A 57,671-nucleotide genomic window follows, 5' to 3' on the forward strand; every position below is an offset into this window, starting at 1 on the left:
ATTTTGGGACGTGTTCTTTCTAGAAAGAACACGTCCCAAAATCAACCCGCCCTGTCCCTTTTTACACGATTCTGTGGTACAATTATGTTATATGGTATCGGATTCCAGCAGTATTCCGATATGAATTTTTTGACGGGGGAACAATTTATGAGAAAAAGAATAATTGCCTTATTGTTGGCTACGGCAATGGCGGTTTCCGGACCTGAGACGGCCTATGCTTTGCAGGAGAATATGACATCTGGCATGGACAGCCAGGAATTGAGCGAAACACAGGAAGAGGAGGGGCTTGAGAAAGAGGCAGATACGCAGGCGTTTGCCTTTGACAATGGAACAATTACCGGGTATTTGGGGGAGGATTCTGATGTGGTGATCCCGGAGGAGATTGACGGAGTTTTGGTGACTGCTATCGGGAAGGAAGCGTTCAGGGATAATCAGAATATTACTTCTGTTTCTTTTCCTTCCAGTCTGGTAACAATCGGCCAAATGGCATTTTCCGACTGCCGGAATCTGTCCGGGGTGCTGGAGATTCCGGACAGTGTGGAAACCATTGGAGGCAGTGCTTTCTATAACTGTGTCGGCTTTGGAGCGCTGCAGTTGGGAAACGGGCTGAAAACAATAGAATCTTATGCATTTTACGGCTGTACCGGTTTTACAGGGGATCTGATATTACCCGACAGCGTTGTTTCTGTGGGCAGCAATGCTTTCTATGGTAATTCGGGTTTTGACGGTTCATTGAAGCTGTCCGGCTCAATGGCGGCAGTCAGTGCCTACTGTTTTGCAGAGTGTAAGAATCTGACAGGGAAACTGGAGATTCCCGACAGTGTAAAAACTGTAGGATATTATGCATTCCGGAATGCGGGGAAGCTGACCTCTGTGGAGCTGGGAGAAAATGTGACGGAATTAAATGAGGGTTCAGGCTATTATTCGTACTCTAGCTTCGAGGGATGCGATGGCGTGGCGGACATTACGTTCAGGGGAAGTAATCCCCCCGGCATTCGCAGCGTTACAGGAATGTTTCAGAATCTGAAAGGACTGGAATCTCTGACGGTACCCGCAGGAGCCTACCGGGATTATGCGCTGGCATACGGTGACTATCTCCAAAACGGCGTGAGATTACTGACGGAGAGCGAGGAAGAACAGCTGATTGAGGAAAATATTCTGATTTGCTATACGGGCAGTGCATCCCAGGTGGAGATACCTGAGGGAGTGACAGAAATCGGACCCGGTGCATTTCAGAACAACACCTCTCTGCAGAATGTTGCAATTCCCCAAAGCGTAGAGAAAATAGACAGGAATGCGTTCCGCGGGTGTGCGCAGCTGGAGAAGGTGGAATTTCCCATGACGAATCTGGAATTGGGGGAGTTTGCCTTTTACGGTTGCAGCAGTCTGTCTGGAATTCTGGAGCTTCCTGAAAATCTGACTTCCATCGGGGAAGGTGCATTTCAGGGATGTTCCGCACTGGAAGGAATTATCCTGCCGGAACAGTTGGCGGAAATTGGAGATAATGCTTTTTATTACTGTACCGGATTATCGGGGGAGCTAAGTGTGCCGCCCAGTGTCAGGAGTATCGGCAGCCAGGCCTTTTACAATTGCTCAAATCTCAGCAGGCTTATCCTGCAGGAAGGTTTGGAGTCAATAGGAGACTATGCATTCAGTCAGTGCAGCGGAATGAAGGGAGATTTGACGCTTCCGGATACCCTGACAGCTTTGGGAAGCAGTGCCTTTTCTTCCTGCTCGCAGCTTGAACGCTTAATATTGTCAGAAAACCTGACCCAGATTAAAGTAAATACTTTTTCTGACTGCAAGGGAATCAGCGGCGAGGTTGTCATTCCTGACAGCGTCGTGTCCGTTGGATATAATGCTTTCAGAGGATTGACTGGTGTGGAATGCTTTGTACTCGGCACTGGCTTACAGAAATTGAACGCGGACAGCGGATACTACTCGTACTCCAGTTTCAGCGGCTGCACAGGGGTGAAAACTTTGAAGTTCAGGGGAAGTACGCCCCCTTCTCTGGAAAAATATAAGGGTGCATTCAGAGAATTGTCTGCGCTTACTTCCGTGATTGTTCCTGTGGGAACCTACCAAGCCTACAGCAGTGCATACGGAGCGGACCTTCCGGACAATGCCCGGATCACGGAAGAAGGTTCTGAGGGGATGCTGATTCAGGACGGGATTGTAGTGGGATATACGGGACATGACACGCAGGTAGAGATACCTGAGGGAGTGACAGAGATTGGCACCGGAGCGTTCCAGAACAATACCGGTCTTCAAAAGGTGATACTCCCGTTGAGTATCCGAAAAATAGGAAATAATGCGTTCCGGGGCTGTATAAGTCTGTCTGAAATTAATTTTGATATGGACTCGGTGACAATAGGTGATTACGCATTTTACAACTGCGGAAAACTGACCGGGGAGCTGATTCTGCCTGACGGAACAGACTCCATCGGAAGCTATGCCTTTTATAAGTGTACCGGATTCACGGCGCTGAGGCTTCCGGCCGCACTGACGTCTATTGGCCCCCATGCTTTTAACAGCTGTACCGGTCTTCTGGGGCTTCTTACAATTCCGGGCAGTGTGGAAACGGTGGGGGACGGCGCCTTTGCCTATTGCAGCGGACTTTCCGGCCTGCGTCTGGAAGAGGGGATCCGAACAATAGGCAGGGAGGCCTTTTATAACTGCGCCGGCATGCAGGGGGCTCTGGAGCTGCCCGACAGTGTAACAAGCCTGGGAGGGAGTGCATTCTCATCCTGCAAAGGCTTTGAGAGTATCCGTCTGTCCCGGAATCTGGAGACTTTGCCTGCGCATACATTTTCTGAGTGCAGAGGGGTAAAAGGAGAGGTGGTAATCCCGGATAAGGTAACAGCCATAGGCTATTACGCATTTTATAATATGGAAGGTCTGACCCGTGCAGTGATAGGAGCTGGGGTAACAGCGCTGAACACAGACAGCGGCTATTACGGCTATGGGTCTTTTGAGGGCTGCAGCGCGCTGGAAAAAATTGTATTCAGAGGTTCTGTGCCTCCCGATTTAAAAAATTATAAGGGCAGTACATTCAGCAGTCTTCCTTCTCTGAAAGAGCTGGAAATTCCCCAGGGAACCTACGGGGCGTACGCCAAAGCTTACAGCCAGTACCTTCAGACCGGACAGAGAATGTATGAGGCCGGGCAGGATGGTTTTCTTACAGAGGGAAGTACTTTGATTGCTTACGCCGGAAATGAAACAGAGGTGAGGATTCCGGACGGAATTACGGAGATCGGCAGAGGAGCATTTCAGAACCATCCCGGAATAGAAAAGATCATCTTCCCTGACTCCGTGGAAAAAATAGGGCCTTATTCCTTCAGGGGCTGCACTGCCCTCCGGGAAGTTTTATGGGGACAGGGGATAAAGGAAATTGGGGACTATGCCTTTGGCAACTGCAGCAGCCTGGAACAGGAGCTGACTCTGCCGGATGGAGCAGCCAGTATTGGAGAGGGCGCTTTTTATTCCTGTGAGAAGCTCCAGGGGGCAGAACTGCCCAAGAGCCTGACCGTGATTGGAAAGCAGGCTTTCTACAACTGTACAGGCATGAAGGGAGAACTTCGTATTCCCGGAACCGTGTCTGAGGTAAAAGACAATGCATTTGCCTACTGCAAAGGCTTTACATCCCTCATCCTGGAGGACGGGATTCAGACCATCGGAGAGAGCTGCTTTTACTCCTGCAGCGGGATGAGGGGGACACTGACAATGCCTGACAGTATAAATTCTGTGGGAAACAGTGCTTTTTCAGGCTGCATTGGATTTGCCGGACTTCGGCTGTCTGAAGAATTAGAAAAGATTGCCCCTAATACATTCAGGGGATGTACGGGGCTTCAGGGAGAGGTTGTCATTCCGGACAAGGCATCATCTGTGGGATATTACGCCTTTTATGGCTGTAAAAACATTACGGATCTCACGGTAGGGGCGAATGTACAAAAGATGAATGAAATTACCGGCTATTACTACTACAGCAGTTTTGAGGGATGTTCCGCTCTGAAAGCCATTAGATTTAAAGGTTTGACACCTCCGGATCTCTGTAGATATACGAGTGTTTTTACAACTCTGCCCGCACTGGAAACGATTTATGTTCCGGCAGGCGCCTGGAAGGCGTACAGCGACAGCTATGGAGATTATCTGGGCGAACATACCAGAATCATGGAGGATGGTGCGGACGGTTTGGTGAAGAACGGTTCTGTAGTGATCGGATACACAGGAAACGAGGAAGAGGTTGAAGTTCCGGAGGGGATTACCGGAATCGCAAAAAATGCATTCCGAAACAACCGTACACTCAAACATATAACGCTTCCCCAGTCATTGACTTACATAGAAGAGAGCGCATTTCGCGGCTGCAGCGGGCTTACCGGGGAGATTAGATTCCCTGAGGGGCTGAACACCATAGGAAATTCTGCATTTTACGGCTGCCAGGGCCTGAACGGTCCTCTGATACTTCCGGACAGTACAGAAACCATAGGAAATTACGCATTTTACAATTGTTTGGGCTTTACTTCTCTGACGCTGGGAAGCCATGTGACTTTTGTGGGAGATCATGCCTTCTCCGGCTGTAAAGGACTTAAGGGCGGCCTTTGGATCCCGGACAGTGTGACTTATCTGGGGCAATACGCCTTTCATGAATGTACGGGCCTGGACGGGAGTCTGCATCTTTCGGAAAATATAAGTGAAATAAAGGAATATACAATTACTTCTACCAGCCTGCAGGGGGAGCTTATTATCCCTGACTCTGTCCGGGTAATCGGATATAACAGCTTTTACAATAACAGCAAATTTACAAGTATTACGGTTGGGAAAAATGTGGAATCAATGAATCAGAACTATTATTCTCCAAGCTTTAACTCCTGCTCCGGGGTCACAGCAGTTACGTTTTTGGGAACGGTTCCCCCGGATCTCAAAGGCTGCAGCGACACCTTCCGGACCATGAAAGCACTGAAGACGATCTACACCCCCAAAGAGGCTTTTGATGCCTATAAATCAGCCTACGGCTCCTATGTACCGGCCGGTGTGGAATTTTCATGGGATACCTTAAACCTGCCCCCGGGGAGTCTGAAGGCGGCCAATGTCTTCAGCAATACGGTGCACCTTACCTGGAACCGCTCCAACAGTGAACAGGTGGCAGGGTATTATATCTACCGGAATAACCAGGCGGAACCTGTAGGCGTGACAGAGGAGACCTGGTTTACTGACACAGGGTTTCTGGAAGATGCTTCTGTTACCTACTACGTGTGCGGATATACCACGGAGGGACAGACGACAAAGAGGGCGTCTGTCTCGGTGAGACCCAAACGGCCTTTGGTGGAACGCATTTATACCGCTCACATTCTAAATAAAGTAAGCCAGAATAAAAATATAATATATGCCAGAGTAAAGGACACAGGGAATCTTGGGAGTCTCGGCGGTAAAGCCACGGAAGGACAGTTTTACTACCTGAATGAGAAAGATGAGAAGGTCCCTGTGGGTGAGGTCCTGACAGCGCCTTATACTTCTGACGGGGAGACGGCTGTCTACCGTACCGAGTGGGATCTGGAATATCTGCCGGAAGGAATGTATACGGTTGGATTCGATCTCACGGATGTGGACGGCAGAACCGGAGCAATGACGCAGAGCATCTATTACGACGCTTCCGTGCCTGAAAAGATTACCAGCCTGACTGCAGTGGGTGATACGAACCGTATTGTTTTAAACTGGAGCATGGCCCATGAAGCGGATACCACCCGCTATCATATTTACCGGAGAACTCAGGACGAGTCTGCGTATACGCTGTACAAGAGAATTTACGATCGGGAGATCTTAACCTACACCGATGCCGCTGCCAGGGAGAATGTGAAGTACTATTACTATATTGTGGGCGTAAATGATATGGGGCAGGAGGGAGCGCCTTCTGAGCCTGCGTCTGCGGTTCCCCAGACAGACAAGGAACCGCCCCGCGTAGTAAAAATGCTCCCGTCCAACGGTAAAACCATTGGCGGCAGTGCGGAGCTTTATGTCCAGGCAGAAGATAATATTGCCGTGGTATTCACACAGATATATCTTTCACGGGACAAAGGGGCAACCTGGGAGCTTCTGAGTGAGAACAGAGGGCAGGACTGCAGATTCCAGATGGATACGTCAAAGTACGGGGATGGTCTGGTGCAGGTCAAAGGCATGGCGGAGGACGCCGCAGGCAATCGAAGCAGCGGGCTGATTTACACCTATAAGATTGACAATCAGGGGCCAAATCAGGTTACCGGTCTCTCCTGGGAGAGTACATCTTCCACAATTACTTTGCGGTGGAAGGATGTGGCAGATACCGATCTCAGCTTTTTCCGTGTGGAGCAGAAGCAGGAAAACGGTGAGTACACAGCTGTCAGAGACGAATCCAGAACTTTGGGAGTAAATCTTACAGGGCTACGCCCGGACCGTGTATATACGTATCGGATCGTGGCTTATGATCAGCTGGGAAACAGAGGGATACCGTCTCAGGATATTGCCGCCAAGACGAAGAAGGACACGGGGGCACCGGTGATTACGGATATCAGTCCTAAACCAGGCTATTACAGGGATAAGATACCGGTATCTGTGACAGCAGAGGATAATTCCGATGTGGCATCCATAGAAATCCAGATTTCTTCCGACCGGAGAAATTGGGAAAAGGTAAGCGAGACGGACTTTACAGGAAGCAATCCTGTGGAAACTGCAGCGTATGAACTGGATATTTCCAAGAGAGCGGAGGGGCCTCTGTATATCCGGGCTGTGGCGTCGGATCGCGCCGGAAATCAGGGGGATACTTCTTCTCAGGCTCCTTATGTGGAATACATCGCGGACCGGACAGCGCCTGGGGCTCCCCAGGGATTGACTGCTGTTTCAGGTACTGGCTATATAGAAGTAACCTGGGAAATGGGGGAGGAGCAGGATCTGGACGATTACCTGATTTATCGGGCTGTGGGAGACAGTGAGAAATATGAGCTTTTGGCAGAGTCCGTTTATACAGTAAATTATGTGGACAGAACGGCCGAAGACGGAGTTTCTTATTCTTACCGGATTCGGGCCCGGGATTATGCGGGAAATGTAAGTTTGCCTACAGAACCTGTGGGAGCCGGGGCGGGAGAGGACACTGTACCTCCCGAGATCCTGAGTATTTTCCCGGAGGACAATGGAGTGACAGGCCCTTCTGCATCCGAAGTGAGGGTGCTGGCCAGCGACAACCGGGCGTTGGATACGGTTACGGTCTTTTATCGGCTGAATGAGGAAACTGCATGGCGGACTCTGAAAAAAGAGACGGGTATTGACAGCTATTATAAACTTTTGAGTCAGAATCTTCCGGTGAAAAACCTGAACCATGGGGACAGGGTATACCTGAAGGCGGAGGCCAGAGATGTCCGGGGAAATACTGCGGAATCTGAGATTTATACCTATACCGTGGATAAGGAAGCTCCGGCAATGCCTGAAATCTCTGTATCAGCCGATCAGGAGGCAATAGCCTTATCCTGGACCGGGAATCAGGAGGCGGATCTGTCCGGCTACCGCATTTACCGGAGATGTCCGGGAGAGTCCTACCGGCTGACTGCACAGAGAAGCAAAAATGAGTCCGGGGACTACCAGTATCGGGATGAGGATGCTGAGAAAAACCGTACGTATCTTTATAAAGTGGAAGCTGTGGACCAATATGGAAATACATCCAGCAGAGAGACGGATAGTGTGTGGATTACAGCAGATCCTCAGGTACAGGCTGTGCTCACCTGTGAGCTGAACCAGGAAGCCGGTGTGGAGTATACGTATGATGCCAGCGGTTCCTGGGGGGATCTGGATATTAAGTCAATTGCGATTGATTTCGGTGACGGTACCGCAGAGACGGGGAATCATTTTGTCCATAAGTATACAGATACGGGTACGTATACAGTAACCCTTACAGTGACGGACACAGAAGGCAATACAGACAGCCTCGCCCGGACGATTGAGGTGACACAGCCTCAGCTTTTAGGCACTCTGAAGGTGAAAGCGGTGGATGCAGAGGGCAGCCCAATATCCGGCGCGCCGGTATACTTTAACCTGGACAGCAGCCAGAATACTGTGAAATATACCGGAACGGACGGCTGCGCTGTATTTTCAGCAGGAGCTGCCCGGTATGCGGTGGGTTCCTATATGGAAAATTATCTTCCGGTAAAGAAGAATGTAGTAGTCCGGGCCAATACCACTACGGAACTGACCCTGACAATGGTGAGAGAACCGATTGTCTCAGGCGGTTTTGAGGTCGACCGGATGACTCTCGATGAGATTGCGGCAGCAGGAATTGATGTGACAAAACCGGAGAATCAGCATGTGATGCAGATTACCATTCATCTTACATACGGAAAACAGCCGGCAGAGATGAAGGTTATCACCAACGGCAGCGATATCTATAAAGGCGGGACTGCCATTATCGATACGGATACCGGAACCCGGAAGGTTACTGCCACAGTAATTCCTGTAACCCAGGGAGGAGAAACAGGCCCGGGCAGTCAGTCTCAGGAGCATGTGATGGTAGCGCTGATGGATATTCCGGTGGAGGCATCCTGTCTCAAGGAATTCTTTGATGTCAAGCTCCATCTTTTGAACCATGCATCCGGGGAATTTAATCTTTCTTCTAATCAGGTGCATTTGCATGTGCCAGACGGTCTTACTGTGGTGGATGCCATGGAACACAGTCCGTCGGCGGACGTAGCATTTTCAGATTTTCCGGGGCAGACGGAGCGGACCATAAGCTGGGTGCTTCGGGGAGATAAGACAGGAGAGTACTCGGTTTCAGCAGATTACAGCGGTGTTCTGGACCTTTTCCAGGCGCCTGTTCAGGCCAGATTTGAGGCGGAGGATCCCATTCAGGTATATGGGATCTCAGGGCTGTCTATGACTGCCGAAATTAACCGGGATACAGAAGCGGGAGCTCTTTATTTTACTCTTGGACTGACCAATGAGGGGGAGGCGGATGTGAATCTTCCGTCTATAGATGTTATGGGTGAGGCTATAAAGAGTTATGAATATGGGGAGGAGGAATGGCAGGAAAGAGAGATCGGTGTAAAGGCATTGCACGCGTATGTAACCAACACACTGGGAGCCCGGCAGAATCTGGATGCAGATTACCAGGTACCTGTCCTTCGTGCAGGAGAGACTTACACAAAAAAATACGCAGCATACGGGGCAATCACCGGGGATGAGATCTTGTATCTGCAGAAGGCAGTGACGGAGACCATGAACGGCTTATCGATTCCTGTTAAGGTGATCGTAAGCGATATGAATCAGTATGATATCAGTGATTCCGATCAGAAGATTCAGGAACAGATGACGACGAAAAAGGATGCGCTGAACTATGTACTGGATATGGAAAATACCAATTATTACTACTATATTCAGGCGCTTGAGGATGACAAGGATTTCTGGAAAAAGCTTGGGGAGGCGTTTTACAGCTCCACCCAAGCTGTGCTAAAGCTGGATTTTTCCTACCTTACAACAGAGGAGCAGAGAAAGCTGGTGGACGCTTATATTCTTCAGCTGCTGGAGGATGAATCCTTCCAGGACGCGGTTGACTTAAGTGTTGACAAGAAGCTGATCGATCTTACAAAGAGTATGCTTGGACTTTTGAAGACAAATCTCCAAAGTCCGGGAGACATCACAGAAAAACTGGAATTGACGGATGGGGAGATGGAAGAGTCCCTGTCAAAGCTGGAACTGCTTATGGACGATGAAAAGAGTCTGCGGGTGCTGGCAAAGACACTGGGGATTGAAGGTGCGGACAGCTTTGCAGGTCGTCTGTCTGTTCTTATTGGAACATCGGCTACATCAAATATCATCCGATCTTATTTTGAAAAGAACGGTCTGGTGCCTCTCGCAGAGAGAGAAGCGCTTCTCGGACATCTCGGGGACACGGCCCAGGTAGTGGGACTGGTCAGCAGTGCGGCGGATGGGTGGAACTATTCCTGTGAATTTACAAACCTGCTGCTTCAGATTCATGCAAACAGGGAAGAAGCTGACTTTGTTCTGGATACCATTATTGAGACTCCGTATCTGAACGAGATTGTGGTGGACGAGGCAAAAATTTTGAAAGAAAAGTTGGGAAAGGAATTTGACGAGCGTGCAGAGCGGATGGAAGCTTTCTGCAAATCCTTTGTACCTGACGCGGCAATTACGGTGACGGAATATAAGCTGGTGAAATATATTAAAGATATTTACTCCTCCGGGACAACCGCTATGATGATTGTAGATATTATCAGGGCAGTTTACTCTGCTGCGGACTATCTGTTTGACTGGAGCTCGAAGGTGGAGAATCTTCAGAAGCTTCGGTTTACTGCCAGCCTGACGTACGCATTCCGGATGAAATATCTGGATGCCAGGAGGCAGGACAGCAATGGGGCGCTTAAGGCACTGAAATATCTGATTAAAATGCGGCTGATTGGAGAAAAGGCTTATGTAGAATCCATTCCCGGGGAACAGAGGGCATCCCTGCTGGAGGTCATCAGCCGGGAACAGCAGACTGCCTATGAGTCTCTGGAAGAGTACTACAGGCAAAAATCCACAGAAATTATAAGCAGCCGGGATCAGCTGTTTAATGCCTCCTACAAGGAACTGCACCTGGCGGAAGGCCCTGAGGTAACTTTGAATTATGCAGACTGCTGTACCGTCGAGAGTTTCGGTGAGGAATATGAGTATTCCTGGAATGGTGTAAACTGGAAGGATGGGGAAGGAGCTGTTATCCACTTTACTCCCCGGGAAGCAGGACAGGTGCTGTGGGTGAGAAGAAAAGCTTCCGGGGCAGAACTGGCAGGTAATATTACCAAGACTGCCATACCTGGAATTCCTTATCTTACCGGGGATATTGCCTGCTGCCGAAAGGATGGATACTATCTGTTTGAAAACCTCCCTGAGGGGGCGTATGAGTATCTGCTTCTGGATGCGGCTGCAGAGCCTGACTGGTCAGCAGCCGGGGAATTCACATATCAGGCGGGAGAACGTCTGAAGACGGAGGAGACGGGGAAATATATCGTACTGAGGAGACTGGGAAGCAATGACGGATCGTATCTGACTTCTTATGGAAAGCAGATCGCGATCACGTATCCGGTAACCATTCAGGTACAGGCAGCAGCGGGCGGCACTGTATCCGGGGGCGGGGCGTATCTGCCCGGTGAGGCGGCTGTACTCAGGGCACAACCAGACTACGGATATGAATTTGCCGGGTGGTATAAAGATAATACTTTAGTTGCCGAAACGCCGGAATATCACTTGTATGTACAGGAGGAAGGGACTTATGAGGCCAGATTTTTGGAGAAAGAGAAGGGAAGGGTTGTAGTTTCAGGCAGTCCCTCCAATGGAGGACAGCTTACCGGAGGCGGTATGTATCCGGCAGGAGAAGAGGTTACTATACAGGCAAGACCGGCAGAGGGATGGCGGTTCCTGGGCTGGTACCAGGGGGACACCTGTGTCACCAGCGCCGGATCCTATATTACTGTGTGCAGGGAAGGAGAGGAACATTATACGGCCAGATTTGAGCGAATCCCCGGGAAGAATGTTAGGATCTACAGCAAGTACCCATTTACCATTAATGGGAATGTACTGTCGGAAGAGGAATATAAGGACGGCGTATATTCAAAAACGTGGGAGGCCGGTCAGAAGCTCCGGCTCTGCGCTGCGGACGAAAATGGGAGTTTTGCTTACTGGGCTTACGGCAGCGGGCAGATTCTGAGCCGGAAAGCTGAGTGTACGATTACAATGGCTGAATCTGTTGACTTGTATGCAGTATATGCGGATCAAAACAATGATAAATCTACAGTAGTATTCCTGAATTTCTATGGGCAGGTGGTTGCAAACCATGAGTATACGGTCAGAAGCAATATCCTGTTTCCATCAGGTCCATCCCGCCTTGGGTATGTATTTGCGGGATGGGATAAGACAGAAGAGGTGATCCGGCAGGAGATTGCAGGTGGAAAGGGATTGATAGAAGTAAAACCTCTGTATGAAGAAAAAGAGGCGGTATGGAATATGTTGCTGGAGAATGGTGAGATTGTGTACGCTTCACAGAAGCCTGCGGCAGAAGGAAAATATCCGGAGGGGACACATTTGACTGTGAAAGCAAATCCCCCGGAAGCAGGAATGAAATTTGCCTGTTGGACTGACAGAAGCGGGAATGTTATCAGTTACCGGGAAACCTATACCTTTATCTTGACTGGAGATACTGCGTTAAATCCTGTCTACGCCGAAACGGGGACAGAGACAGAAGCAGGTCTGGTGCTGGCAGTAACAGATACGAATACCTTCCTGGAGGACAATGTCAGAAAGATGTCTTTTACCATTGCCAGGGAATTGCCGGAGGATAAAAAGATTCTGTCCCACGGAGTTCTTTACACCACCGATCCGGCTCTTGCCTCCGACAAAGAAATGATCAGAGGCAGCAGTGCCATGGAGAGGGAAATACCCGTGGAAGGAAATTCCGGGATTTACCGGCTTGTCATTAATAATATAGAACCGGAGAAAGTGTATTACTGCAGAAGCTATCTGGTATATCAGAAGGAAGACGGAACAGAAAAAGTGGTTTACAGCAGGATCGCTTCCAATATTTATATAGAAGAAAAGCCTGTTCTGCGGATTACAGAAATCGGAAGTTATGAGGAAGACGGAGTGCGAAAGCTGTCCTTTACCTCCTCCCGCAGTGTGCCTGAGGACTGCCGGCTGCTGGAGTTTGGCTTCTTATATACTATTCAGGGCGAAGAAGCCTTCGAAAAAAAGATGACCCTGGAGAATAAGAAACTCAAAAAATATCAGGCTGCTTTCACCAGCCCGGACGGTATCTTTATCTTCTCACTGAGAAATGCCAGGGAAGGGGTGAGGTGCTATGCCAGAGCCTATCTGGTCTACCGGGATCGGGACGGAAACCAGCATACGCAATACAGCAATATTGCCCAGAACGTTTACCTGAAGTAAAATGGGACAGGGCAGATTGAATTTGGGACAGGCTGATCTGATTTGGGGACGTGTACTTTCTAGAAAGTACACGTCCCCAAATTGCGTCCAAAATTGCCAAATTACGGGAAATATATGTTATAATAAAACATAGTATGATTGTTTGAGGTGGCGGCTATGACCATAGAAGAACTGAAGAGATTTGAGTCCAACAAAAGCAGATTTGAAGAGATGTATCAGTGTGACAGGAATGATATTGTCCCGTTTATAGGTGCCGGTGTGTCTAAGGGATGCGGGTTTTACACCTGGAATGAGCTTATCAGAAGGGTAGCAGACAATTATCTCTCGGAGGATGAATTCGAAGCATTATCTGCCAGATTTGATAATATGGAATTGGTCGACGAGCTCATCGCTCTTGTGAATGGAAATGTCACCGCAGTAAAGAAGAGAATTGCGGATTTAATTATAAATTGTGAGTTCCATCAGACAAATGTTGTCAAAAGTTTGGTGTCAGGGTTTTCTAAATGTTTGATTACTACAAACTATGACAGGGTTCTGGAGGAAGCGCTTGCCCTTCAGGGGGAAAGGGCTCCGGTGATTCTGCCGGTTATGGCAGATCAGACTGCGGGAGCCCTCCAGGATAAGAGGGGTTGTATACTGAAGGTGCATGGAACTGTAGAGGAACTATCGAGTATGATCCTGGCCAGAGAGGATTATGTGAAGGCGTATGGTACGGAGGGGACGCTGGATGTATCCAGGCCGGTACCGCTGGCACTCCAGCTTTTATTTTCCGGAAAGAGGATTTTATTTGCAGGCTGCAGCCTGGAGAAGGATCGAACCTTAGAGGTTTTAAGCAGGGTGATACATCAGAATCACCATATCAATCACTATGCGGTTCTTCCCTGCCCAAATGATGCAAGGGAGAAGAATGCATTAAATATCAGGCTGGATGCTTTAGGGATTCTTCCGGTTTTCTACCCGGAGGGGCGGCATGAGTGTCTCGAGATAATACTGGAAGATCTTATAAGAAACAGCAAAACCAGCAGGACGCTGGTCAAGAAGACCGGTGGAAAAAGATGGAGCAGAAGTCTGGTGCAGGCTCAGAAGGAGATGGAGGCTAATCAGGTGATTCTTCCCTGGATGCGCAGCAGCGCCGGATTCCGTGCGGTGTTTCCGGAATTATTTATTCCACCCAGGATACAGGGGATAAAGTCAAGAACACGGCTTTTTGCAGAACATCTTGTGAAGGAGTTTGGAGAACGCAATCTGGTGATTACCGGAAATGCCGGGGGCGGAAAAACCACACTTTTGAAGTATGTATTCTTATTTGAGAATCCGGAGGATGAGATTCTTTATCTTCACGCATCGGCTCTGGGAAAAAATGAGTGCTCCGAATATGAGGAGGGAGTAATCGGGTACCTATTGGGAAGAAGGAGGACGAAAACTCATAAGCTGATTCTCCTGGATGGTATTGATGAGGAATTTCTGGATAAACCGGAAGAACTATACAGACTCCTAGAACAGATTGGAAAGAACAGACAGATCCACGTCTGGCTTGGCTGGAGAAAAGATCACTACAGCAGCTGTGAAAATGAAACTATCAATCGCTTTTTCTATGAGACAGCAGAGATCCTGGATTGGACCCAGGATATGGCCAGAGATTATATACATAATTACTGCAGGAAGCTTGGACTGAAGGGAGTGGCAGAGAGGGCAGAAGAACTGATGACATCAGGAGATGAAGTCAGGGAATTAATGCGTTCCCCCTTTCATGTGGCGCTAATGCTTTATCTGATAGAGGCTGAGAAGGAACAGCCGCCTGGAACGCAGTGCTCTGGTATCAAAAGCTTGTATGAATTATATGAAACCTTCTTTGTCTGCTGGTGGAAAAAGGAAAAAAGCAGAGGAACCACCAGAGGCAGTCTGGACGAAATCAGGACATATTTATGGAAGGCGGCAGAGGCTACCTATTATGGAGGCACATGCCTGCTGGAAAATGAGGATTCGGCGGCGGAAGGACTGCTGTACATAGATAATGTGGGGAGTTCGTCAGAAAAAAAGATAGTGCGGGGATTTTATCACAGAAGCTTTTGCTCCTTCTTTCGGGCAAACATGATTCTGGATGCCATGGAGAAAGAAAAAGGATTTTTGGCGGAGGCATTGTCAAAGCCCCTGCGCAACGATATCACGGATTTCGTACGAAGCGGAATCGGTGATATCCACGACAGGAAAAAGCTGGAGAGGATTCAGCATACACTTATGAATCTGTATATAGAACTTGTGGAACCGGGAGAGACAGACCTTACAGAAGATTTGAAAGAGGAGATACGCAAATTGGATGAGGACGATGCCTTTTATCTTAAAAACGAACTAGTATATTTAATTACACGATATCCCAGAACCTCTGTAAAGGTAAACGAGTTTGTACAGATGGTGGCACAGATAGAAGAGGATCCCTATATGAGGCTGGACATTGCTTACGGGGCAGTGCTTACAGGCCCTTATGAGCTGGCGCTGGAATATGCCAAAAGGCTGAAGCCCGGAACAGAGGAGGATTTCGTAAATCGTTCCTGGACAGTGGCTTACTTTGGGGATGTACAGGCTGTACCCTACCACTACAGGGACACGGAACAGGCGCCGTGGACAAAGGCCAGGGAAGCAAGGATAAAACGTCTGCAGTCCCGGAAAGAAAAAGCCATGCGGTTCCGGATACTGGATCTGCCGCTGCTGTACTGCTTTTATGCAAGCAGGGACTGGAAGGATGCAACGCTGCAGGATTATGAGACCATCAGACAGACTGAGATAGAGGGCAATTATTTTACAGAAGAAGAAAAACAGTTTTTGAAAGAACAGAAGGAGAAGCTGCTGGCAGCTTTTGAAGAGAAAATAGAAATAAGATAAAAAGGGACAGGGCAGTTTGAAAATGGGACACCCCTACCCCTAAAGGGGGACGTGTTCCTTCTAAAAAGAACACGTCCCCTTTTTACCAAAATCAGGAGGAGAAACAGATGAAAAAACGATTTATTGCGTTATTGCTGGCTTTGACAATGCTGGTGGATTCTCCGGGCATGATCTATGCATCCCAGTTGGAATCTTCCACAGAGTACAGTAGCGGGGAAGCGGAAACTAATCCCGGGGAGACGGCAGAACCTCAGGAATTCCAGGATTTTGTTTTTGACAATGGTACGATTACCGGTTATACCGGAACTTCCAGCGAGATTGTTATTCCGGAGGAGATTGACGGCATTCCGGTGACGGAGATTGGTCTCTATGCGTTTTCGGAGATGGAGAGCATTGTCCATGTCTCTTTTCCTGCTACGCTGAAGAAAATTGGAAACGGCGCTTTCAGAAAATGCCGGAACCTGGAGGGAGAGCTTATAGTTCCGGACAGTGTGGAATATATTGGCGTGGACGCGTTTAATGAATGTACAAGTCTGACCAGTCTGTCACTGGGAAATGGGGTAAAGACAATCGAGGGCTATGCGTTTTATGGGTGTACTGGCCTTACCGGAGAACTTGTGCTGCCTGAGAACTTGGAAAAGATTGGGGAGGCTGCCTTCCGGGACTGCACCGGACTTTCCGGGACTTTGAAGCTTCCGGATACTTTGAAAACACTGGAGTCCGGTGTGTTCTACGGCTGCAGCGGATTCTCCGGGGAGCTTGACATCCCGGATCAGGTAAAGCAGCTGGAGAGTAAGACATTCTATGGGATGTCCGGAATTTCCGGGTTTTATGTCGGTGCTTCGGTTGAGCAGATTAATGTGGCGGGACCCAGCTTCCAGGCCGGAACCTTCGATGGGTGTACCGGAGCGGAATTTATAAAGTTTAGATCTTCGGTCCCTCCTGATCTGGGAGGATTGATAGAAACGTTTTCTGATATGACGTCTCTGAATCGAATCTGGGTCCCCGCAGAGAGTTATAAGGCTTATAATCTGGCCTACCAGAATTACGTGCCGGATTCGGCCAGGATCTTTACAGAGTCAAGTTCACCTTTTCTCTCTGACAATGAGGGCGTGCTCATCGGGTATGTGGGAGAGGAAGAGGTGGTCCGGGTTCCTGACGGGATTACCGCCATCGGTGCCGGCGCGTTCAGGAATAATACATCAGTGAAAAAAATAGTACTTCCTGCGCAGCTCAGTTCTATAGGTAAAAATGCGTTTGCAGGCTGCACCCAGCTGGCCGAGCTTCAGTTTCTGGGAGAGGCTCCGCCGGATGTTTCAGAAAATTCGGATATTTTTCAGAATCTGGAAAGCCTTACTGCTCTGAAAGTACCCCTGGGCTTTTATGATACGTATCGAAATGCCTACGGATCCTACCTGCCTGAGAAGACTGTGCTCTCAGAAACCGGAGCAGAGGATTTTCAGATAGACGGAACTGTGCTCACCAGGTATACAGGAACAGAGAGCCAGGTGCAGATTCCGGAAGGAATTACAGAAATTGCTCCTTATGTATTTCAGAATAATGCCGCAGTTAAGAAGGTAATCTTCCCGGATTCTCTTCAGAGAATTGGAGATTACGCATTCGACGGCTGCAGCGGGCTGACTTCTCTGGAGTTGAATCAGGGCCTGCAGTCCATAGGGATCTGTGCGTTTCAGAACTGCGGCAATATAGAAGGCAGTTTCACGGTTCCGTCTTCGGTGGCAACCATTGGGGCAGGGGCTTTTTCCTGGTGCTCCGGCATAGAAGCTCTGGTTTTGGAAGAGGGAATCGCATCCATTGGAACCGAGGCTTTCCTCGGCTGCAGCGGCATCACGGGCACTCTGCGCCTTCCGGATACTCTGACTGCCATAGAAGCGAAAAGCTTTATGGACTGCAGCGGCATTGAGAATATTTTCTTACCGGGGATGCTTGAGAGAATCGGCAGACAGGCTTTTGAGAACTGTTCAGGATTCCAGGGAGAACTGATCATTCCCGACACGGTAACTACGGTTGAATATGCTGCTTTTAAAGGCATGAGCAAACTTACCGGCGTTGTGATAGGGGAAAATGCTGCGTATCTGAACAGCGGCGGATACAGCGACATTTCTCTGTTTTACGGCTGCATTTCCCTTGAAACTATAACATTTTTGGGTGCCACGGCCCCGTACTTCGGTGCTGTGGGGGATGCCTTTTCGGGACTGACCAGTCTGAAACACCTTATTATTCCCCAGGGATCCTATGAAAGCTATATAGCTGTCTTCGGGGATGGCCTTCCAGAAGGCATTTACCCCACAGAAACCGGGGCAGAGGACTTTGTAATAGATGAAAACAGACTGATAGCCTACTTTGGGGAGGAGTCTGCAGTGCAGGTGCCGGAAGAGGTTACCTCTATCGGAACCAGTGCATTCTACAACCGTACAAAGGTTGAACAGGTGATATTGCCGGACAGCGTACAGGTGATTGGAGAAAACGCCTTTAAAGAGTGCGGGCAGCTGAAAAGTATCCGGCTGGGCAACGGCATACAGGAAATCAAGAATAGTGCATTCCGAAACTGCAGCAGCCTGGCTCAAAAGCTGGAACTGCCTCAGGGAGTTACAAAAATCGGGGACTATGCATTCTCCGGATGCGTGAAACTCAGCGGACTGGAACTGCCGGAAGGCCTCTCAGAGATAGGAATATCCGCATTTGAAAATTGTACAGGTCTGACAGGCGGCCTCAGTCTTCCCAACGGACTGGAGACGATTGGGAGCAGCGCGTTTTACAACTGCTCCGGACTGAGCGGAAGCCTGACGATACCTGGGACGGTTAAGACAATACAAGACAATGCATTTGCCGGGTGCCATGGCCTGACAGGAAGGCTGATAATTCCGGACAGCGTCACAGAAATCGGGCAAAGCGCATTCTACAATTGCTCGGGTTTTACCGGCCTCACACTTTCAGAAAACTTAACAACGGTGAGATATAATACTTTTTACGGGTGTTCCGGAGTAGAGGGGCAGTTAATTATCCCTGACCGTGTTGTCACAGTGGAATACTATGCCTTCTGGGGAATGCAGCATCTGACCTCTGTCGTAATCGGCGCCAGCGTGGAAAAAATCAATGCAGGCAGCTATTATGGAGATACAAGCTTCGAGGGCTGCTCCTCGCTGGAAGAAATAAAGTTTCTCGGTACCGAACCTCCTAACCTTTCAAATGGCACCTCCACGTTCCGGAATCTGCAGAGCCTGAAGAAAATCCGGGTTCCGGCAGGAACATATCAGACATATATGCAGGCCTACAATTCCTTTCTGACGGATCAGATAACACTTTTAGAAGAGGGGGCAGACGAGTTCCTGATCCGGGATCAGGTGCTGGTGAGTTACAGCGGAACAGGAACAGAAGTACAGATTCCCGGCGGCGTTACAGAGATAGGAACAGGGGCATTTTTGAACAATGGGTCTGTTCAGAAAGTACATATGCCTGACTCTGTAGTAACTATCAGCAATAATGCGTTTAAAAACTGCGCAGAACTCAGAGAAATTAATTTCTCTGCAAATTTGAAAACTATCCGGGCAAATGCGTTCAGCAATTGCGCCAGCCTTCAAAAAATCGAGCTAAACTCTGGCCTTCGGGACATAGGGGGCTATGCCTTCTACAATTGCAGCGGTCTGAATCAGGAACTGGTGCTCCCTGATACGGTCGAAGAAATCGGAGACTATGCATTTTTCCAATGTACCAGTCTCACAGGTCTTACGCTTTCTGCAGGACTTACAAAAGTAGGTACGGGCAGCTTCTGGTACTGCAGAAACATTGCCGGAGAGCTTAGAATACCGGAATCTTTAACCTGGATCTCCAACTACAGTTTTGCCGATTGTCAGGGCCTGACAGGCCTGTCGCTGCCGGACGGCATGAAGAGTATTCAAAATGGGGCATTTTCAGGCTGTACCGGGCTGTCTGGTACGCTGCGCTTTCCTGACAGCATTACCTACCTTGGGGACGAGGCTTTTTCAGGCTGCAGCGGATTAACAGGGCTGAAGCTGTCTGAAAACCTGGAATCTGTTACTAATAGTGCATTCCGGGGTTGCACAGGTATAGAAGGAGAGCTTGTCATACCGGATAAAGTCACATACCTGGGATACACGGCATTTGCAGGACTCGAAAAGGTTACAAGCGTGGTCATAGGCGCTAAGGTGACACTGCTTGGCGGATACGTAAATATATACGATAACAACAGCTTCCTGAACTGCACGTCCCTGGAACGGATGATTTTTAAAGGCACCACCCCTCCTGAGCTGAGATACAATACAGAAATGTTCCGGCAGCTGCCGGCGCTTAAGATACTGCAGGTACCCGGCGGATCTTACGGCGTATACGCGGCAGCCTACGGGGATTACCTTCCGGAGGGAGTGGTAATTCGTGAGGAAGGTGCAGAGGACTTTATCACAGACGGCACCGTGCTGGTTCATTATGCCGGCGGTGCAGAGGAAGTACAGGTGCCTGAAGGGATCACAGAGATAGGAACGGGAGCCTTTCTGAATAATACTTCTGTGACAAAGATAAGCCTGCCTGACACCGTGGAAAAAATCGGCGTAAACGCCTTCCGCAGCTGCGGCAGTCTGAAAGAAGTCACATTCGGCAGCGGCCTTGCGGAGATCGGGGACTACGCTTTTTACCAGTGCAGAAATTTGACTCAGAGGCTGGTGCTTCCGGAAGGTCTTAAAACTATCTGCACCTACGCTTTTGCAGAGTGCGGGAACATAACGGGTGTGACGCTTCCTCCGGAAATAGAACAGATCGGAAGTTATGCTTTCTACCAGTGTACGGGTATGACCGGAAATCTTACCATTCCCGGGACTTTAAAGAGAGTGGAATACAGTACTTTCGATGGCTGCAGCAGCCTTACAGGCCTTACCCTGGAAGACGGGGTGGAGGCTGTTGCCGCCTGTGCCTTCCGTGGCTGCCGGAGCATGGCGGGGGAACTCTATCTCCCGGACAGCATTACACTTCTGGACAGCGAGGCATTTTCCAGCTGCCAGAGCTTTACAAGCCTTCGTCTTTCGGAGAAATTAACCATGATTCCTTATCTCTGTTTTGCATATTGTGCGGGCCTGGAAGGGGAGATTACCATTCCCGACAGCGTAACCACCATAGGAAACCATGCATTCTATGGCCTGTCCAATATTACAGCAGTTACCATAGGCAGAGGCGTTGCTACGATCTACAATAGAGTTGATGACAGTTGTTTCAGCGGCTGCAATAAGTTGGAACAGATACGTTTCCTGGGCGATACCCCGCCTGATCTGTACAATACATACGGTGCCTTCCGGGGACTTCCTTCGCTGGCACGTATCCTCATACCCAGGGGAACCTACAGGGCGTATACAGATGCTACTTATGCAACCGCACTTCCTGACAGTGTCCGTATGACAGAAGAGGGAAGCGGCGATTTCGTGATAAAGGATACGGAGCTGATCGCCTACTGCGGCACGGACGAGGAAGTAAACATTCCGGAAGGAATCACCGCAATAGGGAGAGAAGCCTTCCGGAATAATCAGGAAATCAAGAGGGTAAACTTCCCCCGATCTCTCCAAAAAATAGAGAAGAATGCTTTCAAAAACTGTACACAGCTTGCCGGCCCGTTAAAGCTGCCGGACAAGCTTACCGGAATCGGCGAGTCGGCGTTCCAGAACTGTTCGGCGCTTAGCGGTGTCCTGGCAATCCCGGACAGTGTCGCTGCAATTGATTTATATGCCTTCCAGTCCTGCAGTTCCCTTTCCGGACTGCGCCTGGGCAGCGGGATAGAAAAAATCGGCCGGAATGCTTTTGAGAACTGTACAGGTCTGAAAGGAGATCTGTACCTTCCGGACAGTCTGACAACGCTGGAGGACGCTGCTTTCAGCGGGTGCTCAGGACTGGACGGCACTCTGCGGCTATCCGGGAATCTGACAGTCATTCGTCAGAGTGTTTTTGCCAACTGCAGCAGTCTTTCAGGGGAATTGATTATTCCGGATAAAGTGAAGGAAATATACAGCTATGCCTTTTTGGGAGACGAGAAATTCACCAGTCTGACGGTTGGAAAAAACGTTCAAATCATGAATTATTCCGGCGGAAACAGCTTCTACGGATGTACGGGTATCCGCACAGTAACCTTTTTGAGCAGTCTGCCTCCGGATCTGAATGGACAGACAGACATTTTTACCGGCCAAATGACCTCGCTCACCAATATTTACGTGCTTGGAGAGTCTCTGGAGGCGTATCGCACCGCATACGGTCCCTACCTTCCTGAAAATGTGGAGCTGTCCTCCGATACCCTGAACCTGCCACCGGGCAATTTCCGGGCGGCGAATGTATACAGCAATACCGTACATCTCACCTGGAATCCCTGTGCCGGCGATCTGATTGAGGGATATTATATCTACCGGGATCAGATGGATGCGCCGGTGGCGGATCTTACTTCCTACAGCTTTACAGATACAGGTCTTACCCCAGGAAAACCGGTTACCTATTATATCTGCGGCTATACGGCAGATAAAAGAACTACAAAGATGGCGGCTCTTATGGTTACTCCGAAAGCCCCTGCGCCGGTAAAAATTACCACCGATCATATATTAAACAAAGTAAGCAGGGCAAAGAATACGCTGTATGCCAGAGCGGAGGACACGGGAAACCTGGGAGCGTTGGATGGAAAAGAAACGACGGGAGAGTTTTATTATCTGGATGAACAAGGACGGGAGATATCCATCGCCGGGGCACTGACAGCCCCTGACACCTTGGAGGGAAGTACCGCAGTCTACAAAGTAAACTGGGATCTGGGCGGCATAGACGACGGTATGTATACCGTAGGCTTCCGCCTGACCGATATTGACGGAAAAGAGGGAACGGTAACCCAGAGTATACTCTGCGACAACAAGGCGCCGGATAAAATCTCCAGCCTGGCCGCAGTGGGGGATACGAACAGGATCATTCTCTCCTGGAGCATTGCCCATGAGATTGATACGAAGCAATATTATATTTACAGAAGAAGCCAGGAAGACGGGACCTACACCTTATATAAAAAGATATACGGCAGGGACACCCTTACCTGGACAGATACAACTGCAGAGCAGAACATAAAGTATTACTATTATATTGTGGGCGTCAATGATATGGGGCTGGAAAGCCCTCCGTCCGACACGGCGGCAGCTGTGGCACAATCCGACAAAGAGCTGCCGAGAGTGGTTAAGCTGCTGCCTGCCAACGGCAAAATCATCGGCGGCACGGCTGAACTTTATGTCCAGGCGGAAGATAATGTGGCAGTGACAGAAACCCAGATTTTATTGTCAGAAGATGAGGGGGCAAACTGGACGCTTCTGGAAAAAAATCAGGCGGAGTTCTGCAGGTATCGGCTGGATACCGCCCAGTATGAAGACGGGGCAGTGCAGGTAAAAGGTCTGGCAAAGGATGCGGCGGGAAATATAAGCGACGGCCTTATCTACACATACAAGATTGACAACCGGGGACCGGAACAGGTGACAGGTCTGGAGTATGAGAGTACCGCAACCACCGTCACTCTGAAATGGAAAGATGTGGCGGACCAGGATTTCAGTTTTTTCCGTGTGGAAAGAAAGCTGGAGGACGGAAGCTATGAGACGGTGTGCGATGAGTACCGTACACTGGGCGTAAATATTACCGGACTGAAGCCGGAGAGTTCTTACACCTATCGTGTGACCGCCTATGACCTCCAGGGAAACCGGGGTATTTCATCAGAAGAAATCACTGCGGCAACACAGAGTGACAGCATAGCTCCTGTCATTACCTCCATAGACCCGAAGCCCGGATACTACCGGGATGAGATACCGCTGCGTCTCACAGTATGGGACGATTCCGGTGTGGCCTCTGTAGAAATACAGACCTCCACGGATATTTATAATTGGAAAACTGTGACTGAATTAGACTTCAGCGGAGATAAGCAGGAAGAAACAGCTGCCTTTCAGCTAAATGTCCGGGAGGCAGAAGAAGGCAGTCTGTATGTGAGGGGGGTGGCGGCGGACAAAGCCGGAAATACCGGCGATGCCACCATGGAAGCACCGTATGTACAGTATATCGTAGATCATACACCGCCGAAAGCACCGGAAGGCCTTGCGGCTCACTCTGACGCAGGTTATATAGAACTTCGCTGGAATATGGGAGAAGAGCAGGATCTGGACGATTATCTTCTCTACCGGGCAGAGGGGAGAGATGGTGAATATCAGCTCCTGGCAGAGAAGCTGTATGCTCTGAATTATATAGACCGCACGGCAAAGACAGGGGTGGAATACCGGTACAGGCTTCAGGCAAGGGACTATGCAGGCAATAAAAGTGCATACGGAGAGGAACTGACTGCCTCAATGGCCGAGGACACGGATCCGCCTGAGATTCAGAGTGTGTATCCGGCAGACGGGGCTGTCTTAGGTCCCTCGGCCTGCACCGTAAGTGTTTTGGCAAGTGATAATTACAAATTAAAGGCTCTGGAAATCCTGTATCAGGTAAATGAGGAGACTTCCTGGAGAACTCTGAAGACAGCCGGGGATATCGACGGTTATTATAAGCAGCTGACCGCGGATCTGCCAATCAGCAGTTTGCAGGAGGAAGATTCCATCCGGCTAAAGGCTGTGGCACAGGACGCCGGGGATAATCAGACAGAGTCAGAGATTTACTCCTATACGGTGGATAAGACTCCGCCCACAATGGAAAAAATTAATGTATCCGCAGACAGTGAAAAAATCACCCTTGCCTGGACCGGAGGCCAGGAAGAAGATTTGGCGGGATACCGGATTTACCGGAAGGACGGCAAAGGGGAGTATCAGCTCATCAGCCAGAGAAGCAGGAGGGAGGCAGAGGAATACAGCTACAGCGACTACGGGGCCGAGAAAAATAATACCTACTATTATAAAGTAGAGGCCACAGATCGGTATGGAAATGCCGCGTCCAGAGAGACGGACAGCGTATGGCTGAAAGCAGACCCCCAGGTGCGGGGAGATCTGATCTGCGACCTGCAGCAGGAGGTAGGGGTAGAGTACATTTACGATGCCAGCGGTTCCGCTGCTGATCTGGAGATTGCAGACATCAGCATTGATTACGGCGATGGTACGGCAGGCACCGGTGCAAAAACAGTACACAGGTATTCTGCGGAGGGAACGTATACCGTAACACTGAAGGTGACAGACAGCAAAGGAAACACAGATACACTGGCCAAATCTGTTCGGGTAACCCAGCCAAAGCTTCTGGGGACTGTAAGGGCAAAGGTTCAGGATAACGCGGGAAATGCCCTTTCTGGTGTACCGGTATATTTTGATCTGGACCGCACGGCAGAAAATGTAAAATATACGGATACGGAGGGTTATGTTACGTTTGCAGCATCCGCCGCCTCTTATGCGGTGGGAACCTATAAAGACGGGTATCTTCCGGTAAAAAAGACAGTTGTGGTCCGGGCCAATACCACTGCGGAAGTGACGCTGACCATGGTGCATGAGCCTATTGTCACAGGAAACTTTGAAATTAACCGGATGACTCTGGATGAGATACGTGCTGCCGGAATTGATGTAAGCAAACCGGAAAACCAGCATGTAGTAAAAGTAAATATTCACCTTACCTACGGCAGCAAGCCCCTGGATATGGAACTGATAACCAACGGCAGCGAGATATTCGGAGGGGGAACCACTATCGTAGATACGGAAGAGGGAGACCGGCAGATTACGGCAAATGTCGTTCCTGCCCGGCCTGACGCAGGGGGCGGCAGCGGAACCGGCGGAGGCTTTATAGGAGGATTCGGAGGCGATGACAATGTAATCATTGCTCTGATGGATGTTCCTGTGGAGGCGTCCTGCCTGAAAGAATTTTTTGATGTTAAGCTTCATATCCTCAATCATGCATCCAAAGAATTTAACCTTTCCTCCAATCAGGTACAGCTGAATGTACCCGAAGGGCTTACCGTTGTTGACGCCATGGACAGAAGCTCTTCCTCACTGGTGAACTTCCCGGAACTTCCCGGACAGGGGGAGAAGACCCTGAGCTGGGTGCTGCGGGGAGATCAGGAAGGAAAATATGAAATATCTGCAGATTACAGCTCTGTACTTGACATGTTCCAGGCGCCCGTACAGGCCAGATTCGTGTCAGAGGAACCAATTACGGTATACGGCCTGTCCGGTTTATCCATGAAAGCTGTGATCAACAAAGACATCAGCAACGGAGCCATGTACTTTGATCTGGGCCTGTCAAACAACGGCCAGATAGATTACTACCTGCCCACCATTGATGTTATGGGGGAGATCATTAAAAGCTATAAATACGAAGAAGGCAAGGAGGAGGATGAACTGGAGGGCAGAGATGTCTCTGTTATGGCATTGAATGCCACGCTAAGCAATAGCAGCACAGAGTATTCCCAGATACTCGATCCTGACAAGGAGCTGGAAACACTCCATGCCGGAGAAACCTATATGAAACGGTATGTTGCCTACGGGGCAATTCAGGAGGAGGATCCCGCTTATATCCAGTCGGCTATTGCAGAGACTCTGACCGAGCTGTCCATACCGGTAGAGATTTCTTTCATTCAGATGAATTTGTTTGATATGAGCAGTCCGGATCAAAAAGTCAATGAACGCTGGAACAGCAATGCAGGGGAAAAGGAATTCATTATGGATATCTATAATACGAATTTCTATTACTTCATGCAGTCTATCTACGATGAGAAAGATTTCTGGAAAAATGCAGGAGAATTTCTCTACAGATCCTCAAATGTATTGTTTAAAATGGACTTCCGGGTATTTACAGATGAGGACAAGAAAAAGGTGATAGACTCTTACATCGTTCAGCTGCTGGCAGATGAGTCCTTTGACGAAGCTGTGGATCTCAGCGCACAGAAAAAATACCTGGATATGGCAAAGGGTATCATAGGAGTGCTCAAAGGATATTTGAAAGACCCGGCGGATTTGGGAGAAAAGCTGGAGATACCAGAGAGCGAGGCGCTTAAGATTATTTCAAATCTGGATATCCTGTCCGGGGATGAGGGCAGTATCCGGAAAATAGCCAAAAGTCTGGAACTGGGGGGAACCGATACATTTACCAGCCGCCTGGTGACTATGATAGCAACAGCAGGGTCAGCGGCAGCTCTGAACTCCCTTTTTCAGTCTACACGCGTAATCGAAAAAGCACAGCGGGAAGCCATGTCTAAAGAATTAAAATATATAGGAACCGCCATTGATTTGCTGGGTGACGCCGCGGACGGATGGATCTACTCCTGCGAGTTCACTAATACCCTTGTAAAGATTAACCAGAACAAGGAAGAAGCCATGTTTATTCTGGATACGGTGATCAATGCCCAGGGAATGGATGAACTGGTAGTCAAAGAGGCAAAGACGTTAAAGAAGAAAATATCAGATGAATTTGACGCCAAGGCAGAACAGACTGCAGCATTTATCAAAAGCACAGCCGTTAATATGAGCGGTACGGCACTGGAACTGGCGGTGAGCGCCTTTATCAATGCAAAATTTTTAGTTACAGGTCCTGTGGTTCTAGCCATCAAGGCAATTGTCACAGCAATATACGGCGGGCTGGAGTATCTGTTTGCCTGGGAAGCCAATGTTGAAAATCTTCAGAAACTCAGATATGCAGGGGCGCTGACGAAGGCATTCAGGGATAAGTGTCAGGAATCTTTGAACAGCTTTGACAATTTATCCGCACTCAGGTCTATGAAGTACCTGATTAAGATGAGACTGCTGGGAGAAAAGGCTTATATTACTTCAATTTCGGAAAATAAGACAGAGGAGGTGCTAAGTAATATCAACAGCGAAGCGGGGGCATCCTACAAGTCCCTGAATGAATATTATTGGGCAAAAGAATCCAGGGTTTTATATTGCCGGGATATACTGTTTAACACAACCTACCAGTCTATGGAGGTGCCTGAGGCACCTGCGGTATCTATTAATTATGAGGGCTGCTGCACGGCAGAAGCTTTCGGGAAGGATTATGAATATTCCTGGGATGGGGTTCAGTGGACAGAGGCAAACGGTCAGGCAATTCCATTTATACCAAAGGAGACCGGACAGATGCTCTGGGTGAGAAAAAAGGCATCCAGCGAAGCACCGGCGGGCAATATTACAAAAAGGGCTATTCCTTCAGCGCCATATATCACAGGCGAGATTACCTGCTCTTACAAAAACGGAGCTTACACCTTCCAGGGTCTCACAGGGGGAGCCTACCAGTATCTCCTGACCGATCAGACCGAGGGATACGACTGGACGAACTGCGGAACCTTCACCTATACGGCGGGCCTCAGACTGGAGGCGCCGAAGGAGGGTACCTATCTGGTCCTGAGAAGAATGGGAAGCAATGAAGGAAGATACCTTACCTCTGTTCCCAAAAGCCTGAAGGTAAACTATCCGGTACAGATCACAGCAGCCGCCTCAGCGGGAGGCACAGCGGAGGGAACCGGAGAATACCTGGCCGGAGAGACGGCAGTACTGAAGGCCGTACCGGACAATGGCTATGAATTCCTGGGCTGGTATTACAAGAACAGCCTGGTAGCACAGACCGCAGAGTATCAGGTACAGGTGCAGGAATCCGGCACGTATGAAGCAAGATTCAAGGAAAAGGAAAAAGGAAGAGTGGTGGTGACCTGTGAACCTGCAAACAGCGGGCAGCTTACCGGCGGCGGGTATTATCAGGCGGGCGAAGAAGTGACCATATCGGCAGCTCCTCTAGCCGGCTGGGAGTTCCTGGGATGGTACCGGGACGGACAGCCCGTCACAGAGGCAGGAACCTATGCGTTCACCTGTGCGGCCGGTGAGATTAGATATACGGCCCGGTTCCGTCAGGCGGAGAAAAGGAACGTAGTGATACACAGTGAGTATCCCTTTACTGTCAACGGGAGAAAGCTCACAGAAGAAGAGTATAAAGACGGTGTCTATACCGGCGAGGGAAATACCGGGGAAACGCTTGTGTTAGAGGCAGAGAATACCAGAGGTAATTTCGCCTACTGGGCATACGGAAATGGACAGATTGTAAGCCGCAGCCCCAAGTGCACCGTGAATTTGGGCCAGGGCATGGCTCTGTATGCAGTCTATACCACGCTGGATACAGCCAGGGCAACGGTACTGTTTTTGGGATACTACGGCCAGGTCATTGAGAGCCTGGAGTGTACAGAAAAGAGCAGTATCCTGCTGCCGCCGGGACCTTCCCGTCTGGGATATACCTTTAAGGGCTGGAGTATGACAGCCGACGAGATCCGCCGGGCCATTGCGGGGGGAAGCAATTTGATAGAAGTCAAACCTGAATATGAAGTGAATAAAGCCGCTTATCTGGTGACCCTTGTGCAGGCAAACATAACCGATGCTTCCAGCGGGCCGGATGCACACGGGGCATACCCGGAAGGAACCCGCATCACCGCAGAAGCGGCAGAGCCGGAAGAAGGAAAGAAATTCTCCCACTGGGAGGATGAAAGAGGCTTCATTCACAGTTACCGCCGGGAATACACCTTTATCCTGACCGGGGATATCAGTCTGCACCCTGTTTACGCGGACAGCCAGGTAAGCACGGAGGAATCCCCGGTACTTGCCGTTACCGGCACCAGCACCTTCCTGGAGAATAAAGTCAGAAAGATGGACTTTACTGTCATCCGGGATCTTCCGGATGGATATACCTTCCTCTCTCAGGGAATGCTTTACACCACAGACGCCGCGCTTGCAAAAGAAGAGACAATGATGAAGGGGTGCGGTGCCGCTGAGGAGTTAACCGGCGCACAGGGCAGCCAGGGAATGTATCGCCTGGTTGTGAACAATGTAATCCCCGGTATCACCTATTACTGCAGAAGCTATATAGTTTGCAGGGATGAAAACGGTCTGGAGAAGGTGATTTACAGCAATATTGCCTCTAATATCTATATCGAGGAGCGGCCAGTGCTTCTCCTGTCGGACACAAAGGCCTATGAGGAGGATGGAACCAGAAAACTATCCTTTACCTCAGTCAGAACTGTGCCGGAAGACTGCAGACTTCTGGAACTTGGATTTGTATATACCACAGACGGCACGCAGGCCGGAGAGGACGAACTGGTTCTGGAAAATGAAAAGCTAAGCAGATATCAGGCGGGCTTTACGTCCCCTGACGGCATCTTTACACTGGCCCTTCGAAATGCGAAGCCAGGAGTGAGATGCTACTGCAGGGCCTACTTGATTTACACGGACAGAGATGGGAATCAGCACACCGTATACAGTAATACAGCACAAAACGTGTACTTGGAAAACTAGACAGAAGAGAGGGCCGGCCAGACACTCTGGGTGCGTCTGGCCGGCCCGGGAAATTGAGGACGAAATATGAAATCAATCAGACAAAACAAAATATGGGCAGCACTGCTGCTGGTAGTTCTTCTTGGGGGACTGCCTGCAGTGCATGTGTATGCACAGACAGACTACAGCGAAGGATATTTTATTTATCAGGATCGGGGGACTTATGCTTCTGTAAAAGAATACTTTGGGGAAGAGAGCCGGGTTGTCATACCGTCGGCTCTGGGAGGAAAGCCAGTGGCAGAGATTGAGGCAGAAGCCTTTACCGGGGCAGGGACGGTAAAAGAACTGGTCATCCCAGATACGGTTGTAACCATAGGAGAAGGAGCGCTGGATGGGATTCCCAGAGTAGAGTATCAGACCTCAGAGGAGCCTGAAACTCAGCCAGAAGGGGAGGAACCGTCAAAGCCGGATAAGCAGACCGAGCTGCCCCAGGAGGACGGAGAACTCCCGGAAGAGGAATCTGAGACAGATGCGGCAGAACCTCCCCAGGATCAGAGCGGGGCCCAAAATGAGGAGACACCTTCCGGCGGAAGCACAAACGGTGAGAAGAGCGGGAACACGCCGGCCAGCGAAGAATATTCATTGGACTGGAAGGAGGATAATGTCCAGGTCACAGAAGATGGATACGGCATTATGCTTCTGGAGGGAAACGGCACAGATGCCGCTGCAGCTGAGCGGGGGGAGGCGGAAGCTGACGCTCCTCTTGACAGGGGCACTGCAGCCGCCTGTGTATGGATTCTCTCCGTTTCTGCAGTTATACTGATGGGAATAGGGATTTTCGTAAAGAAAAATAAGCTGGTATGAGTGATGGAAGTACCGGACAAAGAAGCTTGCCGGGCTCTAAAGCTTCCTTCTTTTTTTCATCCCGGCAAGAATCAGAGTCCTGGCCTTCTCTGCCTCTTCCTTTGTGGCCTCTCTGGTATCCCCGAGGGGGTAAGGGATTTGTAAAGCCTCATATTTCACCTTCCCCATAGAGTGATAGGGAAGCACATCCAGAGCCTGTACACAGGAATATTCCCCAATGGCATAGCCCAGGGCGCAGAGCTGGGAGGGGGAATCGGTGATCCCGGGCACCAGCACATGACGGATCCATACAGGTATCTTTTTTTCATCCAGATGCCTGAGAAAGTGCAGCACAGGCTGGTTGGAACGGCCGGTCAGGGCCTGGTGGGATGCGTCATCTATCTGTTTGAGGTCAAGAAGGACCAGATCCGTAGCCGCAAGCAATTGGTCAATTTTTTTGGAGGCAGAGGAACTGCCCTCCCTGGGATAAGTGATTCCGGAGGTATCCAGACAAGTGTGGATGCCTCTTTTTTTGGCCGCCCCAAAGAGTTCTGTGAGAAAATCCAGCTGCAGCATGGGTTCTCCCCCGGTGGCAGTGATGCCTCCCTTTTTATAGAAAGATATATTCTTCTCATAAATATCCAGAATTTCCTCCACACTCATACGGGTTCCTTCTTTTACCGCCCAGGTGTCGGGATTGTGGCAGTACAGGCACCGCAGAGGACAGCCCTGAAAAAAGATTACCAGCCGGATGCCCGGGCCGTCCATGGAGCCGAAGGTTTCCACTGAGTGAATATATCCGGTCATATGCCCTCGTGAAAGGTACGGGAGATGACGTCGTCCTGCTGTTCTTTAGTCAGCTTAATAAAATTAACCGCATATCCCGATACCCGTACAGTGAGCTGGGGATAGAGTTCCGGGTGTTTTTGGGCATCCAGAAGCATCTCTCTGTCCAGTACATTGACGTTCAGATGATGGCCGCCTTTTTCAGCGTAACCGTCTAACAGAGTGACAAGATTGTCGATTTGCTGTGTACTTGCTTTCATAATTATAATCCTCCAGTAAGTTTTCTTCTTATAAATTTACGTTCGTGTTTTTCAAATCCTCATCCAGCTGTTTCAGGTCAATATCCAGTCCCTCCTCCAGATTGGGAATCCGGCATGCACTGTCCAGACAGTCCAGCTGCAGGTCCAGATCTCCTGCGAACACTTTGTCATCTTTTCCCAGAGCTCCCGGGATTACAGTAAAGGTATTGGATATGCCGTCCTGGGCTTCCATAAAGGGCAGCTTGGATACGGATGACAGAGAGGACACTGCCCCCCGGGCGTCTCTGCCATGCATAGGGTTTGCTCCGGGAGCAAAGGGCTCGCCGGCTTTCCTTCCGTCAGGAGTGGAGCCTGTGGCTTTTCCGTATACCACATTAGAAGTAATGGTCAGGATAGAAGTGGTTGGAATCCCGCCCCGGTAGGTATGGTTACCCTTGATATACTTCATAAATTTGCGCACCAGTTGGCCTGCGATGCTGTCTACCCGGTCATCGTCATTTCCGTATTTTGGAAAATCCCCTTCTACCTGGTAATCCACGGCTAATCCCTGTTCGTTACGGACTGCTTTTACTCTGGCATACTTTATGGCAGACAGAGAATCTGCCACCACAGACAGACCGGCAATACCCGTTGCGAACCAGCGGGTCACATCTTTGTCGTGAAGCGCCATCTGCAGCCTTTCATAGCTGTACTTGTCGTGCATATAATGGATAATGTTGAGGGTATTCACATAGACTCCCGCCAGCCATTTCATCATATCATCATAGCGTTCCATCACTTCCTCATAGTTGAGATACTCGGAAGTGATGGGACGGTATCTGGGGCCCACCTGCTTCCCCGTGATTTCATCCACACCTCCGTTGATTGCATACAGAAGGCATTTGGCCAGATTCGCTCTGGCGCCGAAAAACTGCATTTCCTTCCCAATGCGCATAGAAGAGACACAGCAGGCAATGGCATAGTCATCCCCGTGGGTCACACGCATCAGATCATCATTTTCGTATTGAATGGAGGATGATTCAATGGAGGTTTTAGCGCAGAATCTTTTGAAATTTTCCGGCAGACGTACAGACCAAAGCACAGTAAGATTGGGCTCCGGCGAGGTCCCAAGGTTAGAGAGGGTGTGGAGAAAGCGGAAAGACATCTTTGTTACCAGAGGTCTGCCGTCAATACCCACTCCCCCGATGGACTCTGTCACCCAGGTGGGGTCCCCGGAGAACAGAGCATTGTACTCCGGCGTGCGCGCAAATTTTATCAGACGCAGTTTCATAATAAAATGATCTACAAATTCCTGAATCCGGGCCTCTGTAAAGGTACCTCTCTGCAAATCCCGTTCCGCGTAGATGTCCAGGAAGGTTGATGTGCGTCCCAGAGACATGGCGGCTCCGTTTTGTTCTTTTACAGCAGCCAGGTAGCCGAAGTACAGCCACTGGATGGCCTCCTGCAGGTTCTCTGCCGGCCGGGAGAGATCAAAGCCGTAGATGCGCCCCAGCTCTTCTAGTTCTTCCAGAGCCCGCACCTGCTCCATCAGTTCCTCCCGCTCCCGGATTACCTGGGAATACATGACGGTCCGGGCGCTGTTCCACTGATCCTTTTTATCTTCAATAAGCCTTTGGGTTCCGTACAGGGCAACTCTCCGGTAGTCTCCGATGATCCGCCCTCTGCCGTAGGCATCCGGCAGTCCTGTGATGATATGGGAAGAGCGGCAGGCGCGCATCTCAGGCGTATAAGCGTCAAATACCCCTGCATTGTGTGTCTTTCTGTGCCTGGTGAAAAATTCTGTGATCTCCGGATCTACCTGATATCCATTGTCCTGGCAGGCTTTCTGTGCCATCCGGATACCTCCGTAAGGCTGAAGTGCCCGTTTAAAGGGCTTGTCTGTCTGAAACCCCACAATGGTTTCCTTCTCCTTGTCCAGATATCCCGGACCGTGGGAGGTAATGGTGGAAATGATTTTTGTATCCATGTCCAGTACGCCTCCGGCCTTCCGTTCCTTCTCCGACAAATCCATGACCTGTCTCCAGAGCTGTTCTGTGGCTGGGGAAGGTCCCTCAAGGAAGGAATCATCCCCCTCATAGGGGGTGTAGTTGCGCTGAATAAAGTCCCGGACATCAATTTCCTGTGTCCAGTTTCCGGGGGTAAAGCCGTTCCATGAAGTATGCATAGTAAGTCAGCCTCCTTTTGCGATATATGGTCTGTTTCAGAATTTCCAATTCTTGTTAAAAATATAACATAATTCTCTCAAGTACAGAATACCAGAAGAAATGCCTCTGCGGATGTTTTAAATTGCGTACATAAGGAAAATAATAGAGAAAAATTATCAAGATTAGAAAAAAACTGGAAATACGCGGTTTTTATTCTATAGTATACCCAGTTCGTGAAAGAAGTTCTGAGGAAAACACAGGTATATTTACCAGAATTTAACAGGCACAATTATGTATCTAATCTAAAGTACGGCATTCACCGCACAGCCGCACACAGAACTTTGGCGCTCTTTCTTTCGGTATTGGAGGGGCGTACATCCCATTGCCTCTGCAAACACATGAGAAAAGTGGCTGCTGGAAGAGAAGCCGATGCTAAGTGCAATGTCCAGCACGCTTTTCTCCGTATGGACCAGCAGGTATTCCCCCATGCGGATCCTATAGGCATTCAGGTATTCCCCCGGGGACTGCCGGATGACCTTCTGAAAGTCCCGGCAGCATTCACTGCGGCTGACACAGGCGGCTTTGGCAACATCCTCCAGATATATTTTATGGGGATATTCTCTGTGAATAAACTCCATGGCAGACTTTACCCTCTGATAACATAAGTCTGAAACTGGAGATTCCCGCTCCGGCACAGAAGAGAGATTCCTGAGAAGGGCAAGCCCGGTCCGCTGGAGAAGAATCTGCAGCTCCCACTGATATCCCGCAGGGCGCTCGCAGTCACAGGCATACATCCTGCGGATACAGGAAAGGGGTTCACGGTGCCAGTCTGCCGATCCGTCCAGAAGGAAAAAATCTTTCCTGGCATTCCACAGGGCGGAGGCATATTTACCTTCTACCACACCTCCGGAGAGTCCGTGAAAGAGATAGGGATCTGCCAGGACAGCACAGTATTCGCTTCCTCTCATCATCTGGTAGGGATAGACCTGGTGAAGCAGGCTGGCAGGTACCATCCCGCCCTGTCCGGGTCCGATGAGATAGGAACCGGACCCTGCGTGCAGTTCAATCTGCCCTTCCAGCACATAGATAAGCTCGGCCTCTTTATGCCAGTGCCAGGAAATGGAACGGTTCGGGTACAGATCCAGAACATCCAGATACACTTCCATAGGAAATCCAGGTGTTCCGTGGCAGGTTACCTCCTCCAGATTCCCGTTGATTTCGATATAATTCAGCTGCATAGTGAGTCCTCCCCTCTTCTATGGCACGATTCTGTTATTTTTAGCGATTATCCTGGTAGATCCTCTTTATAGAAATGATTATAATGAAAAAACAATCATTTTACAACAGGGGGAAATATCTATGACAAAAAGAATTGCGCTGACTCTGGCAGGGATTCTGCTGGTGTACGGATCTGTGGCATTTGCCATCAAAGCCGGGATTGGAGTTCTGCCTGTGGATGCAGCCATCACCACCCTGGCAGGCCTTCTGCATATGAAGGTGGGGACTTTTTCCATGATTTTTCATGGAAGCTTTTTTATTGGGCAGATTTTGATAGAAAAGAAAAATTTTAAGAAAGTTCAGTTTTTGCAGATCGGTTATATTGTATTTGGCGGCTCCATTTTGAATTTTATGCTGTATACAGTGCTGGGAGGCGTTTCCTTTTCCTGGTATCCGGTGCGCCTTATAGTCTGTGTGCTGGCCTTTTTTGTCAGTGCCTTTGGGTGCACGCTGGTGCTGGAGATGAAAGTGATCCGCACTCCCATGGAAGGCTTTATCCAGATGGTGGCAGAGCAGACAGGCACCACAATGGGACGGCTGCGCCAGAAGATAGACATGGGTCTGGTGGTACTTACAGTGGTTCTCACCCTTATCTTTCACACGCCCTGGACACTCCGGGAGGGCACTGTGATCGCCGCGCTGATTTTCGGGCCCTTTATGGATTTTCACAGCAGCTGGATCCGCAATGTGCTGTACGGGGCGAAAAAGATTCTACCAGAAAACTAAAAATTATGGTTGTCAAGAAAAAACACTTGACAAGTGTAAAGGTATCAGTTATGATGTCTAAGGTGATTACACATGGAAAAAATTGTAGAACAGGCTTTGCTTTATGACTTTTACGGGGAACTCCTCACAGAACACCAGAGAAGAATCTATGAGGATGTGGTGCTGAATGACTATTCTCTCAGCGAGGTGGCTGAGGTTCTGGGAATCAGCCGTCAGGGAGTTCACGATAACGTAAAGCGCTGTCATAAGATATTGAAAGATTACGAAGGAAAGCTGCATCTGGTGGCTAAGTTCGAATCTGTAAAACATAAGGTGAATGAGATTCATCAGTTGACAAAAGACTGCGAAGCATTGGACAAGAAAGAATTAGCAGACCGTGTGGAAGCCATTTCCCACGAGATATTAGAGGAGTTATAGTGCATGGCATTTGAAAGTTTAACCGATAAACTACAGAATGTGTTCAAGAACTTAAGAAGCAAAGGACGTCTCACGGAAGCAGATGTAAAGACGGCTCTCAGAGAAGTTAAGATGGCCCTTCTGGAGGCGGATGTCAGTTATAAGGTAGTCAAACAGTTCATGAAAGCCGTACAGGAACGTGCGGTGGGACAGGATGTTATGACCGGACTGAATCCCGGACAGATGGTAATTAAGATTGTGAATGAAGAGCTGGTCAGACTTATGGGAAGCGAGACCACAGAGATTGCATTCAAACCGGGAAATGAGATAACGGTGCTGATGATGGTGGGACTTCAGGGGGCCGGCAAGACAACTACGACGGCAAAGCTGGCAGGAAAGCTGAAAGCGAAGGGAAAGAAACCTCTGCTGGTGGCCTGTGACGTATACCGTCCGGCGGCTATCACACAGCTTCAGGTGAACGGTGAAAAGCAGGGTGTTGATGTATTTGCCATGGGCGACAAGCAAAAACCTGTGAATATCGCCAAAGCTGCTCTGGAATACGCTAAGGTTAACAGTTATAATACCGTGCTCATTGATACCGCCGGACGTCTTCATATTGACGAGGACATGATGGCAGAGCTGGAAGAGATTAAGTCAAGCCTGACTGTGGATCAGACCCTGCTCGTGGTGGATGCCATGACAGGCCAGGATGCGGTGAATGTGGCCGAAACCTTCAGTGAAAAGGTAGGTATAGACGGAGTCGTACTCACCAAACTGGACGGTGATACCAGAGGCGGTGCCGCACTTTCCATTAAAGCAATCAGCGGAAAGCCCATTTTATATGTGGGTATGGGAGAAAAACTTTCCGATCTGGAACAGTTTTACCCGGAGCGGATGGCTTCCAGGATTCTGGGGATGGGGGATGTCATGAGCCTCATCGAAAAAGCCCAGGCCAACATTGATGAAGAAAAAGCAAAGCAGATGGAGCAGAAGATTAAGAAAGCTTCCTTTGGTTTTGATGATTATCTGGAAAGTATGAACCAGATGAAGAATATGGGAGGTATCTCCAGTGTTCTCAGTATGCTTCCGGGCATGAGCGCACAGATGGGAGATATCGAGAGTATGGTTGACGAGAAAGAGCTGGCCAGAAAAGAAGCCATGATACTTTCCATGACTCCTCAGGAGCGGGCCAACCCCGATATCCTGAATGTATCCAGAAAGAACCGGATCGCCAGAGGCGCCGGGGTGGATATCAGTGAAGTTAACCGTATGGTAAAGCAGTTTGAACAGGCAAAAAAGATGATGAAGCAGATGCCCGGCCTCATGGGAGGCAAAGGCGGCAAAAAATTCGGTAAAAGAGGCGGCTTTAAGCTACCCTTTTAGATATATGGAAAAAAACAAAGGAGGTGAAAGATAAATGGCAGTTAAAATCAGATTAAGAAGAATGGGACAGAAAAAGGCTCCTTTCTATAGAATCGTTGTTGCGGATTCCAGATCCCCGAGAGACGGTAAGTTCATCGAAGAGATCGGAACCTACGACCCAACTTGTGACCCAAGCGTATACAAGGTAGACGAAGAGGCAGCTAAGAGATGGTTAGCAGACGGTGCACAGCCTACTGAAACCGTAGGTAAGATCTTCAAAATGGCTGGTATTGAAAAATAAGGGTCTCGGAGGTGTGTGATGAAAGAACTGGTAGAAGTAATTGCAAAGTCTCTGGTAGAACATCCTGAAGAAGTTGTTGTAACAGAAACAGAAGAGGATGATTCTGTTTTAGTAGAACTGCGCGTGGCACCCTCTGATATGGGCAAGGTAATTGGCCGTCAGGGGCGGATTGCCAAAGCACTTCGTACTGTAGTAAAAGCCGCATCTTCCAAGAGTGATAAAAAGGTTGTTGTAGATATTCTGCAGTAGCCAGGTGTCAATTGGAGACGGAGAATGAAACAGGGGACAGGGATGATAAGATCCCCGTCCTTCTTTTTTCTTTCTATACAGGACAGGGAAAACAAAGGAACAGGTATATAATATGGAAGAATTATTACAGGTAGGGGTGATCTCTTCCACCCACGGAATCCGCGGAGAGGTAAAGGTATACCCCACAACTGATGATGTGAATAGATTTAAAGAGTTAAAAAATGTAATTCTGGATACTGGAAGGGAACAGATTTCCCTTGAGATCCAGGGGGTCAAGTTTTTCAAACAGTTTGCAATCCTGAAGTTCAAAGGAATAGACACAATCAATGAGATAGAAAAATATAAAGGGAAAAGCCTCTGGGTTACCAGAACAGATGCACTGCCGCTGGGGGAGGATGAGTATTATATTGCAGATCTCCTGGATATGAAGGTGTATCTGGAGGACAGCAGCTTTTTCGGAATCTTAAAAGATGTCATGGAGACCGGCGCCAATGATGTCTATGTCATAGAGACAGAGGATGGGAAGGAAGTGCTGGTACCTGCGATTCATGACTGTATACTGAAAGTAGATGTAGAGAACAGGAGGATGGAGATCCATCTCCTGGAGGGTCTGCTTTAGAGGCTTAGGAGGGTAAGATGAAGTTTCATGTATTAACCTTGTTCCCTGAGATGATACTTCAGGGGCTTAATACCAGTATCACAGGACGGGCCATAGACAGCGGATATATCTCTCTGGAAGCTGTGAATATCAGGGATTTTGCTGAAAATAAGCATAACCGGGTGGACGATTATCCCTATGGAGGGGGAGCGGGCATGGTAATGCAGGCGGGTCCTGTCTGCAAAGCTTTCGAGTCTGTAGCCGGGAGTATGGAGAAAAAACCAAGGGTGATCTATCTGACACCCCAGGGGAGCGTATTTACCCAGGCAATGGCAAAAGAGCTGGCCGGGGAGGAAGAACTTGTATTTTTGTGCGGCCACTATGAGGGAATTGACGAGAGAGTGCTGGAGGAGATAGTGACAGATCCGGTTTCCATAGGAGATTATGTTCTGACCGGAGGAGAGCTTCCGGCTATGGTTATGATAGATGCCATATCCCGTCTGGTACCCGGTGTGCTGAGCAATGAGGAGTCTGCACAATTTGAATCCTTTCAGGACAACCTGCTGGAGTATCCCCAGTACACTCGTCCCGCCGTGTGGAGGGAAAAAGAAGTGCCTCCGATCCTTTTGTCCGGCCACCACCAGAATGTGGAAAAATGGCGGAGGGAACAGTCAGTGATCCGCACGGCCAAAAGAAGGCCGGATCTGCTGAAAACGGCGGAGCTGACCTTGTCCGAGCAAGAGTTGGCTGAAAAAATACTTGCAAAAAAAGAAGATTTATAGTATAATTACTAGCGTTGTGAATAAAAGAGATGGTCCTCTGTTACGAAAGGTATTAAGAACATCCAAATGAGTTAAGGAGAGAAAACAAATGAACGAAATCATTAAGAACATCGAAGCTGCTCAGATGAAAGCAGAAGTGCCTGAGTTCAACGTAGGCGACACAGTAAGAGTACACGGCAAGATCAAAGAGGGTAACCGCGAGAGAGTCCAGGTATTCGAAGGAATCGTAATTAAAAAGCAGGGCGGAAGCGTAAGAGCAACCTTTACTGTAAGAAAGAATTCCAACGGCGTAGGCGTGGAAAAGACATGGCCGCTGCATTCTCCCAACGTAGTAAAAGTAGATGTAGTGCGCAGAGGTAAGGTAAGACGTGCGAAACTGTACTACTTGAGAGATCGCGTAGGAAAGAGAGCTAAGGTAAAAGAATTAGTAAAATAAGAAGTAAGATAACAGGGACAAATACATCAGGTATGTGTCCCTGTTTCTGAATTATGAGGAAAATGCTTTGAAGAAAAAACTATTTGCCGGTTCAAAAGGTACAACAGAGAATAAAAAAATGAAGAGCATCCTTCTGTGGGTGTTTGAGATCGCCGTGGTTCTGGTTCTGGCTGCTGTTGTTTCTATTTTCTTCTGCCAGAGCATTGTCATGCAGGAGGGATCTATGGAGCCCACCCTGGCCACCCAGGATAAGATTCTGATCAATAAAGTGATTTATAAGATAAAAGAGCCCCAGAGAGGGGACATTATTGCCTTTAAAAACAGCCCGGAGGATCACGCCAGCATTCATATTAAAAGAGTGATCGGTCTCCCCGGGGAAAAGATCCAGATTAAGGACGGACAGATCCTGATTAACGGAAAAACGTATATGGAAAAAAAGGATTTTCCCCAGATATCAAACGGAGGTCTGGCCGAACAAACCATCACCCTGGGAAAAGATGAATATTTTGTGTTGGGTGATAATCGGAATAACAGTGAGGACAGCCGGTACGGCGATGTGGGAAACGTAAAGAAAAAATATATTGTAGGAAAGCTGTGGTTTGTAATTTCCCCTCGGAGCAAATTCGGCTTTTTGGAGAGCTGAGAGGAGAAACACTGTATGAATTTTCAATGGTATCCCGGTCATATGACAAAAGCAAAGCGTATGATGCAGGAAAACATAAAACTGATAGACCTTATTATTGAGCTGGTAGACGCCAGAGTGCCTTTATCCAGCAGAAACCCTGAGATTGATGAGCTGGGAAAGAATAAGGCACGTCTTATCCTGCTGAACAAAGCAGATCTGGCGGACGAGCGCGCCAACGATGCCTGGATGAAATATTTTCAGGAAAAAGGATATTACGTGGCAAAGATAAATTCCAAAGCCGGGACGGGAATGAAAAGCCTGAACGGTATAATACAGGAAACCTGTAAAGAAAAGCTGGAGAGGGACAGACGAAGAGGCATTAAGAACCGCCCCATCCGGGCCATGGTGGTGGGAATCCCCAACGTAGGTAAGTCTACGTTTATCAATGCCCTTGCAGGAAAAGCATGCACGAAGACAGGAAATAAGCCTGGTGTGACAAAAGGAAAGCAGTGGATCCGCCTGAACAAAGGAGTGGAGCTTCTGGATACACCGGGAATTCTCTGGCCCAAGTTTGAAGATCAGACGGTAGGGCTTAAGCTGGCTATAATTGGCTCCATCAAAGACGAGCTCCTGAATATTGAGGAACTGTCGCTGGAACTGCTGGGGTTTCTTGGAGATAAGTATTCCGGAGCTTTAAACAGCCGGTATGAGATTGAAGAGTCCCCGGACAGACTGCATATGCTCAATGAGATTGCGGAGAACAGAAAATGCCTGAAGAAGGGCGGAGAGCTGGATTACCCAAAGGCTGCCGGTCTGATCCTGGATGACTTCCGAAGCGGCAAAATCGGGCGGATTACTCTGGAATTCCCTGTGGAACAGACAGGAGAGGCACAGGAACAGTGAGGTTTAGCAGATGAGAACAGTAGGAGAAATTAAGGCGGAATTCGCCGCTGCAGGGGAGGAGCGGAAAAGAGAGCTCTGCGGAATCTATGGGGCGGACCCCAGGGCCGGAGTGAAGGCTCTGATTCAGAAGGTTAAAAAAGACGGGGAGAAGCTGGAAGCAGAGAGGGCGAGGACACGCCTTATGAGTGTATACGAAGATAAATACGGGGATCTGGGACTGGTCTGCGGTATTGATGAAGTGGGAAGAGGACCTCTGGCCGGCCCTGTGGTGGCCGGGGCTGTGATTCTGCCCAGAGACAAGGAAATTCTCTGGCTGAACGACTCTAAAAAGCTTTCTGCTGCCAGGCGGGAGGAGCTGTACCATGTGATTATGGAGGAAGCGGTGGCGGTTGGCCTGGGAATGGCCGGTCCTGCCAGGATTGATGAGATCAATATCCTCCAGGCAACCTATGAGGCTATGCGTGAGGCGGTATCGAACCTGAAGGCGGTGCCCCAGATCCTTTTAAATGACGCGGTTACGATTCCGGAGATTATCATTCCTCAGGTACCGATCATAAAAGGAGATGCGAAAAGTATCTCCATTGCAGCCGCCAGTATAGTGGCAAAGGTAACCCGGGACCGGATGATGGAAGAATATGACCGGGTAATGCCGGAATATGATTTTGCCTCTAACAAAGGCTATGGATCCGCCCGCCACATAGAGGCTCTGAAACAGTATGGACCAAGTCCTATCCACAGACGGACTTTCATACATAATTTTGTATCATAGGATCAGGATTTGGAAATCACAGGAAGCGTATAGAACTATATGAGAGAAAACACCCGTAAAACCGGAACGCAGTATGAGGAGATTGCAGCCCGTTATCTCACAGACCAGGGATATCGAATCCTGGCAAAAAATTACCGCTGCGCTCTAGGAGAGATTGATATCATTGCCAGGGACGGCAGGTATCTGTGTTTTGTAGAGGTAAAATACAGAACCTCGGTGAGGCAGGGAGGGCCTCTTTTGGCAGTGAACAGCAGTAAACAGAGAAGAATCTGCAGGACGGCATGGTATTATCTGACAGGCAGGGGGATGGGAGAGTCCGTTCCCTGCCGTTTTGATGTGGTGGGAATCACGCCGGAGGAGATACTTCTGATTAAAGATGCATTTTCCTTCCATATATAAGAGCATGCAGGAGGATAACAGATGGTAGATTGGATTTGGAAAGACAGTCATATGCCCAGGATGCAGGTGCACGAGAAGAAAGGTGTCATATATCTTGGCTTTCAGGCACTGGAGGAGACTGGCCTGGTAACCCATGGGTTTACAACACGCTGGGGAGGAGTGAGCCGCGGTATTTTTTCCTCCATGAATCTGAGCTTTACGAGAGGCGATGATCCGGAGTCTGTGAGGGAGAATTATCACAGGATTGCAGATGCCGTGGGCTTTTCTTGTGATAGTATTGTCTGCACGGATCAGACACATACAACCAATATCCGTGTGGCGTCAGAGGAAGACAGAGGAAAAGGGCTTACGAAGGAGAAGGATTACAGAGACATAGACGGACTGATTACCAATGTTCCTGGGCTGGTTCTGACAACCTTCTATGCAGACTGCGTGCCCCTGTACTTTCTGGATCCCAGAAAAAAGGCCATTGGCCTGAGCCATTCGGGATGGCGGGGAACGGTGAACAAGATGGGAAAGGCAACGGTAGAGGCCATGACCAGGGAATATGGAACGGATCCTAAAGATATTATCGCTGCCATCGGACCTTCTATCTGCCAGGACTGTTATGAGGTAAGCGGGGATGTGGCGGATGCTTTTAAACGTGCATTTCCCCGTGAGACCCATTCAGGTATGATACAGGATAAGAAGAATGGAAAGTATCAGCTGAACCTTTGGAAAGCCAATGAGCTGGTGATGAGAGAGGCTGGGATCCCGGAAAAAAACATTTCTCTTCCCAATCTTTGCACCTGCTGCAATCCCCGGCATCTGTTTTCCCACAGGGCAAGCAAGGGAAAAAGAGGCAATCTGGCTGCCTTTCTGCAACTTCGTGATAATTCACAGTTCTAAAAAAATATAAATTTTATGTCAATCAGATATTAGGTCATAAGTAACAAAAATTCCATATTTATCCAGCGGGATATAGACTAACTGCATAAAAATTTCTAAAATGTAACAAAATGTTACGCACATGTTACAAAAATGAAGAAAAACGCTACCTTTTATTAAAAAAGTGTGATATAATGATTCCACGTTAGAAAAGTATGGGAGATTTATTTATGAAGAATAAAAAAATAATGAGCGTATTTTTGGCTTCCTTGATGCTGACAGGCTCTGTACTACCCTGCTACGCCTCTACTCAGGATAAAATCTCTGATACCAAGGCGCAAAAGCAGGAGACACAATCCACGCTGAACCAGACAAAAGATAAGATCAGCAATCTGGAAACCAAAAAAGGTGAATTAGAGAATTATTTGACAGACTTGAATCAACAGCTTTCTGATTTGAGCGACAGTCTTTCGGAGCTTCAGGACAAATACGAGGACAAGCAGAAAGAGCTGCAGGAAGTGGAAAAAGAGCTGGAGGCTGCAAAGGAATTAGAAAAAGAGCAGTACGAGGCCATGAAAGTCCGCATCCAGTACATGTATGAGAAGAATAACTCAAGTTATATAGAAGTACTTTTTGCCGCTGAGAGTTTTACAGATTTTCTGAACCGGGCAGATAATATTGCGCAGATGTCACGCTATGACAGGGACAAGCTGGCCGAGTATGCGGAAACAAAGGAACAGATTGCCCAGCAGGAAGAGAAAGTAAAGACAGAACAGCAGGCAATTGAGACCCTTCAGCAGGAGAGTACGGCAAAGCAGGAAGAAGTGGAAGAACTGGTGGCTTCTACTTATGATCAGATTAATACATATGCCGGTCAGATTACAGAATCTGAATCTGAGGCAAAAGCGCTGCTGGCTAAAGTAAACAGCCAGGAGGAAACTTTGAACGGCCTGTTAAAACAGGCAAAGGATGAGGAGGCCGCCGCCGCTCTGGCAGCCAAGAAACAGGAACAGGCTTCCAAGGAAGCCGTACAGACCGCATCCGTCAAGGAGAGCAGCGCGTCCAATAAGCAGCCATCCAAAGAGGAAAGCAAAAAAGAAGACACCGAAAAAGAGAATACTTCCAAAGAGGAGAGCAAAAAAGAAGAGACAGCAAAAGAGGATTCTTCGGAGGAAAGCAGTTCTTCTTCCAATTCCTCACAAGGGGAGTATTTAGGTAAATTTAAATTAACTGCCTACTGTAACTGTGAACAGTGCTGCGGGCAGTGGGCCAACGGACTGACAGCGTCAGGAACCACACCTTCTGAGGGCAGAACCGTAGCAATGGGCGGAGTTCCCTTTGGGACAAAGCTATTGATTAACGGCAATGTATATACCGTAGAAGACAGAGGTACCGCATACGGGCATGTGGATGTCTATATGAATAACCATTCCGATACCTATGGATTTGGTGTGAAATACGCTGATGTTTACCGCCTGAATTAATCATTGCAACGTGTGAGACGTAAAAAAAGAACCGCTTCAAAGGCGGTTCTTTTTTGCTTATTTTTCCCGTTTTAGCAGCTGATTGATTTTCTTAGTGGTGGAGCGAACCTTTTCCACGGAAACATCGTGGTTCAGAGTATCCATAATGCTTGCCAGGTATTTGCTCATATCAGCTTCAAGATAGTAAGGGCGTTTTAGCACCTCAGGGTTTCTGTAATTCAGATTCGTTGTGATTACTTTGGAGATATACCCCTTTTCATAGTATTCGTCGAACTTTTCCATGCCGTTGGTAAAGAGGCCGAAGGTAGTGCATACAAATACCCGCCCGGCTTTTCTTTCTTTCAGCTGTTTGGCTACATCCAGCATACTTTCCCCGGAGGATATCATGTCGTCAATGATGATTACATCTTTTCCCTCCACGGAATCTCCCAGGAACTCATGAGCGACGATTGGATTTCTGCCGTCTACCACTGTGGAATAGTCTCTGCGCTTATAGAACATGCCCATGTCTACCCCAAGAATGTTGGAGAAGTATACGGCTCTTGGCATGGCCCCCTCGTCGGGGCTGATAACCATCAGATGATCGTTGTCCATGTGGAAGTCTTCCACACTGGAGGTGAGGGTTTTCAGGAACTGATAGGTGGGCATAAAATTGTCAAAGCCTGACAGAGGAATGGAATTCTGTACCCTGGGATCGTGAGCATCAAAGGTTATGATGTTGCTCACTCCCATATTCACTAATTCTTCTAATGCCAGCGCGCAGTCAAGGGATTCCCTTTTGGAACGGCGGTGCTGTCTGCTTTCGTACAAAAAGGGCATAATAACATTAATACGGTGTGCTTTCCCTGTTGCGGCAGAAATCATGCGTTTCAGATCCTGATAATGATCGTCCGGTGACATATGATTTTCATAGCCGCACACCTTGTAGGTAATGCTGTAATTGCATACGTCTACCATAATGTATAAATCTACCCCTCGGATAGATTCCTTGTACTGGCCCTTTCCTTCCCCGGTACCAAATCTGGGGCATTCGCAGTCCGCAAGAAAAGAGTCCTCGGAGTAACCGTGCAGTGTCACCCCTGATGTATTGTGAGCAATAAGCTCTTTCCGAAATTGAACCAGATAAGAATCCACCTGTGATGCCAGTTCCCTGCAGCCGGCCAAAGCTGCAATCTTTAAAGGTGCAACCGGAATGGATTTCTCCAGTAAGCTGATATCAACCATAATAACCTCCGACAGTTTGTGTGTTATTTTGACAGAATTACACTATTTTGTCATACTATAGTAGTTATATCATCAGTGACTTGCCCCCGTCAAGGAAATTATTGCTTTTTTACTACAAAGTTGGTATGATATAAAAGATGAAAGGTCGAGTAAATTATGAAAAAAACAAAGCATATAATCCGGCAGATTGCCGGAGACAGTATAGCAGAAGAGATGAATCTGGAACCTATGGATGAGGTGCTGGCCATCAATGGACAGGAGATAGAAGATGTATTTGATTACCACTACCTGGTAAATGATGAGTATATAGAACTGTTGGTGCGAAAGGCTGACGGGGAGGAGTGGCTGCTGGAAATAGAAAAGGATGCCCAGGAGGATCTGGGGATTGAGTTTCAGAACAGTCTGATGGATGATTACCGTTCCTGCAGGAACCGGTGCATTTTCTGCTTTATTGACCAGATGCCGCCTGGAATGCGGGAGACTCTTTATTTTAAAGACGATGATTCCAGGCTTTCCTTTTTGCAGGGCAACTATGTAACCCTCACGAACATGAGTGACCACGATATTGACAGAATTATTCACTACCATCTTTCTCCTATAAATATATCATTTCAGACAACAAATCCCGAACTTCGCTGTAAGATGCTGAATAACCGTTTTGCCGGGGACATTTTTTCCAAGGTAGACAGGCTGTATGAGGCCGGTATAGAGATGAATGGGCAGATTGTGCTCTGCAAAGGGTATAATGACGGCAAGGAGCTGGAAAAAAGCATCGGGGATCTGGCTGAGTACCTGCCCCATCTGCGCAGTGTTTCGGTGGTTCCTGTGGGACTCAGCCGCTATCGGGAGGGGCTTACCCGGCTGGAACCGTTTCAGCAGGAAGATGCTGTCCGGGTACTGGAAACTGTTCACCGGTGGCAGAAGAAGCTGTATGATGCATACGGACTGCACTTTATCCATGCAAGCGATGAATGGTATCTTTTGGCAGGAGAGGAGCTCCCCCCGGAAGAACGGTACGATGGATACCTCCAGCTGGAAAATGGAGTGGGAATGCTCCGGCTGTTGGAAGAAGAGGTAACAGAAGCCCTTGAGAGCCGGGAAGGCGACGGCAGAGAGAGGCATATCTCCATTGCCACCGGAAAACTGGCCTATCCTCACATCTGCAGACATGTGAGGAGCCTTAAGAAAAAATACCCCAATGTAATCTGCAGCGTATATCCGGTGACTAATTTTTTCTTCGGAGAGAGCATTACGGTGTCGGGTCTTCTCACTGGTCAGGATCTGAAAAAACAGCTTACGGGCCGGAATCTGGGAGAAGAACTGCTGTTGCCCTGTAATATGCTGCGAAGCGGAGAGAATGTTTTTTTGGACGACGTGACTGTAGAAGAACTGGAAGGGACCCTTCAGGTTCCTGTAAGTGTGGTAGACACTCAGGGCGCAGACTTGGTGGAGGCGCTTCTGGGAGAGACAACAGGAAGAGAACATAGAAGGAGACAAATATATGAGCAAACCAATAGTAGCAATTGTGGGACGCCCTAATGTGGGCAAATCAACGCTGTTTAACGCCCTGGCAGGCCAGAATATATCAATAGTAAAGGATACCCCCGGGGTTACCAGGGACCGTATCTATGCAGATGTCAGCTGGCTGAATCATGGATTTACCATGATTGATACCGGAGGGATTGAACCGGAAAGCAAGGATATCATCCTGTCCCAGATGAGGGAACAGGCGCAGATTGCCATTGATACGGCGGATGTGATCATATTTATAACCGATGTGCGACAGGGACTGGTGGATGCCGACGCAAAGGTGGCGGATATGCTCCGCAGAAGCGGCAAACCCGTAGTTCTTGCCGTGAATAAGGTAGATAATTTTGACAAACTGCTCATGGATGTATATGAGTTTTACAACCTTGGAATCGGGGAGCCATTTCCTATCTCGGCATCTTCCAAGCTGGGCCTGGGAGATATGCTGGATGAAGTGGTACGCCACTTTGAGGAGGAAGAGGAAGAAGAGGAAGAGGACGACATCCCAAGGGTTGCTATTGTAGGCAAGCCCAATGTTGGGAAATCCTCCATTATTAACAAGCTGCTGGGACAGTCCAGAGTGATTGTCTCAGATATTGCAGGAACCACCAGAGATGCTATTGACACGAATATTATGTGGCAGGGGCGGGAATATATCTTTATAGACACAGCAGGTCTCCGAAGAAAGAACAAGATCAAAGAAGAACTGGAGAGATACAGCATTATCCGCACCGTGACTGCAGTTGACCGGGCGGATGTGGTGATTGTGGTCATTGACGCGGTGGAGGGGATCACGGAGCAGGATGCGAAAATCGCCGGGATTGCCCACGAGAGAGGAAAAGGGATTATCATTGCTGTCAATAAGTGGGACGCAATAGAGAAGAATGATAAGACCATATACAAATATACCAGTAAGGTAAGGGAATTCCTCTCGTATATGCCCTACGCGGAACTGATGTTCATCTCCGCGGAGACCGGCCAGAGACTGCCTAAGCTGTTTGATACTATTGATATGGTGCTGGAGAACCAGACTCTCCGGATTCAGACAGGGGTGCTCAATGAAATAATGGCAGAAGCCATTGCTCTGCAGCAGCCGCCTTCCGACAAGGGAAAACGGCTGAAGCTGTATTACATTACCCAGGTGTCGGTGAAACCGCCTACTTTTGTTATTTTTGTGAACGATAAAGAACTGATGCACTTCTCCTATACCCGTTATCTGGAAAATAAAATAAGGGAAGCTTTTGGATTCAGAGGAACCTCTCTGAAATTTATTATTCGAGAACGGAAAGAGAAGGAGTAAGGAAATCATGGTACGTATCATTTGTCTGGCAATCGGTTATGTGTTTGGGCTGTTTCAGACTTCTTATATTTACGGAAGAATGAACGGCATAGATATCCGGGAGCATGGCAGCGGGAATGCAGGGACAACAAATGCCCTGCGGACCCTGGGGAAAAAGGCTGGGATTATTACCCTGCTGGGAGATTGTTTTAAATGTGTGTTTGCCGTACTTCTTGTACGGGCTATCTTTGGGAGCAGCCATCCGGATACCATACGGCTGTTGGGAATGTATGCGGCGGCAGGCTGTATTCTTGGACATAATTTCCCTGTGAATCTGGGATTCCGGGGAGGGAAGGGGATTGCCGCCTCTGTGGGACTGGTGGCATCCTTTGACTGGAGAGTGTTACTTATTGCAGCAACCGTGTTTTTGGTTCTGTTTTTTACGACGCACTATGTATCTTTGAGCTCCCTGACCGGCTATCTGGCATTTTTAGGGAGTACGCTGGTTATGGGACAGATGGGACTCTTCCATATGCCTCAGGCGGAGCTAAGGGAGCTGTATGTGGTTGTGGCGCTTTTGGCATGTCTTGCCTTCTACCGCCACAGGGAAAATATTGTAAGGCTGATCAGGGGAACCGAGCGAAGGACCTATCTGAACAGTAAGAGTGAAAAGTAAAGGGGTGATCATATGGCAAAAATCAGTGTACTTGGAGCGGGAAGCTGGGGAACTGCACTGTCTGTCCTGCTGTGCGACAACGGACATGAGGTGATCCTGTGGTCCAGGAAAAAAGAGGAGGCAGATGAGCTCAGGGAGAAGAGAGAACATGTGTCAAAGCTTCCCGGAGTGAAGCTTCCGGACAGCATGAGGTTTACTTCTGAACTGGAAGAGGCGCTCCCGGGCAGAGATCTTCTGGTTATGGCGGTTCCATCCATCGCGGCCCGGGGACTGGCCCGCAGGATAAGTTGCGGGCTGCCGGAGGGACAGCTGATTGTAAATGTGGCCAAGGGAATTGAGGAGGAGACGCTTCTTACCTTGAGCGAGCAGATTGAAGAAGAAATCCCCCAGGCTGACGTTGCGGTTTTATCCGGCCCCAGCCATGCCGAGGAAGTGGGGCGCAAACTCCCCACAACCTGTGTGATTGGTGCGCACCACAAGGAGACTGCCGAGATTCTCCAGAATATTTTTATGAGTCCCGTATTCAGAGTCTATATCAGCCCGGACATCCTGGGAATTGAGCTGGGAGCGGCGCTGAAAAACGTAATTGCCCTGGCGGCAGGAACTGCAGACGGACTTGGTTACGGCGACAATACAAAAGCAGCTTTGATTACCAGAGGGATTACAGAAATATCCCGTCTGGGCATTGCTATGGGAGCAAAGGCAGATACCTTCTACGGCTTGTCCGGAATCGGGGATTTGATTGTAACCTGTGCCAGTGTCCACAGCAGGAACCGGAAGGCCGGCTATCTGATCGGTCAGGGGAAAACCACGGAACAGGCTATGGAAGAAGTGAAAATGGTGGTGGAAGGCGTGTATTCCGCAAAGGCTGCCATGGGGCTGGCAGAGAAATATCAGGTGGAGCTGCCCATTATTTCCCAGGTTAATAAAGTGCTCTTTCAGGGAAAATCCCCCGGGGAGGCGGTTCAGGAGCTGATGCTTCGGGATAAGAAAATAGAGTCCTGGGACAGCAGGTGGGAAGAAAAGGTGAATTGACAATGAAAGACGGTGTATCCGCAGATGCACCGTCTTTTAATGTCCGAAAACTTAGATTATTATTTCGTTAGGATTTCATATTGGCCCAGGAGATCTTCAGGGATGCTGGCAGTGCGCTGCTGGCGGTCCAGAGCGTTCAGCGCCTCCATTTCTTCCGGGGTGAGGGAGAAGTCAAAGATCTGTGCATTGCTGTAGATGCGATCTTTTTTCGAGGATTTGGGAATGACGGATATGCCCTGCTGTACAGACCAGCGAAGACCGATCTGGGCTGGGGTTTTGCCCCGGCGGACGGCGATTCGGGCGACAGTCTCTTCGTCTAAGTAGGCCCCTCGTGCAAGGGGAGCGTATGCCTGTACCGCGATGTGGTGTGCGCGGCAGTAAGAAAGCAGCTCCGGGTGATTGAAAAGCGGGTGGAATTCTATCTGATTCACGGCGGGTACAATGCCGCACTGCTCGTTCAGCTTTTCCAGATCCTGAACAGAAAAGTTGCTTACCCCGATGGATTTGGCGCGGCCTGAACTGTATATCTTCTCCAGCGCTTTCCAGGTAGCGATGTAACAGCCCGCCACCGGCCAGTGAATCAGATAGAGATCCACGTATTCCAGCCCCAGGCGTTCCAGGCTTCGGTTAAAAGCTCCTTCTACGTCGTTCATACGCTGGGCGTTATTCCAGACCTTGGTGGTTACGAATAATTCCTCGCGCTTTACGGAAGCAGCTTTGATTCCCCGTCCCACACCTTCTTCGTTTTTATAGACAGAAGCGGTATCTATGAGGCGGTATCCTGCCTCCACGGCCCAGCAGATGGCGTTCTCTACTTCGTTGTTCCCGGTTGCTTTATATACTCCTAAGCCCAACATCGGCATTTCTCTTTCGTTATTCAGTATAATTGAATGTGTTTCTAAGGACATACCATCCCTCCTTATATTATATTCTTGTGCAGTATATCACAAAATTATGAAAGAAATGATAGGTATTTATTAACTTTTTAATAAATCCATGGTACTATGAGGGTGGATGGCCGGTGCAGAGTAATTGCTGCACCGGAATGCATTTGCAGCAAAGGAGGCTGTCTATGAGATTTTTTCATATCGCAGACTTACACCTGGGAAAGAAACTTCTGGGGGAAAGCCTGCTGGAGGACCAGAGAGACATTCTGGAGAAAGTATTACTGGAGATAAAAAAGGAACGGCCCCAGGGCATTTTAATTGCCGGGGACATTTATGATAAAAGCATTCCCTCCGGGGAAGCCGTGGTACTGTTTGATTCTTTTCTGGAAAGGCTGGCAGAAGCCGGTCTTGACATATTTATCATCAGCGGAAATCATGATTCTCCTGAGCGCCTGGACTTCGCCAGAAACCTTTTGGCTAAGAATAAAGTGCATATTGCAGGGGGATTTAAAGGAGAGCTTCCCCATACAGTGCTCTGTGACGAGCGGGGGGAGCTCACTGTGTGGCAGATGCCTTTTATCAAGCCGGCAGCGCTCAGACCTTACTTTGAAGAATCCCCTGAGACGTATGAGGAGGCGGTACAGGCGGTGCTTCGGACGGCTGAGATTGACAGCGGGAAAAGAAATATCCTTTTAGCCCACCAGTATGTGGTGTGGCAGGGGGAAAAGCCTCTTCCCTCAGACTCTGAGCAGCTGTCGCTGGGGGGGCTGGAACAGGTGGATGCCTCCTGCTTTGACGCTTTTGATTATGTGGCTCTGGGACATATTCACAGGCCGCAGAAGATTGGAAGACCGGAAGTGCGGTACGCAGGTTCTCCTCTGAAATATTCATTTTCAGAGGTTCATCATAAAAAGGCAGTTACGGTCGTAGATATAGAGGAGAAAGGACAGGTATCCCTGCGGAAGCTGCCTCTTTCGCCGCTTCACGAGATGGCTGTTCTCAGGGGAACAATGGAGGAGCTGACCGGGGAAGCGTACAGAGAGTACCGGAACGGTTATTATCTCTCGGTCGTTCTGACAGACGAACAGCCGGTGGAACAGCCCGTAGAGAGGCTCAGGGAGTATTTTCCAGGGCTTCTGGAATTTGCCATTGATAATGCAAGGACAAGGGAGCGAAAGGAGAGCGGCCTTAAGACGGAGCAGATTTTACTGCGCACGCCCCGGGAATTATTTCAGGAGTTTTATAAGAAGCAGAACCACGTAGAAATGTCTCCGGCGGAGAATAGGATTCTAGAGGAAGTGCTGCAGAGAGTAGGAGAACATGTATTATGAAACCCACAGAACTGATGATGCAGGCCTTCGGGCCGTATGCTGACCCTGTAACAATTGATTTTACACCCTTTTACCGTCAGGGTTTGTTTTTAATCAGCGGCGATACGGGGGCAGGAAAAACTACTATTTTTGACGGAATTATGTATGCCCTGTACGACGAAACCAGCGGCAGCAGCAGAAAAGCGGAAAATCTGAGAAGTGATTATGCGGACAGCAAAACCCTTACCAGGGTCCGTCTGAAGTTTTTGCACAAAGGCAGGGAATACGAGGCGGAGCGGTACTTTTCAGAGACACGGCGGGCAGAGGCAGTCCTTACGCTCCCTGACGGCAGCGTGATTACCGGAAAGAAAAATGTGAATCAGGCTGTAGTGGATTTGCTGGGGCTGGATTACCGGCAGTTTAAGCAGGTATCTATGATTGCCCAGGGCGAATTTTTGGATCTTCTCTTTGCCAGAAGTGATGTGCGGGGCGAAGTGTTCCGCAAGGTGTTCCGCACGGAATATTATAAAACAGTATCTGACTTGTTAAAGAGTATGGCTGCGCATGCCAGGGAAGAGGAACGGTATCGGCAGGAAAGAAAAAAACAGGTGCTTGAAGGGCTCCCGGCGTCTCTGGGGGAACTCCCGGAGGGGGAACTGGCCCAGGGTCTGGAAGAACTTCTGGAAAAGAACCGGAAAAAAGACCAGAGGCTGAAAAAAGAAGAGGGGATGCTGGAGCAGAGGAGGGAACAGCTGCTTCGGGAATATGAGCGGGTCAAGCTGGAGAATCAGGAACTGAAACGGCTTGGAGAACTGCGGGAACGGCTGGAGGGCAAGAAAGAAGAGGCGGTTCTCATGAAAGCACTGGAGAAGAAAAGAAGAGACGGGCAGAAGGCCGTGACGTATGTTAAGCCTCTGCTGGAACAGCATGAGCAGAGAATCGCCGAGCTGGAGGGTCTGCAGAGTCTGTATGGTGAGTTCAAAGAGAGAAAAAAAGAACTGGAGAAAGAAAAAAAGAACTGGGAGAGGATGGAAGAGCTGAAGGAGCGGCAGGAAAAGGAAAAGCAACTTCTGGAGGATATGGAACAGCAGCTGGATTACTGGAAAGAAAAGGAGACAGAGGCCAGGGCTGTCATAAAACTGGAAGAGGATCAGGCCGCACTGAAGGAAGAGCTGGAACAGAGGATTGGTGAAGTGAATCAGAGCTCAGTAAAGTATGAGAACTACAGGGCTGATTTTCTGAAAAGCCAGGCCGGAATCCTGAGCAGAACCCTGCGGGATAAAAGTCCCTGTCCCGTGTGCGGCTCTCTGGAGCACCCCGCGCCCGCGCCCCTTCTGCATAAGGATGTGAATGAGGAAACCCTGAGGAAACTGGAAGCCAAAAAGGACGCATTGCAGAAAAAAATGCAGGAAACCTTTCACAAATGCGCTCTGAATCAAAAAGAGTGGGAGATGCGAAAGGGCCAGCTGGAGCAGGTGCAGGGCCTTGGAAGAAAGAAGGACGGCGGGGCTATGCTCCCCTGGATCCAGAAAAAACTGGAAGAACAGCAGGTCAGGATAACGAAACAGAAATCCAGGATCCGAAGTGATGTCCCTGAGAGCAGAGAGATAAAGAACCATCTGGAAGAGACTACAAATGAATACCATCTGTGTCTGGGCCGCCTGGCAGAGCAGGAGAAGATGCTTCCCCAGGCCAAAGAGGCTGTAAAGTGCTCCAGACAGACGTACATGAACCAAATAAAAAAACAGGGCTTTGGAAGTGAAAAAATTGCCAGAGAGGCTTTCTGCACCCAGGAAGAGCTGGGAGAGCTGGAGAATACGGTCCGCAGATATCAGCAGGAGATGCAGGAGCTTCAGGTGCAGATCCGCAGTCTCGGAAAACGGCTGCGGGGCAAGATGTACCGGGAAGAGGATTATTACCAGAAAAGTCTGGGGGATATGGACAGCCAGAGGAAAGCAATTTCCAGAGAGAGAAAGCAGATTTACAATGACATACGCCAGCTGACGCAGCTGGAGAGGCAGCTGGAACGCCTTGAGGAAGAGAGCAGAGGCAGTGAGGAATACCGGATAAGCCTTCAGACCCTTTCCGATACGGCCAACGGCACGTTAAACGGCAAGCCTAAACTTTCCTTGGAACGGTACGTGCAGTCTGCCTATTTCCGGATGATTGTGGCAGAAGCCAATATAAAGCTGGAAGGAATGACCAATGGCCGCTATGAACTTTTGGTCAGAGAGGAGACCAGCAACCGGCAGAGTCAGATTGGCCTGGATTTGGATGTGTATGATTACAATACAGGAAAGGTCAGAACCGTGAAAACCTTGTCCGGGGGCGAGGCTTTTAAAGCAGCTCTGGCTCTTGCGCTGGGAGTGTCGGCTGTGATTCAGAGCTTTGCCGGGGGTGTATGGGTAGAGACAATTTTCATTGATGAAGGATTCGGAAGCCTGGATCAGGAATCGCTGGAACAGTCCATAGCCACTCTGGCCACCCTGGCCGACGGCAACCGGCTGGTGGGGATTATTTCCCACGTTAATGAGCTAAAAGAGCGCATTGATAACCAGATACAGGTACTCAAAAGCAAAAAAGGAAGCAGAATCCGTTAGTTTGTTAATTGATAAACAAAGTAAAATTGGATATTTTTAGTTTACGTCAAATTGTTTAGAAATAAAAACAATATTAAGATTTTTTTATAAACTTTCCAATAAGAATTTCTTGCTAAATATTTGGAAACAAGTTATAATGAAAACAATTGATAAATAATTGTCACAAAGTTTGTCTTGAGTGGATTTAGCTATGGAAAGGAGAACATAAGACATGCATTTAGTGAAAGACGAGAATGGTCATGTTATATCTCATGCACATGATGGTGAACATACTCATGAACATGTTCACGCTGATGGAAATGTTCATACTCACGAACATACGCATGAAGGGGAACATGACCATGTTCATGCTCATGGATGTGATTGCAGGAATGAGAAATGCAATGGCAGCTGTGCAGATGAGACTGCAGCTTTATTGAACTATATGCTTCAGCATAATCAGCATCACGCGGAGGAACTGGATCAGATGGCCAAAAATCTTCGCAAATTAGGCATGGAGGACGCAGCCAGAACCATTGAAGAGGGCGTTGCGGACTTCCAGAAGGGCAATATGCGCCTGAGCCTTGCACTGACACTGGTAAAAGAGCATCAGAAGGAGGCATAATTATGTGTTTGGCAACTGTACAGAAAAGTGATGACACTGTGATCTGCAGAAACATCAGCCGTATTGATGTGGACGGGGATAAAGTGATCCTGCGGGATATCATGGGAGAAGAACAGGTGATAGAAGGCAGGATTCTTATGGTAGACCTGGCTAACAGTATTGTTAAGCTGGACTGCCGGTAGCAGCACGGGCTTTTGGGCGAAAGCCCTGAAGATAAAAGCAAATCATTAAAAGAGAGTGGAGGATAAAAGATGGAGAACAGATTATGAAGGTGTAAAGGAACAGCGACGTAGGACGTGCAGGGGGAATCAGCTGGTACCGCTGTAAGAGGATGGGCGGTATCCGGGGATGCCATCTGTATGCATGGAACAAGTCCGAAGCTGTCTCACAAAACTGCGGCGACGCAGGGGTGGGAACAGTCCGGGACAGAGACTAGATTAGATAGAAATAGGAGGTGCCCGTAATGGCACATGTAATTGCTGTAGCCGGTAAAGGCGGTGTGGGAAAGACAACTTTATGCGGATTATTAATCCAGTATCTGGGGGAAAAGGGAAAAGGTCCTATTCTCGCTGTGGATGCGGATGCCAATTCCAATCTGAATGAAGTGTTGGGAGTAGAAGTGGAAGCTACACTGGGAGATGTGCGGGAGGAGATTGCGCAGGCAGAGCTTGCAAAAGAGAATCCGATTCCTGCAGGTGTCTCTAAAGCGGATTATGCGGAATTTAAGTTTAATTCTGCACTGGTAGAGGATGACGATTTTGATCTGCTGGTGATGGGAAGAACCCAGGGGAAAGGGTGTTATTGTTATGTGAATGGCCTTCTCCAGGCTCAGCTTGCCAAGTATCAGAAAAATTATCCTTATATTGTAGTGGACAACGAGGCAGGTATGGAGCATATCAGCCGCGGAGTGCTTCCAAGCATGCAGACCGCTATCCTGGTCAGCGATTGTTCACGGCGTGGTGTACAGGCGGTTGGCCGGATTGCAAAATTAATTGAAGAATGCGGCATGAAGCCTAAGACCATCGGTTTGATTGTCAACCGTGCACCGAATGGAGAACTGAATGAAGGCACAAAAGAAGAGATTGAAAAGCAAGGGCTAACTCTTCTTGGTGTGGTACCACAAGATGAGAGCGTATATGAGTACGACTGCGACGGAAAGCCAACAGTTGAACTGCCTGAAAGCAATCCGGTAAAGAAGGCTCTGCGCGATATTGTGGACAAATTAAACCTGTAGTATTTGGAAATTCCCCTCTTGC

General features: G+C 48.8%; 33 protein-coding genes. 27 read left to right on the top strand and 6 right to left on the bottom strand.

The window, feature by feature from the left end; genetic code table 11:
- Nucleotides 1-147 precede the first annotated feature (147 nt).
- From GKG41_RS15240 to GKG41_RS15255, 4 genes are all read left to right on the top strand, one after another.
- Complete coding sequence (locus GKG41_RS15240; protein WP_173015618.1) at nt 148-12,951, top strand: leucine-rich repeat protein; 12,804 nt, start codon at nt 148-150, stop codon at nt 12,949-12,951.
- Nucleotides 12,952-13,107: 156 nt separating this feature from the next.
- The gene (locus tag GKG41_RS15245; RefSeq protein WP_154260154.1) at nt 13,108-15,831 is read left to right on the top strand and encodes an SIR2 family protein; all 2,724 of its coding nucleotides are present in this window, start codon (nt 13,108-13,110) and stop codon (nt 15,829-15,831) included.
- A gap of 107 nt (nt 15,832-15,938) precedes the next feature.
- The gene (locus GKG41_RS15250) at nt 15,939-30,086 is read left to right on the top strand and encodes a leucine-rich repeat protein (RefSeq protein ID WP_154260156.1); all 14,148 of its coding nucleotides are present in this window, start codon (nt 15,939-15,941) and stop codon (nt 30,084-30,086) included.
- Nucleotides 30,087-30,152: 66 nt separating this feature from the next.
- Nucleotides 30,153-30,929: a hypothetical protein gene (locus GKG41_RS15255; RefSeq protein ID WP_154260158.1), complete on the top strand. Its 777-nt coding sequence runs from the start codon at nt 30,153-30,155 to the stop codon at nt 30,927-30,929.
- Between the two features lie 36 nt (nt 30,930-30,965).
- Here GKG41_RS15255 and pflA read toward each other — a convergent pair whose 3' ends face one another.
- From pflA to GKG41_RS15275, 4 genes are all read right to left on the bottom strand, one after another.
- Nucleotides 30,966-31,715: a pyruvate formate-lyase-activating protein gene (pflA, locus tag GKG41_RS15260; RefSeq protein ID WP_154260161.1), complete on the bottom strand. Its 750-nt coding sequence runs from the start codon at nt 31,713-31,715 to the stop codon at nt 30,966-30,968.
- The gene (gene grcA3 / locus GKG41_RS15265) at nt 31,712-31,954 is read right to left on the bottom strand and encodes an autonomous glycyl radical cofactor GrcA3 (protein WP_072852945.1); all 243 of its coding nucleotides are present in this window, start codon (nt 31,952-31,954) and stop codon (nt 31,712-31,714) included. The genes pflA and grcA3 overlap by 4 nt, the downstream gene beginning before the upstream one ends.
- Nucleotides 31,955-31,982: 28 nt before the next feature.
- The gene (pflB, locus tag GKG41_RS15270; RefSeq protein WP_154260163.1) at nt 31,983-34,118 is read right to left on the bottom strand and encodes a formate C-acetyltransferase; all 2,136 of its coding nucleotides are present in this window, start codon (nt 34,116-34,118) and stop codon (nt 31,983-31,985) included.
- Nucleotides 34,119-34,400: 282 nt separating this feature from the next.
- Nucleotides 34,401-35,336 carry an AraC family transcriptional regulator gene (locus GKG41_RS15275; RefSeq protein WP_154260166.1) on the bottom strand — a complete coding sequence of 312 codons (936 nt, stop codon included), beginning with the start codon at nt 35,334-35,336 and terminating at the stop codon, nt 34,401-34,403.
- Between the two features lie 121 nt (nt 35,337-35,457).
- Here GKG41_RS15275 and GKG41_RS15280 point away from each other — a divergent pair, with 121 nt between their 5' ends.
- From GKG41_RS15280 to GKG41_RS15345, 14 genes are all read left to right on the top strand, one after another.
- Nucleotides 35,458-36,102 (top strand): hypothetical protein, encoded by a 645-nt coding sequence (locus GKG41_RS15280; RefSeq protein WP_154260168.1) that lies wholly within the window; start codon nt 35,458-35,460, stop codon nt 36,100-36,102.
- Nucleotides 36,103-36,174: 72 nt separating this feature from the next.
- Entirely contained in the window at nt 36,175-36,519 is a 345-nt protein-coding gene (ylxM, locus tag GKG41_RS15285) for a YlxM family DNA-binding protein (RefSeq protein WP_154260170.1), read from the top strand.
- A 3-nt stretch (nt 36,520-36,522) separates the two neighbouring features.
- Nucleotides 36,523-37,881: a signal recognition particle protein gene (ffh, locus tag GKG41_RS15290; protein ID WP_154260172.1), complete on the top strand. Its 1,359-nt coding sequence runs from the start codon at nt 36,523-36,525 to the stop codon at nt 37,879-37,881.
- A 34-nt stretch (nt 37,882-37,915) separates the two neighbouring features.
- Nucleotides 37,916-38,161, top strand: coding sequence for a 30S ribosomal protein S16 (gene rpsP / locus GKG41_RS15295; RefSeq protein ID WP_072852957.1), 246 nt, complete (start codon nt 37,916-37,918; stop codon nt 38,159-38,161).
- Between the two features lie 18 nt (nt 38,162-38,179).
- Nucleotides 38,180-38,410, top strand: coding sequence for a KH domain-containing protein (locus GKG41_RS15300; protein ID WP_154260174.1), 231 nt, complete (start codon nt 38,180-38,182; stop codon nt 38,408-38,410).
- A 112-nt stretch (nt 38,411-38,522) separates the two neighbouring features.
- Nucleotides 38,523-39,029, top strand: a complete 507-nt coding sequence (rimM, locus tag GKG41_RS15305; protein WP_154260176.1) for a ribosome maturation factor RimM — start codon at nt 38,523-38,525, stop codon at nt 39,027-39,029.
- 17 nt (nt 39,030-39,046) lie between these two features.
- Nucleotides 39,047-39,790 (top strand): tRNA (guanosine(37)-N1)-methyltransferase TrmD, encoded by a 744-nt coding sequence (gene trmD / locus GKG41_RS15310; RefSeq protein ID WP_154260178.1) that lies wholly within the window; start codon nt 39,047-39,049, stop codon nt 39,788-39,790.
- 88 nt (nt 39,791-39,878) lie between these two features.
- Nucleotides 39,879-40,226, top strand: coding sequence for a 50S ribosomal protein L19 (gene rplS / locus GKG41_RS15315; protein ID WP_072852965.1), 348 nt, complete (start codon nt 39,879-39,881; stop codon nt 40,224-40,226).
- A 67-nt stretch (nt 40,227-40,293) separates the two neighbouring features.
- Nucleotides 40,294-40,869 carry a signal peptidase I gene (gene lepB, locus GKG41_RS15320; protein WP_154260181.1) on the top strand — a complete coding sequence of 192 codons (576 nt, stop codon included), beginning with the start codon at nt 40,294-40,296 and terminating at the stop codon, nt 40,867-40,869.
- A gap of 15 nt (nt 40,870-40,884) precedes the next feature.
- Nucleotides 40,885-41,754: a ribosome biogenesis GTPase YlqF gene (gene ylqF, locus GKG41_RS15325; RefSeq protein WP_154260182.1), complete on the top strand. Its 870-nt coding sequence runs from the start codon at nt 40,885-40,887 to the stop codon at nt 41,752-41,754.
- 10 nt (nt 41,755-41,764) lie between these two features.
- Nucleotides 41,765-42,523, top strand: a complete 759-nt coding sequence (locus GKG41_RS15330; RefSeq protein WP_154260184.1) for a ribonuclease HII — start codon at nt 41,765-41,767, stop codon at nt 42,521-42,523.
- A gap of 39 nt (nt 42,524-42,562) precedes the next feature.
- The gene (locus GKG41_RS15335) at nt 42,563-42,922 is read left to right on the top strand and encodes a YraN family protein (protein ID WP_154260186.1); all 360 of its coding nucleotides are present in this window, start codon (nt 42,563-42,565) and stop codon (nt 42,920-42,922) included.
- Nucleotides 42,923-42,943: 21 nt separating this feature from the next.
- Entirely contained in the window at nt 42,944-43,810 is an 867-nt protein-coding gene (pgeF, locus tag GKG41_RS15340) for a peptidoglycan editing factor PgeF (protein WP_226902584.1), read from the top strand.
- Nucleotides 43,811-44,019: 209 nt separating this feature from the next.
- Nucleotides 44,020-45,273, top strand: a complete 1,254-nt coding sequence (locus GKG41_RS15345) for a hypothetical protein (protein WP_154260188.1) — start codon at nt 44,020-44,022, stop codon at nt 45,271-45,273.
- Nucleotides 45,274-45,330: 57 nt separating this feature from the next.
- Here the strand turns inward: GKG41_RS15345 and GKG41_RS15350 are convergent, their stop codons facing one another.
- The gene (locus tag GKG41_RS15350) at nt 45,331-46,497 is read right to left on the bottom strand and encodes a ribose-phosphate pyrophosphokinase (RefSeq protein WP_154260190.1); all 1,167 of its coding nucleotides are present in this window, start codon (nt 46,495-46,497) and stop codon (nt 45,331-45,333) included.
- Between the two features lie 156 nt (nt 46,498-46,653).
- Between GKG41_RS15350 and GKG41_RS15355 the strand changes: the two genes are divergently transcribed.
- From GKG41_RS15355 to GKG41_RS15370, 4 genes are read left to right on the top strand one after another with little or no spacing between them, the layout of a single operon-like run.
- A complete protein-coding gene (locus tag GKG41_RS15355) occupies nt 46,654-48,036 on the top strand; it encodes a DUF512 domain-containing protein (RefSeq protein ID WP_154260193.1) in 1,383 nt (460 codons plus the stop codon).
- Nucleotides 47,999-49,324 (top strand): ribosome biogenesis GTPase Der, encoded by a 1,326-nt coding sequence (der, locus tag GKG41_RS15360; protein WP_154260195.1) that lies wholly within the window; start codon nt 47,999-48,001, stop codon nt 49,322-49,324. The genes GKG41_RS15355 and der overlap by 38 nt, the downstream gene beginning before the upstream one ends.
- A 7-nt stretch (nt 49,325-49,331) precedes the next feature.
- Nucleotides 49,332-49,979: a glycerol-3-phosphate 1-O-acyltransferase PlsY gene (gene plsY, locus GKG41_RS15365; RefSeq protein WP_154260198.1), complete on the top strand. Its 648-nt coding sequence runs from the start codon at nt 49,332-49,334 to the stop codon at nt 49,977-49,979.
- 12 nt (nt 49,980-49,991) lie between these two features.
- Nucleotides 49,992-51,014 (top strand): NAD(P)H-dependent glycerol-3-phosphate dehydrogenase, encoded by a 1,023-nt coding sequence (locus GKG41_RS15370; RefSeq protein WP_154260200.1) that lies wholly within the window; start codon nt 49,992-49,994, stop codon nt 51,012-51,014.
- Between the two features lie 59 nt (nt 51,015-51,073).
- Here GKG41_RS15370 and GKG41_RS15375 read toward each other — a convergent pair whose 3' ends face one another.
- Nucleotides 51,074-51,922 carry an aldo/keto reductase gene (locus GKG41_RS15375; protein WP_154260202.1) on the bottom strand — a complete coding sequence of 283 codons (849 nt, stop codon included), beginning with the start codon at nt 51,920-51,922 and terminating at the stop codon, nt 51,074-51,076.
- A gap of 164 nt (nt 51,923-52,086) precedes the next feature.
- Here GKG41_RS15375 and GKG41_RS15380 point away from each other — a divergent pair, with 164 nt between their 5' ends.
- The 5 genes from GKG41_RS15380 to GKG41_RS15400 all read left to right on the top strand — a co-directional run bounded on the left by GKG41_RS15380 (nt 52,087) and on the right by GKG41_RS15400 (nt 57,649).
- Complete coding sequence (locus tag GKG41_RS15380) at nt 52,087-53,232, top strand: exonuclease SbcCD subunit D (RefSeq protein ID WP_173015619.1); 1,146 nt, start codon at nt 52,087-52,089, stop codon at nt 53,230-53,232.
- On the top strand, nt 53,229-55,811 hold the full coding sequence (locus GKG41_RS15385) for an SMC family ATPase (RefSeq protein ID WP_154260206.1): 2,583 nt from the start codon (nt 53,229-53,231) through the stop codon (nt 55,809-55,811). Before GKG41_RS15380 ends, GKG41_RS15385 begins: the two co-directional genes overlap by 4 nt.
- 211 nt (nt 55,812-56,022) lie before the next feature.
- Nucleotides 56,023-56,415 (top strand): cobalt transporter, encoded by a 393-nt coding sequence (locus GKG41_RS15390; RefSeq protein ID WP_154260209.1) that lies wholly within the window; start codon nt 56,023-56,025, stop codon nt 56,413-56,415.
- Between the two features lie 2 nt (nt 56,416-56,417).
- Nucleotides 56,418-56,597, top strand: a complete 180-nt coding sequence (locus GKG41_RS15395; RefSeq protein WP_154260211.1) for a CooT family nickel-binding protein — start codon at nt 56,418-56,420, stop codon at nt 56,595-56,597.
- A 281-nt stretch (nt 56,598-56,878) separates the two neighbouring features.
- Nucleotides 56,879-57,649 carry an AAA family ATPase gene (locus GKG41_RS15400; protein ID WP_154260214.1) on the top strand — a complete coding sequence of 257 codons (771 nt, stop codon included), beginning with the start codon at nt 56,879-56,881 and terminating at the stop codon, nt 57,647-57,649.
- Nucleotides 57,650-57,671: the final 22 nt, after the last annotated feature.

This window comes from Lactonifactor sp. BIOML-A5 (assembly GCF_009677585.1).
Classification (GTDB): domain Bacteria; phylum Bacillota; class Clostridia; order Lachnospirales; family Lachnospiraceae; genus Lactonifactor.

What these genes read in the sequence shown, in the direction of transcription:
- GKG41_RS15240 (WP_173015618.1), top strand. Translation starts at nt 148, where the DNA reads ATGAGAAAAAGAATAATTGCCTTATTGTTGGCTACGGCAATGGCGGTT.
- GKG41_RS15245 (WP_154260154.1), top strand. Translation starts at nt 13,108, where the DNA reads ATGACCATAGAAGAACTGAAGAGATTTGAGTCCAACAAAAGCAGATTT.
- GKG41_RS15250 (WP_154260156.1), top strand. Translation starts at nt 15,939, where the DNA reads ATGAAAAAACGATTTATTGCGTTATTGCTGGCTTTGACAATGCTGGTG.
- GKG41_RS15255 (WP_154260158.1), top strand. Translation starts at nt 30,153, where the DNA reads ATGAAATCAATCAGACAAAACAAAATATGGGCAGCACTGCTGCTGGTA.
- pflA (WP_154260161.1), bottom strand. Translation starts at nt 31,715, where the DNA reads ATGACCGGATATATTCACTCAGTGGAAACCTTCGGCTCCATGGACGGC.
- grcA3 (WP_072852945.1), bottom strand. Translation starts at nt 31,954, where the DNA reads ATGAAAGCAAGTACACAGCAAATCGACAATCTTGTCACTCTGTTAGAC.
- pflB (WP_154260163.1), bottom strand. Translation starts at nt 34,118, where the DNA reads ATGCATACTTCATGGAACGGCTTTACCCCCGGAAACTGGACACAGGAA.
- GKG41_RS15275 (WP_154260166.1), bottom strand. Translation starts at nt 35,336, where the DNA reads ATGCAGCTGAATTATATCGAAATCAACGGGAATCTGGAGGAGGTAACC.
- GKG41_RS15280 (WP_154260168.1), top strand. Translation starts at nt 35,458, where the DNA reads ATGACAAAAAGAATTGCGCTGACTCTGGCAGGGATTCTGCTGGTGTAC.
- ylxM (WP_154260170.1), top strand. Translation starts at nt 36,175, where the DNA reads ATGGAAAAAATTGTAGAACAGGCTTTGCTTTATGACTTTTACGGGGAA.
- ffh (WP_154260172.1), top strand. Translation starts at nt 36,523, where the DNA reads ATGGCATTTGAAAGTTTAACCGATAAACTACAGAATGTGTTCAAGAAC.
- rpsP (WP_072852957.1), top strand. Translation starts at nt 37,916, where the DNA reads ATGGCAGTTAAAATCAGATTAAGAAGAATGGGACAGAAAAAGGCTCCT.
- GKG41_RS15300 (WP_154260174.1), top strand. Translation starts at nt 38,180, where the DNA reads ATGAAAGAACTGGTAGAAGTAATTGCAAAGTCTCTGGTAGAACATCCT.
- rimM (WP_154260176.1), top strand. Translation starts at nt 38,523, where the DNA reads ATGGAAGAATTATTACAGGTAGGGGTGATCTCTTCCACCCACGGAATC.
- trmD (WP_154260178.1), top strand. Translation starts at nt 39,047, where the DNA reads ATGAAGTTTCATGTATTAACCTTGTTCCCTGAGATGATACTTCAGGGG.
- rplS (WP_072852965.1), top strand. Translation starts at nt 39,879, where the DNA reads ATGAACGAAATCATTAAGAACATCGAAGCTGCTCAGATGAAAGCAGAA.
- ylqF (WP_154260182.1), top strand. Translation starts at nt 40,885, where the DNA reads ATGAATTTTCAATGGTATCCCGGTCATATGACAAAAGCAAAGCGTATG.
- GKG41_RS15330 (WP_154260184.1), top strand. Translation starts at nt 41,765, where the DNA reads ATGAGAACAGTAGGAGAAATTAAGGCGGAATTCGCCGCTGCAGGGGAG.
- GKG41_RS15335 (WP_154260186.1), top strand. Translation starts at nt 42,563, where the DNA reads ATGAGAGAAAACACCCGTAAAACCGGAACGCAGTATGAGGAGATTGCA.
- pgeF (WP_226902584.1), top strand. Translation starts at nt 42,944, where the DNA reads ATGGTAGATTGGATTTGGAAAGACAGTCATATGCCCAGGATGCAGGTG.
- GKG41_RS15345 (WP_154260188.1), top strand. Translation starts at nt 44,020, where the DNA reads ATGAAGAATAAAAAAATAATGAGCGTATTTTTGGCTTCCTTGATGCTG.
- GKG41_RS15350 (WP_154260190.1), bottom strand. Translation starts at nt 46,497, where the DNA reads ATGGTTGATATCAGCTTACTGGAGAAATCCATTCCGGTTGCACCTTTA.
- GKG41_RS15355 (WP_154260193.1), top strand. Translation starts at nt 46,654, where the DNA reads ATGAAAAAAACAAAGCATATAATCCGGCAGATTGCCGGAGACAGTATA.
- der (WP_154260195.1), top strand. Translation starts at nt 47,999, where the DNA reads ATGAGCAAACCAATAGTAGCAATTGTGGGACGCCCTAATGTGGGCAAA.
- plsY (WP_154260198.1), top strand. Translation starts at nt 49,332, where the DNA reads ATGGTACGTATCATTTGTCTGGCAATCGGTTATGTGTTTGGGCTGTTT.
- GKG41_RS15370 (WP_154260200.1), top strand. Translation starts at nt 49,992, where the DNA reads ATGGCAAAAATCAGTGTACTTGGAGCGGGAAGCTGGGGAACTGCACTG.
- GKG41_RS15375 (WP_154260202.1), bottom strand. Translation starts at nt 51,922, where the DNA reads ATGTCCTTAGAAACACATTCAATTATACTGAATAACGAAAGAGAAATG.
- GKG41_RS15380 (WP_173015619.1), top strand. Translation starts at nt 52,087, where the DNA reads ATGAGATTTTTTCATATCGCAGACTTACACCTGGGAAAGAAACTTCTG.
- GKG41_RS15385 (WP_154260206.1), top strand. Translation starts at nt 53,229, where the DNA reads ATGAAACCCACAGAACTGATGATGCAGGCCTTCGGGCCGTATGCTGAC.
- GKG41_RS15390 (WP_154260209.1), top strand. Translation starts at nt 56,023, where the DNA reads ATGCATTTAGTGAAAGACGAGAATGGTCATGTTATATCTCATGCACAT.
- GKG41_RS15395 (WP_154260211.1), top strand. Translation starts at nt 56,418, where the DNA reads ATGTGTTTGGCAACTGTACAGAAAAGTGATGACACTGTGATCTGCAGA.
- GKG41_RS15400 (WP_154260214.1), top strand. Translation starts at nt 56,879, where the DNA reads ATGGCACATGTAATTGCTGTAGCCGGTAAAGGCGGTGTGGGAAAGACA.